48 protein-coding genes and 5 pseudogenes (2 of these 53 cut by a window edge) are annotated in these 56,003 nt (G+C 70.0%); 20 read left to right on the top strand and 33 right to left on the bottom strand.

Features of this window, described 5'->3' with window-relative positions:
• Positions 1 to 615: the 3' portion of a PP2C family serine/threonine-protein phosphatase gene (locus AB5J55_RS33545; RefSeq protein ID WP_369274196.1), read on the top strand. 690 nt of this gene lie to the left of the window's left edge; only the last 615 of its 1,305 coding nucleotides appear in the window; its start codon lies beyond the left edge, outside the window; its stop codon occupies positions 613 to 615.
• A gap of 12 nt (positions 616 to 627) precedes the next feature.
• On the opposite strand, the gene AB5J55_RS33550 is transcribed toward AB5J55_RS33545, so the two are convergent.
• Positions 628 to 1,941, bottom strand: coding sequence for a helix-turn-helix domain-containing protein (locus AB5J55_RS33550; protein WP_369274197.1), 1,314 nt, complete (start codon positions 1,939 to 1,941; stop codon positions 628 to 630).
• Positions 1,942 to 2,177: 236 nt separating this feature from the next.
• Here AB5J55_RS33550 and AB5J55_RS33555 point away from each other — a divergent pair, with 236 nt between their 5' ends.
• Positions 2,178 to 2,795 carry a hypothetical protein gene (locus tag AB5J55_RS33555; protein WP_369274198.1) on the top strand — a complete coding sequence of 206 codons (618 nt, stop codon included), beginning with the start codon at positions 2,178 to 2,180 and terminating at the stop codon, positions 2,793 to 2,795.
• 590 nt (positions 2,796 to 3,385) lie between these two features.
• Complete coding sequence (locus AB5J55_RS33560) at positions 3,386 to 3,868, top strand: ATP-binding protein (RefSeq protein ID WP_369274199.1); 483 nt, start codon at positions 3,386 to 3,388, stop codon at positions 3,866 to 3,868.
• A gap of 119 nt (positions 3,869 to 3,987) precedes the next feature.
• On the opposite strand, the gene AB5J55_RS33565 is transcribed toward AB5J55_RS33560, so the two are convergent.
• Together AB5J55_RS33565 and AB5J55_RS33570 are read right to left on the bottom strand one after the other, a co-directional pair.
• Positions 3,988 to 5,025: a DUF2637 domain-containing protein gene (locus AB5J55_RS33565; protein WP_369274200.1), complete on the bottom strand. Its 1,038-nt coding sequence runs from the start codon at positions 5,023 to 5,025 to the stop codon at positions 3,988 to 3,990.
• 304 nt (positions 5,026 to 5,329) lie between these two features.
• Positions 5,330 to 6,181: a (2Fe-2S)-binding protein gene (locus AB5J55_RS33570; protein ID WP_369274201.1), complete on the bottom strand. Its 852-nt coding sequence runs from the start codon at positions 6,179 to 6,181 to the stop codon at positions 5,330 to 5,332.
• Positions 6,182 to 6,336: 155 nt separating this feature from the next.
• Between AB5J55_RS33570 and AB5J55_RS33575 the strand changes: the two genes are divergently transcribed.
• Positions 6,337 to 7,200, top strand: a complete 864-nt coding sequence (locus tag AB5J55_RS33575) for a GntR family transcriptional regulator (RefSeq protein WP_369274202.1) — start codon at positions 6,337 to 6,339, stop codon at positions 7,198 to 7,200.
• Between the two features lie 65 nt (positions 7,201 to 7,265).
• Here the strand turns inward: AB5J55_RS33575 and AB5J55_RS33580 are convergent, their stop codons facing one another.
• Together AB5J55_RS33580 and AB5J55_RS33585 are read right to left on the bottom strand one after the other, a co-directional pair.
• Positions 7,266 to 8,039, bottom strand: a complete 774-nt coding sequence (locus AB5J55_RS33580) for a hypothetical protein (RefSeq protein WP_369274203.1) — start codon at positions 8,037 to 8,039, stop codon at positions 7,266 to 7,268.
• A gap of 168 nt (positions 8,040 to 8,207) precedes the next feature.
• Entirely contained in the window at positions 8,208 to 9,884 is a 1,677-nt protein-coding gene (locus tag AB5J55_RS33585; RefSeq protein WP_369274204.1) for a PucR family transcriptional regulator, read from the bottom strand.
• Between the two features lie 398 nt (positions 9,885 to 10,282).
• Between AB5J55_RS33585 and AB5J55_RS33590 the strand changes: the two genes are divergently transcribed.
• The 5 genes from AB5J55_RS33590 (at position 10,283) to AB5J55_RS33610 (ending at position 17,108) form a co-directional block, all read left to right on the top strand.
• Entirely contained in the window at positions 10,283 to 11,176 is an 894-nt protein-coding gene (locus AB5J55_RS33590; protein ID WP_369274205.1) for a xanthine dehydrogenase family protein subunit M, read from the top strand.
• Positions 11,176 to 11,760 (top strand): (2Fe-2S)-binding protein, encoded by a 585-nt coding sequence (locus tag AB5J55_RS33595; RefSeq protein ID WP_369274206.1) that lies wholly within the window; start codon positions 11,176 to 11,178, stop codon positions 11,758 to 11,760. Before AB5J55_RS33590 ends, AB5J55_RS33595 begins: the two co-directional genes overlap by 1 nt.
• Before the next feature lie 4 nt (positions 11,761 to 11,764).
• Positions 11,765 to 14,149, top strand: a complete 2,385-nt coding sequence (locus AB5J55_RS33600; RefSeq protein ID WP_369274207.1) for a xanthine dehydrogenase family protein molybdopterin-binding subunit — start codon at positions 11,765 to 11,767, stop codon at positions 14,147 to 14,149.
• Positions 14,150 to 14,439: 290 nt separating this feature from the next.
• Positions 14,440 to 15,897: an NCS2 family permease gene (locus tag AB5J55_RS33605; RefSeq protein ID WP_369274208.1), complete on the top strand. Its 1,458-nt coding sequence runs from the start codon at positions 14,440 to 14,442 to the stop codon at positions 15,895 to 15,897.
• 59 nt (positions 15,898 to 15,956) lie between these two features.
• Positions 15,957 to 17,108: an XdhC family protein gene (locus tag AB5J55_RS33610; RefSeq protein ID WP_369274209.1), complete on the top strand. Its 1,152-nt coding sequence runs from the start codon at positions 15,957 to 15,959 to the stop codon at positions 17,106 to 17,108.
• 39 nt (positions 17,109 to 17,147) lie between these two features.
• Here AB5J55_RS33610 and AB5J55_RS33615 read toward each other — a convergent pair whose 3' ends face one another.
• Both AB5J55_RS33615 and AB5J55_RS33620 read right to left on the bottom strand, forming a co-directional pair.
• Positions 17,148 to 17,315 carry a hypothetical protein gene (locus AB5J55_RS33615; RefSeq protein WP_369274210.1) on the bottom strand — a complete coding sequence of 56 codons (168 nt, stop codon included), beginning with the start codon at positions 17,313 to 17,315 and terminating at the stop codon, positions 17,148 to 17,150.
• Positions 17,316 to 17,342: 27 nt separating this feature from the next.
• Positions 17,343 to 17,699, bottom strand: a complete 357-nt coding sequence (locus AB5J55_RS33620; protein WP_369274211.1) for a PRC-barrel domain-containing protein — start codon at positions 17,697 to 17,699, stop codon at positions 17,343 to 17,345.
• A 178-nt stretch (positions 17,700 to 17,877) separates the two neighbouring features.
• On the opposite strand from AB5J55_RS33620, the gene AB5J55_RS33625 reads away from it, so the two are divergent.
• A complete protein-coding gene (locus tag AB5J55_RS33625; RefSeq protein ID WP_328878353.1) occupies positions 17,878 to 18,054 on the top strand; it encodes a hypothetical protein in 177 nt (58 codons plus the stop codon).
• Between the two features lie 518 nt (positions 18,055 to 18,572).
• Positions 18,573 to 19,466 (top strand): S1 family peptidase, encoded by an 894-nt coding sequence (locus AB5J55_RS33630; protein WP_369274212.1) that lies wholly within the window; start codon positions 18,573 to 18,575, stop codon positions 19,464 to 19,466.
• 46 nt (positions 19,467 to 19,512) lie between these two features.
• Here AB5J55_RS33630 and AB5J55_RS33635 read toward each other — a convergent pair whose 3' ends face one another.
• The 3 genes from AB5J55_RS33635 to AB5J55_RS33645 form a co-directional block, all read right to left on the bottom strand.
• Complete coding sequence (locus tag AB5J55_RS33635; protein WP_369274213.1) at positions 19,513 to 20,793, bottom strand: lanthionine synthetase LanC family protein; 1,281 nt, start codon at positions 20,791 to 20,793, stop codon at positions 19,513 to 19,515.
• A 34-nt stretch (positions 20,794 to 20,827) separates the two neighbouring features.
• The gene (locus tag AB5J55_RS33640; protein WP_369274214.1) at positions 20,828 to 21,310 is read right to left on the bottom strand and encodes a hypothetical protein; all 483 of its coding nucleotides are present in this window, start codon (positions 21,308 to 21,310) and stop codon (positions 20,828 to 20,830) included.
• A 72-nt stretch (positions 21,311 to 21,382) separates the two neighbouring features.
• Entirely contained in the window at positions 21,383 to 21,823 is a 441-nt protein-coding gene (locus tag AB5J55_RS33645; RefSeq protein ID WP_369274215.1) for an SRPBCC family protein, read from the bottom strand.
• A gap of 184 nt (positions 21,824 to 22,007) precedes the next feature.
• Between AB5J55_RS33645 and AB5J55_RS33650 the strand changes: the two genes are divergently transcribed.
• Positions 22,008 to 23,027: a DUF2278 family protein gene (locus tag AB5J55_RS33650; protein WP_369274216.1), complete on the top strand. Its 1,020-nt coding sequence runs from the start codon at positions 22,008 to 22,010 to the stop codon at positions 23,025 to 23,027.
• A 44-nt stretch (positions 23,028 to 23,071) separates the two neighbouring features.
• Here the strand turns inward: AB5J55_RS33650 and AB5J55_RS33655 are convergent, their stop codons facing one another.
• The 3 genes from AB5J55_RS33655 to AB5J55_RS33665 form a co-directional block, all read right to left on the bottom strand.
• Entirely contained in the window at positions 23,072 to 23,863 is a 792-nt protein-coding gene (locus tag AB5J55_RS33655) for a polysaccharide deacetylase family protein (RefSeq protein ID WP_369274217.1), read from the bottom strand.
• A 78-nt stretch (positions 23,864 to 23,941) separates the two neighbouring features.
• A complete protein-coding gene (locus AB5J55_RS33660; RefSeq protein ID WP_369276367.1) occupies positions 23,942 to 25,363 on the bottom strand; it encodes a family 43 glycosylhydrolase in 1,422 nt (473 codons plus the stop codon).
• Positions 25,364 to 25,415: 52 nt separating this feature from the next.
• Positions 25,416 to 26,915: a family 43 glycosylhydrolase gene (locus AB5J55_RS33665; protein ID WP_369274218.1), complete on the bottom strand. Its 1,500-nt coding sequence runs from the start codon at positions 26,913 to 26,915 to the stop codon at positions 25,416 to 25,418.
• A gap of 238 nt (positions 26,916 to 27,153) precedes the next feature.
• Between AB5J55_RS33665 and AB5J55_RS33670 the strand changes: the two genes are divergently transcribed.
• The gene (locus tag AB5J55_RS33670; protein WP_369274219.1) at positions 27,154 to 29,157 is read left to right on the top strand and encodes a flavin monoamine oxidase family protein; all 2,004 of its coding nucleotides are present in this window, start codon (positions 27,154 to 27,156) and stop codon (positions 29,155 to 29,157) included.
• Positions 29,158 to 29,188: 31 nt separating this feature from the next.
• Here the strand turns inward: AB5J55_RS33670 and AB5J55_RS33675 are convergent.
• The 6 genes and pseudogenes from AB5J55_RS33675 to AB5J55_RS33700 form a co-directional block, all read right to left on the bottom strand.
• Positions 29,189 to 29,467: pseudogene (locus AB5J55_RS33675) on the bottom strand (ABC transporter ATP-binding protein); the annotation flags it as partial.
• Between the two features lie 148 nt (positions 29,468 to 29,615).
• The gene (locus tag AB5J55_RS33680; RefSeq protein ID WP_369274220.1) at positions 29,616 to 29,831 is read right to left on the bottom strand and encodes a hypothetical protein; all 216 of its coding nucleotides are present in this window, start codon (positions 29,829 to 29,831) and stop codon (positions 29,616 to 29,618) included.
• 149 nt (positions 29,832 to 29,980) lie between these two features.
• Positions 29,981 to 32,680 (bottom strand): SpoIIE family protein phosphatase, encoded by a 2,700-nt coding sequence (locus AB5J55_RS33685; protein ID WP_369274221.1) that lies wholly within the window; start codon positions 32,678 to 32,680, stop codon positions 29,981 to 29,983.
• Positions 32,681 to 32,802: 122 nt separating this feature from the next.
• Entirely contained in the window at positions 32,803 to 33,939 is a 1,137-nt protein-coding gene (locus AB5J55_RS33690) for a PP2C family protein-serine/threonine phosphatase (protein ID WP_369274222.1), read from the bottom strand.
• A gap of 103 nt (positions 33,940 to 34,042) precedes the next feature.
• Positions 34,043 to 34,822, bottom strand: coding sequence for an IclR family transcriptional regulator (locus AB5J55_RS33695; protein ID WP_369274223.1), 780 nt, complete (start codon positions 34,820 to 34,822; stop codon positions 34,043 to 34,045).
• 64 nt (positions 34,823 to 34,886) lie between these two features.
• Positions 34,887 to 36,953, bottom strand: coding sequence for a SpoIIE family protein phosphatase (locus AB5J55_RS33700; RefSeq protein WP_369274224.1), 2,067 nt, complete (start codon positions 36,951 to 36,953; stop codon positions 34,887 to 34,889).
• A gap of 253 nt (positions 36,954 to 37,206) precedes the next feature.
• Between AB5J55_RS33700 and AB5J55_RS33705 the strand changes: the two genes are divergently transcribed.
• Positions 37,207 to 39,678 carry a SpoIIE family protein phosphatase gene (locus AB5J55_RS33705; RefSeq protein ID WP_369274225.1) on the top strand — a complete coding sequence of 824 codons (2,472 nt, stop codon included), beginning with the start codon at positions 37,207 to 37,209 and terminating at the stop codon, positions 39,676 to 39,678.
• A gap of 99 nt (positions 39,679 to 39,777) precedes the next feature.
• Here AB5J55_RS33705 and AB5J55_RS33710 read toward each other — a convergent pair whose 3' ends face one another.
• Both AB5J55_RS33710 and AB5J55_RS33715 read right to left on the bottom strand, forming a co-directional pair.
• Positions 39,778 to 41,118 (bottom strand): hypothetical protein, encoded by a 1,341-nt coding sequence (locus tag AB5J55_RS33710; protein ID WP_369274226.1) that lies wholly within the window; start codon positions 41,116 to 41,118, stop codon positions 39,778 to 39,780.
• Positions 41,119 to 41,333: 215 nt separating this feature from the next.
• Positions 41,334 to 41,807 (bottom strand): flavodoxin family protein, encoded by a 474-nt coding sequence (locus tag AB5J55_RS33715; protein ID WP_369274227.1) that lies wholly within the window; start codon positions 41,805 to 41,807, stop codon positions 41,334 to 41,336.
• Between the two features lie 310 nt (positions 41,808 to 42,117).
• Here AB5J55_RS33715 and AB5J55_RS33720 point away from each other — a divergent pair, with 310 nt between their 5' ends.
• Positions 42,118 to 42,666 (top strand): DUF1062 domain-containing protein, encoded by a 549-nt coding sequence (locus AB5J55_RS33720; RefSeq protein ID WP_369274228.1) that lies wholly within the window; start codon positions 42,118 to 42,120, stop codon positions 42,664 to 42,666.
• Positions 42,667 to 42,758: 92 nt separating this feature from the next.
• Here the strand turns inward: AB5J55_RS33720 and AB5J55_RS33725 are convergent, their stop codons facing one another.
• Positions 42,759 to 43,094 (bottom strand): Lrp/AsnC family transcriptional regulator, encoded by a 336-nt coding sequence (locus tag AB5J55_RS33725; RefSeq protein WP_369274229.1) that lies wholly within the window; start codon positions 43,092 to 43,094, stop codon positions 42,759 to 42,761.
• A 63-nt stretch (positions 43,095 to 43,157) separates the two neighbouring features.
• Here AB5J55_RS33725 and AB5J55_RS33730 point away from each other — a divergent pair, with 63 nt between their 5' ends.
• The gene (locus AB5J55_RS33730; RefSeq protein ID WP_369274230.1) at positions 43,158 to 43,418 is read left to right on the top strand and encodes a hypothetical protein; all 261 of its coding nucleotides are present in this window, start codon (positions 43,158 to 43,160) and stop codon (positions 43,416 to 43,418) included.
• Between the two features lie 242 nt (positions 43,419 to 43,660).
• On the opposite strand, the gene AB5J55_RS33735 is transcribed toward AB5J55_RS33730, so the two are convergent.
• From AB5J55_RS33735 to AB5J55_RS33760, 6 genes and pseudogenes are all read right to left on the bottom strand, one after another.
• On the bottom strand, positions 43,661 to 44,044 hold the full coding sequence (locus AB5J55_RS33735; RefSeq protein WP_369274231.1) for a hypothetical protein: 384 nt from the start codon (positions 44,042 to 44,044) through the stop codon (positions 43,661 to 43,663).
• Positions 44,045 to 44,190: 146 nt separating this feature from the next.
• Positions 44,191 to 44,422 (bottom strand): annotated as a pseudogene (locus AB5J55_RS33740) (two-component system response regulator); the annotation flags it as partial.
• 182 nt (positions 44,423 to 44,604) lie between these two features.
• Entirely contained in the window at positions 44,605 to 45,981 is a 1,377-nt protein-coding gene (locus AB5J55_RS33745; RefSeq protein WP_369274232.1) for a hypothetical protein, read from the bottom strand.
• 331 nt (positions 45,982 to 46,312) lie between these two features.
• The gene (locus tag AB5J55_RS33750) at positions 46,313 to 46,462 is read right to left on the bottom strand and encodes a hypothetical protein (RefSeq protein ID WP_369274233.1); all 150 of its coding nucleotides are present in this window, start codon (positions 46,460 to 46,462) and stop codon (positions 46,313 to 46,315) included.
• Between the two features lie 42 nt (positions 46,463 to 46,504).
• Entirely contained in the window at positions 46,505 to 46,753 is a 249-nt protein-coding gene (locus AB5J55_RS33755; RefSeq protein ID WP_369274234.1) for a hypothetical protein, read from the bottom strand.
• 408 nt (positions 46,754 to 47,161) lie between these two features.
• On the bottom strand, positions 47,162 to 47,653 hold the full coding sequence (locus AB5J55_RS33760; RefSeq protein ID WP_369274235.1) for an SRPBCC family protein: 492 nt from the start codon (positions 47,651 to 47,653) through the stop codon (positions 47,162 to 47,164).
• A 387-nt stretch (positions 47,654 to 48,040) separates the two neighbouring features.
• Here AB5J55_RS33760 and AB5J55_RS33765 point away from each other — a divergent pair.
• Positions 48,041 to 48,848: pseudogene (locus AB5J55_RS33765) on the top strand (IS5 family transposase).
• A gap of 155 nt (positions 48,849 to 49,003) precedes the next feature.
• A complete protein-coding gene (locus AB5J55_RS33770; RefSeq protein WP_369274236.1) occupies positions 49,004 to 49,399 on the top strand; it encodes a hypothetical protein in 396 nt (131 codons plus the stop codon).
• A gap of 2 nt (positions 49,400 to 49,401) precedes the next feature.
• Here the strand turns inward: AB5J55_RS33770 and AB5J55_RS33775 are convergent.
• The 3 genes and pseudogenes from AB5J55_RS33775 to AB5J55_RS33785 all read right to left on the bottom strand — a co-directional run bounded on the left by AB5J55_RS33775 (position 49,402) and on the right by AB5J55_RS33785 (position 51,680).
• Positions 49,402 to 50,220, bottom strand: a pseudogene (locus AB5J55_RS33775) (IS5 family transposase).
• Between the two features lie 78 nt (positions 50,221 to 50,298).
• Positions 50,299 to 51,082: pseudogene (locus AB5J55_RS33780) on the bottom strand (IS5 family transposase).
• Between the two features lie 13 nt (positions 51,083 to 51,095).
• Entirely contained in the window at positions 51,096 to 51,680 is a 585-nt protein-coding gene (locus tag AB5J55_RS33785) for a DinB family protein (RefSeq protein ID WP_369274237.1), read from the bottom strand.
• 466 nt (positions 51,681 to 52,146) lie between these two features.
• On the opposite strand from AB5J55_RS33785, the gene AB5J55_RS33790 reads away from it, so the two are divergent.
• Positions 52,147 to 52,557, top strand: coding sequence for a VOC family protein (locus tag AB5J55_RS33790; protein WP_369274238.1), 411 nt, complete (start codon positions 52,147 to 52,149; stop codon positions 52,555 to 52,557).
• 486 nt (positions 52,558 to 53,043) lie between these two features.
• On the opposite strand, the gene AB5J55_RS33795 is transcribed toward AB5J55_RS33790, so the two are convergent.
• Complete coding sequence (locus tag AB5J55_RS33795; protein WP_369274239.1) at positions 53,044 to 54,204, bottom strand: magnesium and cobalt transport protein CorA; 1,161 nt, start codon at positions 54,202 to 54,204, stop codon at positions 53,044 to 53,046.
• Between the two features lie 146 nt (positions 54,205 to 54,350).
• Between AB5J55_RS33795 and AB5J55_RS33800 the strand changes: the two genes are divergently transcribed.
• Complete coding sequence (locus AB5J55_RS33800) at positions 54,351 to 55,472, top strand: winged helix DNA-binding domain-containing protein (RefSeq protein ID WP_369274240.1); 1,122 nt, start codon at positions 54,351 to 54,353, stop codon at positions 55,470 to 55,472.
• A gap of 17 nt (positions 55,473 to 55,489) precedes the next feature.
• Here the strand turns inward: AB5J55_RS33800 and AB5J55_RS33805 are convergent, their stop codons facing one another.
• A protein-coding gene (locus AB5J55_RS33805; protein ID WP_369274241.1) for a LysE family translocator crosses the window boundary here: on the bottom strand, positions 55,490 to 56,003 show its 3' portion. The gene runs 137 nt beyond the window's last position; 514 of the gene's 651 nt are visible here — the last part of the coding sequence; its start codon lies off the right edge, out of view; the stop codon is at positions 55,490 to 55,492.

Consider the following 56,003-nt stretch of genomic DNA (forward strand, 5'->3'; position numbering starts at 1 on the left):
GCGGACGACATAAGGGCCGCCAGGCGCGGCGACCTGAAGTCCGGCCTGCACCGCCTCACCGACCGCAGTCTCGGCAAACTCCGCGCCAGCGCCGCCGAACAGGGCATCGAACCCGAGGAGTACGCGGCGACCCTGCGCTGCCTCCTCCTCCCCGCCGACCGCGAGTGCCGGACCCGGGTCTTCTTCGGAGTAGGCGCGGGCGGACTCTTCCGCCTGCGGGGCGGCGAATGGCAGGACATCGAACCCCGCGTCACCGACATCACCGGCGAACCCGTCGTCGGCTTCGGCTCGCTCCCCGCCGAGACCCCCGAGGGCGACCGCCTCACCATGGACCTCGGCATCACCACGCCCCCGAGCCCCTACGACCCCGCCCCCGAACCGCCCCGCGAGCCCTTCCGCTTCCGCGCGTCCGTGGCCCGCCCCGGCGACACCCTCCTCATGTGCACCGGCGGCCTCGCCGACCCCCTGCGCGGCGAGCCCGAACTCGCCGCCCACCTCACCGGACGGTGGTCCGCTCCCGAACCGCCCGGCCTCGCCGAGTTCCTCGCCGACACCCAGGTCCGGGTGAAGGGCTACGCCGACGACCGTACGGCGGCCGCCGTCTGGGAGGCCTGACGGCGGCTTCGGCTACGGCCGGTACGTCACCCACGAGCGGGCCGAGGTGTCGTACACGTACATGGGCAGCCCCTTGATGCCCGTTGTGCGGAAGGGGCGGCCGTGGTCGTCGATGCGGACCGTGCCCGTGCGGCCCTGGGAGGACCAGTCCAGCTCCAGGTACCAGCTGCAGTCGCAGTTCTCCGTCCGCGCGTCGACCAGCAGCACCTCCGGGTCCTCGGCGGACACGCGGTACGGCAGGCGCATGGCCGGGATCGTGACGCCCGAGTCGTTGCCGTCGGCCGGGCGGGCGATGGGGCGGTCCTTGTCCAGGTCGACCTCGAAGTAGCGAGGCGTCAGCGCTCCGCCGCAGCCCTGGTCCATGGTGTAGACGGTGCCTCCGGAAGGCGCCGAGCGACCGACGACGCGCACCCTCAGGGCCTTCAGGACGACGGCCGTGGAGGTCTTGCCCTGCACGGAGATCTCGATCATCGTCTGCTCCCCGTGCACCGCGCTCTGCGAACCCGCCCACGCCTCGGCATCCTGCGGAGCGGGAGGCGGCGGTACCTGGCTGGGTGGCCTGTCGACGACGTAGTCGTGGCCGCAGCCGGCCTGCCACACATGGGAGTTGGCGCTCCAGGTGAGCGGCACCCCGGCCGGGGGCCGCTGCCGGCCGGCTTCCTTCGAAGGGCCGCCGGCGGACGGAGCGGACTTCGGCGAGGACTTCCTCGAGGCGTCGGCCGACGGTGACGGTGTGGTGGGGGAGGGACTGGGCGAGGCCGTCGGCTTCGGGCGGGGAGGGCCCGTCGACGTCGTACGGCTCGGATCGGAGCCCTGGACGGAGTCGCTCGCGCGGGGGCGGTCGTCGTCCGGCAGGGCGGAGAGGCTGCCGAGCGTGGCGAGCAGCGCCGTCGCCACGGCCGCCGAGACCAGCAGGCGCCGGCGGCGGTACCAGGGGTGGCGGGGAGGGGTGTCGGTCGGTTTCGGGTCCGCGGTCACAAGTCCCGTCGGCAACTCGGCAGCGTCTGCGGAGGAGTCGTCCGCTGCGGAAGGGGCGCTGTCCGCCGTGGCGGAAGCCGCCGAACGGGACCGCTGCCGTGCCGCCACCGCCAGGATCCACAGTCGGTGCAGCTCCAGCCGCTCCTGAGACGTCGCCTCGCACAGCGAGGCGAAGCGTTCCACGGGGGCGAAGTCGACAGGGACGGCGTCTCCGGCGCAGTAGCGGTGCAGTGTGGAGGTGTTCATGTTCAGGCGGCGGGCGAGCTGACCGTAGCTGCGGTCGGTGCGGTCCTTCAGGCGTCTGAGCAACGCCGCGAACTCCTGGACGTCGTCGTGTGCTGCCGACACCGTTCCCCCGTGTCCTCACCGTCCCGGGACGGCATCCCAGGCACTCCATATACCTGCACGTCAGAAGGGCTGGGATGGTTCCACCGTCGCGGATCGGGTGTCGGCGCTTGCGGTCGCCCGCTGTGACGGCTGATGCTCTTGGTGTCGCACCGACCAGGGCCGGACGGACCATCCGCCGTCGGTGCCGGCTCACTTCCGATCGTTCACACTGTCATGCCATTCACGGGGGGACACCCATGTCCAAGCGCACTCGCACCGGCACGCTCGCCGCACTCGTCGTCGCGGGCCTCGCCACGGGCGCCGCACTCACCGCCGCACCCGCCGGCGCCGCGACGAAGGCGCCCGCGCCGAAGTTCCTGTCGGCGACCGAACTCCCGCCGCACCCCTCCTCCGGCTGGACCGCCGCCCCGGTCGCCGACGGGGTGCCGGAGGAGATGCAGTACTGCTTCGGCGAGGCGCTGCTCGCCTACGACTCCCGCTACCGCACCTTCCGCACCGAACTCGACACCGGTGCCGAGCAGCTCAACGTCGTCGTCGGTGACAACGCCAAGGCCAAGGCCCTCGCCACCCGCCTCGACAAAGAGATCAGGCGCTGCGTCACGCGCATGGACGCCGACCCGGAGATCGAGGCCGACCACAAGAGCTACGGCAGCCTGCCGGTCGAGGAGGGCGCCCGCGTCCACGGCTTCGCGACGCGTGCCTCGTGGGGTGCCATGGACATCCACCTTGTCTCCGTCGGCCGGGACGGCGGCACCGTCACCGTCGTGCAGTGGGGGCAGATGGGCGACTTCACGGACGCGCCGGTGAAGGCCTTCAAGAAGACGACCACCACCGCGGTCAACAAGCTCTACTGACCGGCGCGCCACAGGACCACCTCACCAGCGGGGCCGCCCTCCCGGACGGGGGTCGGGCGGGCGGCCCCGCCACGACACGGCACCACCGGGGCAGCTGCAGTAGCGAATTCCGGCCAGATTCACAGACTTCGGGCATCGGCCCGAACGGCGCCTCGTCGTCGAGGGGCGCCCGCCGGGGGTCCGGGTCGCGTACGGCCGGATCCGCAGAGCGGGATGGTCGAACTGTCCGATCCGCAGCGGTCCGCAGGCCCTCGGGGACATCCGCACGATGCCGTGCAGGACTGCCCTGGTCGGCCGCCTCCGCGGGGGCGGATCGAACCGCCCTGCCTCCCTTCGCCGGAATCACACCCGCGGCCCGCAGGCCGAGGCCGTGGCCGGTGGCCGACTCGATCCGGTCGTCGTCCGCGGCGGCCTCCGGGCGGCCGGTGGGTGACGTTCCGGGTTTCATCCAACGGCACGGCCTGCCGTAGCCGTGGCCGAACACCTGGTCGTTGACGATTCGACATGACTGCCGCCGGTCCGACTGGGAAAGGTTCCCGTGAACGTGTTCGAGCAGGAGGGGAACCGACATCGGCACGCGGGCGGGGGTCATGAAAAGGCAGGCACGAGGAGGCGGTCCCATCACCATCGGGGCCTCCTCGGCACGGACAGTGGAGGACAAGGCCGCGAGCGCCGGGGAACACGCGCAGTCGCCTCAGCTCAGGCGCAGACTCGGACGGGCGGACCTGCGGGCCGTACCGGAGGCACGCAGGGCCCTGCGCGAGCTGTTACGGCACTGGGGGAGGCCCGGACGATCGGACATAGCCGAACTGCTCACCAGCGAGCTCGTCACCAACGCAATCGTCCACACCGACCATGAGGCCGTCCTGACGGCGATCGTCGGACCGCACGGACTCAGGGTGGAGGTGAGGGACTTCGTGGCCCGCCGGCCCAGACCGCGCGTACCGAACGCCGACAGCTGTACGAACGGCAGAGGCCTGGTGCTGGTCCAGTCCCTCGCGGACGACTGGGGCGTGCGGACGCACGGGGTGGGGAAGGCGGTGTGGTTCGAACTCGACGCGGATGCCGCGTGATGCGCGCCGCCGGGTCGCATGCCGTACGACGACGGGAAGGGGCGCGACCCGGGTCCCGGGTCGCGCCCCTTCCCGTCGATGCCGTCAGAGGCCGTCGATGCAGTTGACGAGCTGAGTGCTCAGCCGAACTGCTGCTCGAGGTCCTTGAGCTTGCGCTCCAGGGAGTCGAGCCGGGGCAGGGCCATGGTGTCGTCCTCCGAAGTGAGGTCGACGGTCACCGGGTCAGAACCGGTGCGGACGGGCTGAAGGGACGGACGTGAGCGCACGGGCAGTTGCTCCGGCGCCGATATGGCAGGCTCCGCGGAGACTTGGGCCGAAGCACGTTCCAGAGCCTGTGTCTCGACCTGTCGGCCGCCCCGGCCGACGAAGCCGCGGTGGCCCCGGCTGATGGCCTTCAACTGGGCCCGCTCCATGCGCTGCTGCTCGCGGCGGCGCAGACGGGCCGTCTCCTTCTGCCGCATGTCCTCGCGGACCTCGTCGACCGCCTCGTCCAGGCTGCGCACGTTCTCCAGGAGCATCAGCGACCAGGCCTTGTAGGTCTCGCGGGGGGCCCGCAGCCAGCGGACGATGCGGATCTGCGGGAGGGGCCTCGGCACGAGACCCTGCTCGCGCAGGGCGGCGCGGCGGGTCTGCTTCAGCGCCCGGTCGAACAGCACGGCCGCGGACAGGGACATGCCGGCGAAGAAGTGAGGGGCGCCGTCGTGGCCGATGCCCCTGGGTGCGTGCACCCAGTTGAACCAGGCCGCGGCGAAGGCGAACGTCCACACGAGTATCCGGGAGCCGAGGGCCGCGTCGCCGTGGCTGGCCTCGCGGACGGCGAGTACGGAGCAGAACATCGCCGCGCCGTCGAGGCCGAACGGCACGAGGTACTGCCAGCCGTTGGTGAGGCCGAGGTTCTGCTCACCGAAGCCGACCAGGCCATGGAAGGAGAGTGCCGCGGCCACCGCCGCACAGCAGAACAGCAGGACATAGGAGACGGTGCCGTAGACGGCCTCCTTGCGCCGACGGCGCTCCTCGCTGCGCTCCCACGAGTCGTCCGCGCTCGCGTCCTTCCCCGCGGTCTTTCCGCGCCGGAGCACCGCTATCGCCGCCAGCAGGCCCAGGAGCAGGACGGCGCCCGGAAGCAACCAGTTCAGCGATATGTCGGTCAATCTCATCTGGGGTCCCTTGCATTGGGATAGGGCGTAACGCCCGCCATAGTGGCCCAATCCCACTGGCCCTCAGGGGGTTTCGGGGCAAGAGGCCGCCAAGGAAGTGCAAGGGGATGCCCGGGGCGGCGTTCTGCTCGAACTGCCGCTTGAGGGGCGGGAGTTGAGTTCGAACAACACTACCCGTGCGGGTGGTTCCACGGAAAGTTCCTGCGCGAAGTGAGGAATTTGTGAAACGCCTGTAACCGTAACGGGTGTCCTGCTCGCGGGCGATCTTACGGCACGAAGGCTGACGCGCGTGCCTGAGGGGGCCTCAACTGGCCGCGGCCAGAAGCTTGGTGACCCGATCCGCGTCGCACGTGCGAGGGCAGGTGGCGCAGGTGTCCTCGGGGCGCAGTGTGTAGAACATGCAGCAGCTCGCCCGGTCCCGGGTGGGCAGCGACTCGCCGTTCGGGCCGGTCAGTTCACGGAAGGCGGCCGAGCCGACGTACGGCTTCGTCGCGCCCGGCAGCAGCAGCTCCAGTTCGCGGCGCGCCCGGTCCTGCTCGCCGTCGCCGAGCAGATGGGCGACGTACCAAAGGCTTTCGACGACCTCGTCGGTCGCCATGCCCCACAGCGCGCGTCCGCGGCGCCGCATGCGGGGGCCGAAGCCGGTGAGCACCGGTTCGAGATGCTCCGCTATCGCCGCCCGCACCTCTGCGCGCAGCGCCTCCTCGTCCGGTACCACCCTCGCGCCGGGCAGGGTGGCGGCCGGGTCGCCGGGGAGGCAGGCGAAGGCGGCGGGGCGGGCCGCGAGGGCGCCCATCGGGAGGTCCGGGGCCGTGCGGTCGTACGAGACATGCGTCACGGGGAAACGGGGGACGCGGCGGAGCAGGAACCAGGGGGCGGTGATCAGCAGGCAGACGGGCCAGGCGTAGCGGTGCAGGCCGAAGCTGGCGACGACGTCCGCGCGAGCGGACTGTCCGTAGTCGCGCTGTACCTGTGCGTCGTCCCAGGCCAGGAACGTGTCCAGGCCGGTGCCGCCCTCCGCGAGCACGGCTGCGGTGACCCAGCCGTCGTGTCGGGGGAGCTGCGCGTCGGTGGCCGGCTGGGTGATGGCGAGCCCCGGGAGGACCTCGGCGAGACGGGTGTAGGCGTCCGCGAGGGCTGAGGGGGGCACAGGCATTCCGGACCGCCGATCCGCGAGGTGGTGAAGGTAAGCCTAACCTTACCCAAGATCGCTGCGGTTTGAACTGTCGCGTTCTGCGCCTAAGGTGCTTGACGGGTGAGTAACAAGCCGAAGTAATGACCCCAAGTACCGATACGTCCGGAGGAGGACCCGTGAAGCAGGGCGCGCAGAGCTCCGCGGTGACGGGGATTCCGTCGGTGTCGCCGGGCTTGGAGGCCCGGGCGGGTGCGGACGGTACGGGTGCGGCGCGGGTGCCGTCACAGGGGCGACCCCCGGGTGTGGATGCGGGCGTCCCTTCGGGTGTGGACGCGGGGCGGGGTGTCCCGGCGCCGGCGGCTCGGGGTGAGCACACCCACAGCGAGACGCCGATTCCGCGGCCGCGGGCGGTTGTCCAGCGGGCCTCGGTGCGGGGGCAGATCCTCGACGCCCTGCGCACCGCGCTCGTCACCGGTGAGCTGACGCCCGGGGCGGTCTACTCGGCCCCGGCGCTCGGCGAACGCTTCGGCGTCTCCGCGACGCCGGTCCGCGAGGCCATGCAGCAACTCGCGCTGGAGGGGGCCGTCGAGGTCGTCCCGAACCGGGGGTTCCGGGTGGTCGAGCGTGGGGCCCGGGAGTTGGCGGAGCTGGTCGAGGTGCGGGCGTTGATCGAGGTCCCGGTGATGCTCCGGCTCGCTCGGACCGTCGCCGCCGAACGGTGGGCGGAACTACGGCCGTTGGCGGAGGCGACGGTCCGTGCGGCGTCGACCGGCTGCCGGGCGACCTACGCCGAGACGGACCGCACCTTCCACCGCGCTGTGCTGTCCCTGTGCGGCAACGAACAACTCGTCCAGATAGCCGACGACCTCCACCGCCGGGCCCAGTGGCCCCTGGTGCGCCCCGCCCGCCCGTCCGGCCGCGGCCACGCCGACCTCGTCGCCGACGCGGCGGAACACACGGCTCTGCTGGACGCGTTGATCGCCGGGGATGTGGATGTGGTGCGGGCGTTGGTCGGGGAGCACTTCGCCGGGGCGAGCTGAGAGAAGGCGTATTTCGGCGCCGGGCCGGCTATTTCAGCGGGTCGGCGTTTGAGGACGGGCGTGGGTCACGCCGTGGCGGCGTCCGTTGCCGGTGGTGTCGGGGACAGGTGGGCGGCCAGCCACGTGGGCACGCCGCCCAGGAGGCGGAAGAGGCGTCGCGCCTCCTCGCGCAGCCGCGTCGCCTCCGGTTCGGTCTCCGTGTCGGCCAGGGACGCCAGCGCGGGGGCGGTACCCACCAGGTAGCCCAGCTCCTCGCGGATGCGGAGGGACTCGGCGAACCCGTGCCGCGCCTCCGCCAACTCGCCCTCGCGCAGGGCGAGTCCGGCCAGGTGGCGCCAGGTGAAGGACAGGAGGAGCGGGTCGGCGTGGGCCGTCGCGCCCGCATGTGCCCGGCGGTACGCGGCCCGGGCCGCCTGCGGCGAACGTGCGAGGTTCTCCGCCAGGAGGCCGCGGCGGAAGTCCAGCAACGCCCTCCCCGCCACCCCCGGAGGGATCAGCGCCGCCGCCCGCCCCAACGCGGCCCGCGCCTCGTCGGCCCGGTCGCGCACTGAGTGCAGCGTCGCCGCGTAGGCAAGTTGCCCGCGTTCACAAGCGGCAGCGCCCCGCTCGTTGTCACTGTGAGCGAGCGCCTCGGCCGTACGGAGTGCGTCCTCGGCCTCTTCCCAGCCCTGCTCGGTGTAGAGACAGCGCTCCACCAGCAGCGCCGCCCGCTGGAGCGCGGCCTGCGCCGTGACCGGCTGTAGCAGCGCCGCCGCGTCCGCCCAGCAGGCGCGTGAGCGCAGCCGCCATACCGCGGTCTGGAGTGGATCGTCACCGGCGGTCGTTCCGTTACCAGACATGGCGGTATACGCCACCTCGCCCTCCCCGAGCACACCATTGAGCTGTTGAGTGGTGGCGGCATCTCAGCACGAATCCGCTCGCCCGGCCAAGAGGGTGGGTGAAGGATTTCACAAAGTCGTGGGACAGTGGCGGCACTTGGTGCCATCCGGCGGAGGGCCGGGGTGAGGTCAACTCATCCGCAATGCCAAGAAGAAGTCCAGCTTGTCCTCCAGGCGGGAGAGGTCCCGGCTCGTCAACTGCTCGATCCTCCCCACTCGGTAGCGCAGTGTGTTGACGTGCAGGTGGAGACGGGTCGCGCAGCGGGTCCAGGAGCCGTCGCAGTCGAGGAAGGCCTCGAGGGTGGGAATCAGCTCCGCGCGGTGGCGGCGGTCGTAGTCGCGCAGGGGGTCGAGGAGGCGGGCCGTGAAGGCTCGGCGTACGTCGTCCGGGACGAAGGGCAGCAGAAGGACGTGCGAGGCCAACTCCTGGTGGCCCGCCGCGCAGACCCTCCCGGGGCGCGCCGCCGCCACCCTGCGGGCGTGGCGGGCCTCCTCCAGGGCGCCGCGCAGGCCCTCCGCCGAGTGCACCGCCGCGCTGACGCCGAGGGTGACCCGGCCGTCGTCGTCCAGGCCGGCGGAGAGCGGGTCGCGGACCGAGTCCAGGAGCGCGTCCGCCTGGATGCCCGCCTCCGAGCCGTCGTGCTCCGCCGAGACCGCCGGGAGGGGGACCAGGGCGATGGCCTCGTCGCCCGTGTGGGCCACGGCGATGCGGTCGGACGGCTCCGGGCCGGTCGCGAGCGGATCGACCAGGATCTCCTCCAGGAGGGACTGGGCGGTCGGGCCGGCCTCGATGTCGCTGCCCTCCCATTCGACCCGGGCCACCACGACCTGCCAGTGCGGGGCCGCCCCCAGGCCGGGCAGCAGCACCGGTGCCGCGACCCGCAGGCGCGCGGCGATCTCGGCGGGCGCCGCACCCGTCTGGACCAGCTCGAGGACCTCCTGCGCGAGGCGGCGGCGGACCGTGCGTGCCGCGTCCCTGCGGTCCCGTTCCACCGCGATCAGCTGGGTGACGCCCTGGAGCAGGTCGAGCCGCTCCTCGGGCCAGTCGCTCGCGTCCGCCTCCACGGCCAGCAGCCAGTCCGACAGGACCGTCTCGCGCACGTCCCGCGCCGCCTGCGCCGCGGAGCGGCCGCTGCTGCGGATCGGGAAGAGGGAGTACAGGGTGGTGCCGAGAGTCATCCGGTGCGGGCCGCGGCGGCCCGTGCGGGCGGCCGACAGATGCTCCGCCGCCAGCCTCGCGCACACGTCGGCGGGGAGCTCCGGACCCCCGACCTTCGAGCCCGCGATGAGCCGTCCCGCCGGCGACAGCACCCAGGCCTGCAGGTCCAGGTCCGAACCGAGGAGGTCGAGGACCACGTCCGGGCCGCCGCCCGCGGGGCCCGAGGTCATCATCCGGCGGTGCCGGTCGACCACGGCCGCGAGATCCCCGGCCCGCTCGCCGCTGACCTGCCGTACGACATGCTCGGTGATCGTCGCGAACGCCACCGACTCGTGCACCGCGAAGAGCGGCAGACGGTGACGGGCGCAGGCCAGCACCAAGTCGTCGGGGATGTCGCCGAGCTCGGCCTCGCCGGCGCCCAGCGCCGCCACGCCGGCCTGGGCCAGGATGCGGACGAAAGGCTCGGAGTCCGCGGCGTTGCGGCGCCACGCCAGTCCCGTGAGCACCAGCTCGCCGCCGGAGAGATAACGGCTGGGGTCCCTGAGGTCGGTGGTCATCACGCCGCGCACGGTGCGGTCCAGCTCGTCCTCGCCGCCGAGCAGCTTGAGGCCCAGCGCGTCGGTGTCCAGCAGTGCGCGCAGCCGCATTCTCGTCGCCGCCGTTCTTTGTCTCGAAATCTACGATGGATCTTGATGGTCTGTGGGTGGGGGCCCGGTCGGCGGGCCGATGAGCGGCGCCTGGGGCGGTGCTCGTCGTCTTTCGGACGGTGGCCCAGGTCACAAGCCTGTGCCCGGTGTTTCCAGAGGGCTGCTTCGGATGTTTCCAGAGGAAAACGCGGAGGTTACTGGTGACCCCCGTTCATACGAATCTACAAGATGCCTGCCCTGGCCAGCCAACTCCTTCATGGTTTCCGTGACTGACCGCGGTGGAGCACGGCGCTGTGTACTGACGTCAATCCGCGTTAACAGCACATGAACGAGCCGGGCCCGCCGCACCTGATCTGGCTCAAACCGTACGACCCACGAGACGAAGAAGAGAGCCGGTCATGGACTTCCTTCGCCCCGCCAGCTGGGAGGAGGCGCTCGCCGCGAAGGCCGAGCACCCCACCGCTGTGCCGATTGCGGGTGGCACCGATGTGATGGTCGAGATCAACTTCGACCACCGCCGGCCCGAGTACCTCCTCGACCTGAACCGCATCGGCGACCTCACGGAGTGGGAGGTCGGCGAGGACAGCGTGCGGCTCGGCGCCTCCGTCCCGTACACCAAGATCATGGAGGAACTGCGCGCCGAGCTGCCCGGCCTCGCCCTCGCCTCGCACACGGTCGCCTCCCCGCAGATCCGCAACCGCGGCGGCGTCGGCGGCAACCTCGGTACCGCCTCCCCGGCCGGCGACGCCCACCCCGCCCTCCTCGCGGCAGGCGCCGAGGTCGAGGTCGAGTCGGCCGAGCGTGGCACCCGACTCATCCCGATCGACGAGTTCTACACGGGCGTCAAGCGCAACGCGCTGGCCGCCGATGAGCTGATCCGGGCCGTGCACATCAAGAAGGCCGACGGGCCCCAGCAGTACTCCAAGGTCGGCACGCGCAACGCCATGGTCATCGCCGTGTGCGCCTTCGGGCTCGCGCTGCACCCCGAGACGCGGACCGTGCGTACCGGGATCGGCTCGGCCGCCCCGACACCCGTACGGGCCAAGGCCGCCGAGGAATTCCTGAACGCGGCGCTCGAAGAGGGCGGCTTCTGGGAGAACGGCAAGATCATCACCCCGTCGGTCGCCAAGCAGTTCGCCGAGCTGTGCTCCGGCGCCTGCAACCCGATCGACGACGTCCGGGGCACCGCGAGCTACCGCCGCCACGCGGTCGGAGTCATGGCCCGTCGCACGCTGACCTGGACCTGGGAGTCGTACCGCGGCACCGCCGCCCGCACGGAGGGAGTCGCCTGATGCGCGTCAACTTCACTGTCAATGGACGTCCGCAGGAAGCCGACGACGTGTGGGAGGGCGAGTCCCTGCTGTACGTGCTGCGCGAGCGGCTCGGTCTGCCGGGTTCCAAGAACGCCTGTGAGCAGGGCGAGTGCGGATCCTGCACCGTCCGGCTGGACGGTGTGCCGGTGTGTTCGTGTCTGGTCGCCGCCGGTCAGGTCGAGGGCCGTGAGGTCGTGACCGTCGAGGGGCTCGCCGACTTCGCCAAGCAGCGTGCCGAGCACGGTGGTTGCGCGACCGGTACCTGCGGTACGTCGCTCCAGGACGCCCAGCAGTGGGCAGCCAAGGGGCAGGACTCGCAGACCGGTGAGGGCACCGAGCTCTCCCCGATCCAGCAGGCGTTCATCGACGCCGGCGCCGTCCAGTGCGGCTTCTGCACGCCGGGTCTGCTGGTCGCCGCCGACGAGATGCTGGAGAACAACCCGAACCCCAGCGACGCGGACATCCGCGAGGCGCTGTCGGGCAACCTGTGCCGGTGCACGGGCTACGAGAAGATCATGGACGCGGTCCGCCTCGCGGCCGCCCGGCAGGGAGAGGCGGTCTGAGCACATGCCTACCAACGGCGCTCCCACCAAGATCACCCAGGGTTCTCAGACCAAGGGCGGCATCGGTGAGTCGACGCTTCGCCCGGACGGCACCCTCAAGGTCACCGGCGAGTTCGCGTACTCGTCCGACATGTGGCACGAGGACATGCTCTGGGGGCAGATCCTCCGCTCGACCGTCGCGCACGCCGAGATCGTGTCCATCGACACCAGCGAGGCGCTGGCCATGGCGGGCGTCTACGCCGTCATGACCTACGACGACCTGCCGACCGAGGTGAAGAACTACGGCCTGGAGATCCAGGACACCCCGGTCCTCGCACACGGCAAGGTACGCCACCATGGCGAGCCGGTCGCCATCGTCGCCGCCGACCACCCGGAGACGGCCCGCCGCGCCGCCGCCAAGATCAAGGTCGACTACCGCGAGCTGCCCGTCATCACCGACGAGGCCTCCGCGACCGCCCCGGACGCGATCCTCATCCACGAGGGCCGCGACGACCACCACATCGGTCACGTCCCGCACCCGAACATCGTGCACCGCCAGCCGATCTTGCGCGGTGACGCGGCACAGGCCGCCGAGCAGGCGGACGTCGTCGTCAAGGGCGAGTACACCTTCGGCATGCAGGACCAGGCCTTCCTCGGCCCGGAGTCCGGCCTCGCCGTGCCGGACGAGGACGGCGGTGTCCACCTCTACATCGCCACCCAGTGGCTGCACAGCGACCTGAAGCAGATCGCCCCGGTCCTCGGCCTGCCCGAGCGCAAGGTGCGGATGACGCTGTCCGGCGTCGGCGGCGCCTTCGGTGGCCGCGAGGACCTGTCGATGCAGATCCACGCGTGCCTGCTGGCGATGCGGACCGGGAAGCCCGTCAAGATCGTCTACAACCGCTTCGAGTCCTTCTTCGGGCACGTCCACCGTCACCCCGCCAAGCTCTACTACGAGCACGGCGCCACGAAGGACGGCAAGCTCACCCACGTCAAGTGCCGGATCGTGCTGGACGGCGGCGCGTACGCCTCCGCCTCGCCGGCGGTCGTCGGCAACGCCTCGTCGCTGGCGATCGGCCCGTACGTGGTCGAGGACGTCGACATCGAGGCCATCGCGCTCTACACCAACAACCCGCCCTGCGGCGCCATGCGCGGCTTCGGAGCGGTCCAGGCGTGCTTCGCGTACGAGGCGCAGATGGACAAGGTGGCCAAGCAGCTCGGCATGGACCCGATCAAGTTCCGGCAGCTCAACGCCATGGAGCAGGGGACCATCATGCCGACCGGGCAGCCGGTCGACTCCCCGGCGCCGGTCGCCGAACTCCTGCGCCGCGTCAAGGCGATGCCCATGCCGCCGGAGCGCCAGTGGGAGTCCAGCGAGGGCGCGGACGTACGGCAGCTGCCGGGCGGTCTGTCCAACACCACGCACGGTGAAGGCGTCGTACGCGGTGTCGGCTACGCGGTCGGCATCAAGAACGTCGGCTTCTCCGAGGGCTTCGACGACTACTCCACCGCCAAGGTGCGCATGGAGGTGATCGGCGGCGAGCCCGTCGCCACCGTGCACACCGCGATGGCGGAGGTCGGCCAGGGCGGTGTCACCGTCCACGCGCAGATCGCCCGCACCGAGCTGGGCGTCACCCAGGTGACGATCCACCCGGCGGACACGCAGGTGGGCTCGGCGGGTTCGACCTCGGCTTCCCGGCAGACGTACGTCACCGGCGGCGCCGTCAAGAACTCCTGCGAGCTCGTTCGCGAGAAGGTCCTGGAGATCGGCCGCCGCAAGTTCGGCTCCTACCACCCCGCCTGGGCCACCGCCGAGCTGCTCCTCGAGGGCGGCAAGGTCGTCACCGACGGCGGTGAGGTCCTCGGCGACCTGGTGGACGTCCTGGAGGGCGAGGCCGTCGAGGTCGAGGCCGAGTGGCGGCACCGTCCGACCGAGGCCTTCGACCTGCGCACCGGGCAGGGCAACGGCCACGTCCAGTACTCCTTCGCGGCGCACCGCGCCGTCGTCGAGGTGGACACCGAGCTCGGCCTGGTGAAGGTGATCGAGCTGGCCTGCGCCCAGGACGTCGGCAAGGCGCTCAACCCGCTGTCCGTCATCGGCCAGATCCAGGGCGGTACGACCCAGGGTCTCGGCGTGGCGGTGATGGAGGAGATCATCGTCGACCCCAAGACGGCGAAGGTCAGGAACCCCTCCTTCACGGACTACCTCATCCCCACGATCCTCGACACGCCGACCATCCCGGTCGACGTGCTCGAACTCGCCGACGACCACGCCCCGTACGGGCTGCGGGGCATCGGCGAGGCCCCCACCCTGTCGTCGACCCCGGCCGTCCTCGCGGCGATCCGGAACGCGACGGGGCTGGAGCTGAACCGCACGCCGGTACGACCGGAACACCTCACCGGTACGGCGTAGGAAATCAGCGAGGAATCCAGCAAGGCTCTCCGGGCGGCGCCGGGAACGTCACACTTCGCCGCGCCGTCCGGAGTGACCAAGTACCGCACCGCTCGCGGAACTTGACACACCAGCAGTACCAGCACCACAGCACGTACCTGCACCACAGCTGCATCCTGTTCGTTCGTCTCGGGCCGTCCCCCGGGTCGTGCGGCCGAAGCACCTTCCCAAATCCCGCGCCACACGCGTGGTTGGTCGACCGTCAGGGCGGTCGACGCGGGTGCCCCTTTGAACCTTGGGAGTAGGCCCACATGACCCAGCAGTCACTGGAGCCGGCGACCACAGCCGACGACGCGGGAGAAGGCACCCGCGTCCCGGCCGGACGGTCCTGGCTCGACCGGTACTTCCACATATCCCACCGGGGATCCACGGTCGCGCGCGAGGTGCGCGGCGGCGTCACGACCTTCATGGCGATGGCGTACATCCTCCTGCTCAACCCGCTGATCCTGTCCGGCAAGGACGCGGCAGGGGACACGCTCGCCCAAAAGGCGCTGATCACCGCGACCGCGTTCGCGGCGGCCTTCACCACGCTGCTGATGGGCTTCTTCGGCAAGGTGCCGCTCGCCCTCGCCGCCGGCCTCTCCGTCTCCGGCGTCCTCGCCTCGCAGGTCGCCCCGCAGATGACCTGGCCGCAGGCCATGGGCATGTGTGTGATGTACGGCGTGGTCATCATGCTGCTGGTCGTCACCGGCCTGCGTGAGATGATCATGAACGCCATTCCGCTCGCGCTGAAGCACGCGATCACCATGGGCATCGGCCTGTTCGTCGCCCTGATCGGCTTCTACAAGGCCGGCTTCGTGCACCAGGGCGAGGCGACCCCGGTCACCCTCGGCCCCGCCGGCGAACTGGCCGGCTGGCCCGTGCTGCTCTTCGCGGTCACGCTGCTCGCCATCTTCATGCTCCAGGCGCGCGGCATCCCCGGCGCCATCCTGATCGGCATCGTCGGCGGCACCGTGCTCGCCGTCATTCTCAACGCCTTCGACGTCATCGACCCCAAGCAGTGGGCCAGCGGCGCTCCCGAACTGCACGGCACCGCGGTGTCCATGCCGGACTTCTCGATCTTCGGCAACGTCGAGTTCGGCGGCTGGGGCGAGGTCGGCGCGATGACCGTCGGCATGATCGTGTTCACGCTCGTGCTCGCCGGGTTCTTCGACGCGATGGCGACGATCATCGGCGTCGGCACCGAGGCCAAGCTCGCCGACGACAAGGGCCGGATGCCGGGCCTGTCCAAGGCGCTGTTCATCGACGGCGCCGGCGGTGCGATCGGCGGCGTGTCCGGCGCCTCGGGCCAGACGGTGTTCGTCGAGTCGGCGACCGGCGTGGGCGAGGGTGCCCGCACGGGTCTCTCCTCGGTCGTCACCGGCCTGTTCTTCGCGGCCTGCCTGTTCTTCACCCCGCTCACCGCGATCGTGCCGGGCGAGGTCGCGGCGGCGGCCCTGGTGGTCATCGGCGCCATGATGATGATGAACGCACGGCACGTGGACTGGTCCGACCGGGCCACCGCGATCCCGGTGTTCCTCACCGTCGTGATCATGCCGTTCACCTACTCGATCACGGCCGGTGTCGCGGCCGGCGTCGTCTCGTACGTCGCCATCAAGATCGCTCAGGGCAAGGCGCGCGAGATCGGGGCGTTCATGTGGGCCCTGACAGGCATCTTCATCGTCTTTTTCGCCCTCAATCCCATTGAGAGCTGGATGGGCGTGCACTAGCCGGTGCGCCGGTCAGTGTGAACCGCCCTCCGCACAACCGCTGTCAAGGAGACCGAGAGATGTTGGACATCGCCGAGGAGTTGCACCGGTGGGTCGAGCAGGGACGCGACTTCGCCGTGGCCACCGTGGTGGCGGTCGGCGGCAGCGCGCCCCGCCAGCCCGGCGCCGCGCTCGCGGTGGACGCCGACGGCACGGCGATCGGCTCGGTCTCCGGCGGTTGTGTGGAGGGCGCGGTCTACGAGCTGTGCCAACAGGCGCTCGAGGACGGCGAGACCGTCCTGGAGCGCTTCGGCTACAGCGACGAGGACGCCTTCGCGGTCGGCCTGACCTGCGGAGGCATCATCGACATCCTGGTCACGCCGGTACGCGCCGGGGACCCGGCCCGCCCCGTGCTCGCGTCCGCGCTGCGGGCGGCCGCGAGCGGGGAGGCGGCGGCGGTGGCACGGATCGTGTCGGGGCCGGACGAGCTCAGGGGCCGCGCGCTTCTCGTCGGCCCCGACGGCTCGTACGAGGGCGGCTTCGGCGCCCACCGCGAACTGGACCGTACGGTCGCGGCGGAGGCGGGCGCGTTCCTCGACGCGGGCCGCACCGGCACCCTGGAGATCGGCGAACAGGGCTCGCGCTGCGGCGCCCCGCTCACGGTGCTGGTCGAGTCCTCCGTCCCGGCGCCCCGGATGATCGTCTTCGGTGCCATCGACTTCGCGTCGGCGCTCGTGCGCATCGGCAAGTTCCTGAACTACCAAGTGACCGTGTGCGACGCCCGCCCGGTCTTCGCGACGAAGGCCCGCTTCCCGGAGGCCGACGAGATCGTCGTCGAGTGGCCGCACAAGTACCTGGAGCGGACGCCCGTCGACGCCCGAACGGTCCTGTGCGTCCTCACCCACGACGCCAAGTTCGACGTACCCCTGCTCCAGCTCGCGCTGCGCCTGCCGGTGGCCTACGTCGGCGCGATGGGCTCCCGCCGGACCCACCTGGACCGCAACGAGCGGCTCCGGGAGGTCGGCGTGACCGAACTGGAGCTGGCGCGGCTGAGGTCCCCCATCGGACTGGACCTCGGCGCCCGGACGCCGGAGGAGACGGCCCTGTCGATCGCGTCGGAGATCGTCGCCAACCGGCGGGGCGGCAGCGGCGTTTCCCTCACCGGCGCCCACACCCCGATCCACCACGACGCGACGTCGTCGCCGGCGGGGCGGATCGGTTCGGTGGCCTGAGGGCCACCACGTCACTCGGCCATCCGCGGACCGCGTGGCCTATCGAGCCGGGCGCCTGCCGCTTCGCCGCATCTTCATCCCGACATAGAGGACGTCGATGACGGCCACGAGCACTCCGATGACCAGCAGGTAGAGCAAACCCTCGGCGAGCACTCCGATGAAGCCGAGCACCACCGCCACAAGGAGCAGGAACAGGAACAGCGCCACGGCCGCCTCCCGGATCGTCGTTGTTCGTCAGCGGCGCGCCAGCCGGCGCTCGCCCTCCGCACCGGGCCTGTACGCCAGGTCGTAGTGCGCAAAGACCGCTCCTTCGTCGCCGGCCGGCAGGACCCCGTCGATGTCGATGCTCGGCGCACCCTTGACCTGGTGCTTTGCGTAGGCGACCTTCAGGTATCCAGGGCCGACCGTCGCTCCGGCGAGGGGAACGAAGACCAGGCGGTGCCGAGTCGGCATGCCGACCGTGACGGTGGCGAAGGACGGCGCGTCGGTGGCGGTGTCCACATAGATCGACTCCAGTTTGCCGATCTTGCGTGCGCTGTCGTCGACCACATCGTGGCCGCGCCACTCCCGGATGTCACCGGCCTCGAACATCGCGATCCTCCGCTCGTCGTCCCTTGCTGCCGCGTACCCCTTTTCGTCTTCTCTGCACGATGCGCGCGATGCGTCCGGCAGGGCAGCGGCCAAGTCCGCAGTGCGTGAGGCGGTCGGCCGGGGGCATACGCGAGAAACGGCACCATCGGTCGATTCCCCATCCCCAAGGAGGCACACCGTGCTGGGCATCATCGCGGCGGTCCTGTTCTTCATCGCCTTTCTCATCAACGCGGCGGACATATCCACCAACGACGTCTTCACGTCCACCAACGTCATGCTGATCGGGCTCACCTGTCTCGCCCTGCATGTCGCGGGGATCGGCAGCGGCTGGGCGGCGCGGGGCCGCCGCCGCTGAGCTGAACCTCGTCTGTCAGCAGAACCTCACTGACCCATACTCCTGCAACACCGGATGGACGAGGCCACGGGGTCCGCCTCGGCAGACGCCAACTCAGCGGAGGTGCGGTCACCTCAGGACCTCGTCGTGGCGCATCGTCTGGTGCTGCGCGAAAGCACGGAGGGGTTCGGTGGGGTGCGGCCTTCGGGCTCTCGGCAGAAGTCATCCTGACTGCCGGGGGGCGATGTCCGACGAGGGTGACAGGTAGCCAGTTCGAAGGCGGACCGGAACTCGACGGCATGCTCATCGCGACCGTCGACGCCACGGCCCGCGGCTGAACACGCCCTACCCCCGCCACACCCGTCCGGGCACAATGAGCGCTGCTTCGTCTCCGCCCGGCGTCGCAGGCGAAATCGCGACGGCGCTCGGGCTCGCCTTCGAATCCCGCACGACACCAGCACCACGGCATGCAAGCCGGCACGCCCGGTCACCGGTCGGGCGTGCCCGAAACCGACCGACCGTCCTCGGGGAGATTCGGGATGACAGCACGCCGTACAACCAGCAGACGCTCACAACTGATCGCCTACGTGCTGAGCTTGCTCGGCGTGGCCGCCCTCACGGTGTCCGGCACCAGCGCGACGGCAGCACCCGCTTCCCGGCCGCCCGCACCGTCCTCGGTGTCCGGCCCGGCCTCGGCCGTCACGTCACTGGGGATCGACGGGACGGCGTGGGCCGTCGACGAGCGGAGCGGAACGTTGCGAGTTCTCGCCGACTCCACGGTCACGGACGCAGAGCTCGCCCGACTCCGCCACGCCGCCGACCGGTTCGCCGGTGCTGTCACCCTCGAACGGCTCGCCGGCCGGCTGCGCACGTTCCTGTCCGGCGGTGACGGCATCCACGCCGCCGGCCGGCGCTGCACGGCGGGCGTCAATGTGCAGAGCGGCTCCACGTACTACTTCATCACCGCCGGACACTGCACCGCGGACCTGCCCACCTGGTACACCAACGCTGCTCTGGACACGGCCGTCGGCCCCACCACCGGCAGCAGCTTCCCCGGCAACGACTTCGGGGTCGTCCGGTACGCCAACCCGGCCGTGCCGCACCCCGGCACCATCGGAACAGTCGACGTGACCGGGACCGCGTCCGCCCACGTCGGCCAGCGGGTCTGCACCCGGGGCGCGACGACCGGAGTCCGATGCGGCGTGGTCACCGCCCTCAACGCGTCGGTGAACTACGGCGGCGGTGACATCGTCCACGGGCTGATCCGGACCAACATCTGCGCCGAACCCGGCGACAGCGGCGGTCCGCTCTACGCCGGTGACAAGGTCATCGGCATCCTCTCCGGCGGCTCCGGAAACTGCGCCACGGGAGGGACCACCTACTACCAGCCGATCCAGGAAGTGCTGAGCGCTTACGGCCTGTCCGTCTACTGACGCAACACGGCACGCGCCCGCACCGACGCGGATCGTGCGGCCGGACCTAGGCCAAGTCGGCCTGATGCGAACGACGCACCCCCGGCTGGTCCGGCCACGCGAACGCGTAATCCGGCTCGCCTCCTCGCACGAGCCGTACGAAGCGCAGCAGTTCGCGCACGATGCCCGCGTTGCCCATCGCCCATCCCGCATGCGGTTCGAGCTCGCTCGGGGTGGCCCGGTGCTCGACGTTGGACCAGCGTGCGCCGTCGGCGTCGCGGGTGGCCTGGGCGGCGAGGTCGGCGACCAGGAGCCGGGCGAACCCCGGGGAGTCGTCCTGCTCGGCGACGCGGTCGACGGCGAGGGCGAGGACGCCGGCCGTGCCGCAGCAGCGGCCGTTGTTGTCCCAGAAGCCGGGGCGCAGCCGGTTCGGCAGGCCGGAATGTGTGACGGTGTGCCAGCAGCGGTTGGCGAGGGCCGGCCAGGCAGGGTCGGGGGACAGGTCCCGGAGCAGGCGGAAGACCTGGGCGTCGCCGGTGGGGCCGTGGCACCAGCCGTAGTTGTAGCGCTCGACCACGTCGGGGCGGTGATGCGGGTCGGAGTGGGGGACGAGAAAGCCTTCGGGGCCGCCCTCGTCGCGCGAGACGACGTCCGCGGCACCGGCCAGCGCGAGCTCGACCAGGTCCTTGCGGCCGGTCGCGTTGCCGACCGCGGCCAGGCCGTACACGATGCCGAGGGTGCCGTGCGAGATGTGGTGCATACGGCCGGGTGCGCCGGGCCGGTGCTGCCAGTTGACCCCGGCGGGAGTCTGCTCGGCCGTCCGGGCGTACGGCTCCACCGCCCGGACGGCGAGATCCTCCTGCCCTGCCAGGAGCGCGCCCAGGCCGATCCCGGCGTTGCCGCCCATCAGCTCGAACAGCTCGCCCCAGCGGGCCCCGTCGAAGCGGGAGCGCACCAGCTCCAGGGCTCGGTCCGCGGCGGTGCCGGAGGCCGAGTCGCCCAGGTCGTCGTGGACGGCACGCAGCGCGAGGGCCATGCCGGTGCGGCCGAAGTACAGGGAGTCGTCCTCCCAGCTCTCGACGGAGTCCGCCAGCCCGCGGGCCGCGCGCACGGCGGTGTCCGCGTAGGAGTCGTCGCCGAAGTGCCGCCACGCTTCCAGGAGAACCGGGACGACTCCGGCCGTGCCGCTGTAGAGCATGGGGTTGAGCTCGTCGTCGGACGGCCTGGTCGGCCACATGAGGCCGCCGTCCCCGCCGTCGCGCCCGGCAGACAGCAGCCACCGCAGGCCGTCCACTGCAAGGGCCTCGACCTCTTCGAGGGTCGGCGCCTTCGCCCCGTTCAAAGCCATGTCCCTTGCCCCGCTCACTTCCGTGGTTGCCTGATCAGTCGCCCGAGAATCCGAAGATCCCCACATGGGTCTTCTCATCGCCGGTGTACAGGGCCACGAACACACCGGTCCACCGCATCCGGCACTCGTCGAGGAGCGTCTCCACCGGGTCGTGGTGTGGGAAGGGGCGGTGCGCTGCGTGTGACTCGTCGAGGACTTCCTGGAAGCGTTCGGGGGTCGGCCGGTCGCTGCCGAAGTGGTGCACGATCCTGTCGGCCGGCAGGGGGCGCAGTGTGAAGTAGTCCTCGACGACGTGCTCCGACGGCATGGCCGTCGTGTGCACGACCCGCCGGATGTCGAGGATCGAATGGGTTCCCTCAGCGCCCATGAACTCCCCGTCCGCCCACAGTTCCTCGATCGACCCGTACTCGTCGTCGTTGCCGTAGAGCTCCGCGAATTCCTGCTCGTGCAGTACCGCCAAGGACTCCTCGACACTGCCCTTGTACTCGGTGACGTACTCCCAGCCGCTGGCACCCATGACATCGCCATCCCCATGCGAGATCCGTGAAATCGCCGCAACCCTACGAGAGGGCACTGACATCGACCGGCGTCAGGCTGTGCGCAGGAGCCGATTCACCGCACGCCCGAACACATACCGCGCCGTGCGCCCCAGCACACCGTCGGCCACCCCCGGCAGGAACCGCACCCGCACCTCCTCCCGCCACACCACCCGCGCCCGCCCTCCCGGCCCGGGCCGCACCTCGATCTCGGCCCACCCCGTGATCACCCTGCCCCGCTTCTCCAGTCGGCAGAGGCCCGGCGAGTCGTCCCCCGGGGGCTGCCACACGGTGACCTCCATCGGGTCGTCGAAGGACAACGGGCCGACTCCGGAGCGGGCGATGACGAGTGTGCCCTCACGGGTCGGTTCGGGCGGGGTGACCCGGATGCGGGTCAGTGGGACGGCCGCGGCATGGCGGGGCCACTCCGTCAGGCGGCGCCACGCCTCGTCGAGGGGGAGTGGAACCGTGCGTTCGAGGAGAAAGTTCGCCACGGAACGATCTTAGGGAATCGGAGCTGGTCATCGGCGCAGTCGTATACGCGTCGTGCAGTCGGTCCAGCCGGACGTCGGCGGGCGGACGTACGCGAGGTGAACTCGGCTTCGGCCGCGCCGCCCGCGCCCTACGCTGCCACCCAAGGGCGGGCAATCCGTCCGCCTCCCGGGGGAGTTGGTCGTCATGCCACTGAAGACCTACGGCGTACTGATCGGACGAGCGGTCGACACCCGGCGCGAGGGCGCCGACGACACGCCGCACTACCAGATCCACCTCACCGACGATCACGGCACGCAGTACCGCGCCGCCGTCAACGTCCTGTCCCAGCAGCAGCCCTCCGAGCTGCTCTACCTCGTCACCGAGGACTTCCGGCACCCCATCACGGCCCGTCTGGAGGGGCGGGAGAGCGGCTGGAACACCCTGCCGCCCGGGCCCGGCGGTCCGAACCTCGACTTCGTGCGCGGCAACCTCTTCGACCCGTCCCTGATGCGGAGGCTGCCCCCGGACCTCGAAGGCCCCGACAACGACCTCGCCGACCTCCTCGACCACTCCGTCCGCCGCGCGATCGCCGACCAGGAGGCCCGGGTGCATCTGTTCGGCGAGCGCTGGGGGCCCGAGGCCGAGGTCAGGGACAAGGTCTTCGGGTTCCTGCCCGGCAACGGCGTCCACGACATCCATATGAACCAGGGCAACAGCCGCCGCTTCCGCGGCGACGACGGGGTCTGGCAGGACGGCGGGCTGCTCATCCACTTCCCGGCGCAGTCGCGTTGGGTCGGGATCTTCCTCGCCTTCCAGAGCCAGTCCTGGAAGACGGACGACGTGACCGGCCACGCCCTCGAGGACGTCGACGGTTCGCGCCCCGTGCCCGGCACCCGGCCGGTCCGTATCGTCGCCGCCCTCGTCAACCCGCGCGGCCCCGCCCCGGAGGCCGAGACGGTGACCCTCCTCAACGCCTCGCCCGCCCCGGTCGACCTCACCGGCTGGCACCTCCAGGACCGGCTGGGCAGGCTGTCCGCCGTGCCGCCGGGACCGCTCGCGGCCGGCGCCTGCCTCACCGTCCGCCTGAGCGGTGGCGCCCAACTCGGCAACCACGGCGGCGAGATCAGCCTCCTCGACGCCAAGAGGCTGAAGGCGGACGGGGTTTCGTACACCGCCGAGCAGGCAGGGCAGGAGGGGTGGTCGGTCGTCTTCTCCGCACGCTGATCCACCGCTCCCCGCACCGCCTTCACCTCACCTGATGAGACGGCTCACCGGTACACCTTCCCCGGCTCGGCCTGCCCCGGCGCGAGCAACTGCGGGACGGTCACGAACACGAACCCGCGCTTCTTCAGCCCGTCGATGATCCCGGGGACCGCCGGCACTGTGCCGTCGTAGATGTCGTGCAGCAGGATGATCCCGTCCCGGTCGGTCTGATCCAGGACACGCTGCTCTATGAGCTTGGAGTCATTGGTCTTGTAGTCCTTGGCCGTCACGCTCCACAGGACCTCGGACATCCCCAACTCGCGGCAGATGTCGTGCACCGTGTCGTTCGTACGGCCCTGCGGCGGGCGCATCAGGGTGGGGCGCCGCCCGGTGAGGCGCTCTATCTCCTTGTTGGGGCGCTCTATCTCCTCGCGTATCTCGTCGGCATCCAGTTCCGTGAGCCTCTTGTGGTCCCAGGTGTGGTTGGCCACCTCATGGCCCTCGTCGGCCATCCGCTTGACCAGCTCCGGGTACTTCTCGATGTGCCGCTTGCCGAGCAGGAAGAAGGTCGCCGGGACCTTCTCCTCCTTCAGGATGTCGAGCAGTCGCGCGGAGTGTTCGCTCGGCCCGGCGTCGAAGGTCAGCGCGACGCACTTGGCCTCGCGGCAGTCGACGCTGCCGATGCGGGCCCGGGCGGTGGAGGAGGCCTGGGCCCGGGCGTCGCTGGGTGACGTGGTGTCCAGGCGCACGAACTGCGTGAACGCCACCAAGGAAGCGGCCGCCACCAGAACGGCGGCGGCACACAACCAAGCCCACGGTTTTTTCATCTTCTTGATCGGAATGATCGGAAAAGGCATGCCGTGACTATACATGGCGAGTATACACGCAATGTATAGTGGTCGTTCATAGCCTCTGAACTGCGCGTTCCAGCGGTTTTACTGGGCGTAGAACGTGGCGTCCGCCCGATCCGTCGCCGTGCTCGGCGCCTGGACCACCAGCAGGTGGTCGTAGTGCCGCACGTATCGTCCGGCGTAGTTGTACGACTCGTACGAGACTCCCGCCGCGTCGGACAGTCCGGCCCGCTTGTGGAAGCTGGCGTCGGACGCGAACTGCGTCGTGCCGTCGTTCCTCTCCAGCCACACCTCGAAGTTCTTGTGCCGCAGGTAGTACCCGGGGAAGTTGGCCGACTCCAGCGACACCGTGCCGCTGCCGGTCAGGCCGGTGACCACGCGGAACTGTGAGTCCGCGAGCGGGGAGACGCCGGCCTCGATGCGGGCGCGGTACTCCCAGTGCCGCACGAACCGGTCCGCGAAGTTGTACGACGAGAAGCGCTGCGGCGTCACACCGTCGGCCACCGGGATGCCGAAGTCCGGGGTGCCGTCGGCCTTCCAGTACAGCTTCTGGACGCGGGTGCGGCGGTTGGGGTCGTTGAGCGGGTCGCCGGTGATGTCCTTGTAGCTGCGGTCGTGGTAGACGAGGATGTCGCTCCTGCCGTCCTCGGAGACGGTGAAGGAGTTGTGGCCCGGCCCGTACTGGCTGGTGGCGGCGTTGCTGGTGAATACCGGCGTGGAACTCTTGCTCCAGCTCGCCGCGTTGAGCAGGTCGGCGCTCGCGGAGGCGGACAGCAGCCCCAGGCAGTAGTTGCTGTCGGTGGCGCTCGCCGAGTACGACATGAAGACCTTGCCGCCGTGCTGGATCACCGCCGGGCCCTCGTTGACCTTGTAGCCGACGGTCTCCCACGAGTAGGTGGGCCGCGACAGCATCACCGGAGTGCCGCTGATGGTCCACGGGTTGGCCAGCCTCGCCAGGTAGATGTCCGTGTTGTTGTTCACGGACGGGTCGCGCTGCGCCCAGGCCAGATAGCGCACGCCGCCCGCGACGAAGGTCGTGGCGTCCAGGGAGAAGCTCTCCCACTGGGTCCTGATCTGCCCCTTCTCCGTCCAGGTGGCGGTCAGCGGGTTGGCGCCGGTGCCCTCCAGGACGTACATCCGGATCGCCCACACGTCGTTGGTGGCGCCGGCGGCGAAGTAGACGTACCACTTGCCGTCGATGAAGTGGATCTCCGGCGCCCAGATGTGCGCGCCCATCACACCACTGGCGTGCTTGGTCCAGATGGTGACTTCCGGGGCCGTCGACAGGCCCTGGATGGTCGTCGCCCGGCGCAGCACGATGCGGTCGTACTCGGGGACGGTCGCGGTGAAGTAGTAGTAGCCGTCGGTGTGCCTGAAGATGTGCGGGTCGGCCCGCTTCTCCGCGATCGGGTTGGTGTAGGTCACGGCGGGTGAGTCGGGTACGGCCGCCCGGGCGGCCGGAGCGGGTCCGGCGAGGCAGGCCGCCAGGGCGACGAGGACGGCCATGAGCAGCCGTATGGCTATGCGTTTCAAGGGAGTTCTCCAGAAGTGCGGGTGATCAGGTGCTGGGGACGAGGCGCCACTGCTGGCAGTTGTTGTTGAGCCAGGTCCACTGCCGTACGTCCGCACCGTTCGCGGCGGAGCAGTCGGCCACGTCGGCGACCTTGCCGGTGGACTCGTTGACGATCCGGACGTAGTCGCCGCTCGCCGTGAACACGAGCCGGTGGCGCTGGCACTTGTTGTTCAGCCAGGACCACTGCCGGATGTCGGCGCCGTCGGAGGCGGAGCAGTCGGCGACGTCCATCACCTTGCCGGTGGCGACGCTGACCAGCCTGTTGGTGTCGTCGCCGAGGTCCTCGACCTTCCACTTCTGGTTGGCCCCGCCGGTGCACGTCCACTGGAAGATGTCGGTGCCGTCGGCGGTGTTGCCGCCGTTCACGTCCAGGCACTTGCCGCTGTTGCGGTTGACGAGGGTGTACGACGTCGGCGTCGCGGCCGTCTCGCCGGACGGGCCGGGCAGCGTGGTGCCGGGGGCGACGGGGGTGCCGAAGTTCGGGGTGCCGTCGGCGTTCCAGGTGAACTCCTGGGCGCGGGTGGTGCGTCCGTTGCCGCAGCCGCCGCCGGACGAGGAGTTGGCGTGGTAGACGATCCAGTTCTCGGTGCCGTCGGGCGAGGTGAAGAAGCCGTTGTGGCCGGGGCCGTAGGCGCCGTTGGCGTCATTGCGCTGGAAGACCGGCGACTGCTTCTTGGTCCAGGAGGCCGGGTTCAGCGGATCCGAGCCGGTCAGCTCCAGTTGGCCCAGCTTGTAGTCGGCGGTGTTGCAGTAGCTGGCCGAGTACGTGAGGAAGGTGCGGCCGTTGTGGTAGAGCGGTTCCGGGGCCTCGTTGACGGGTGCGCCGGACCGCTCCCAGTCCAGGGTCGGGCTGGAGATGATCGTGAAGGTGTTACTGGCCAGGGTGTACGGGTTGCTCAGCGGCGCGATGACCAGGCTCTGCGTACTGCCGTTGATGAAGCCGCTGCCGACCAGGTACAGCTTGTTGCCGGCCTGCAGCACACTCGCGTCGATCAGCCAGCCGCCCGGCGTGAGGTTGGAGCCGGTGAGCGAGCCCTTGTAGGTGTACGGGCCCATCGGGTCCGCGCCGGCGCTCTCCAGGACATGCGTGCGCTGCGAGTCGCAGCACGCCACGCCGCCCTGACCGGCCGAGTAGTACACGTACCAGCGGCCGTTGAAGAGATGCATCTCCGGCGCCCAGATGTTGGTGTTGCGGGTCGAGGTGGTGTCCGACCACACCTGCACGTTCGGCGCGGTGGCCAGGCCCGCCAGGGTCGGCGACTTGCGGATGCCGAGGATGCCGGTGAACGTCGTGGTGATCAGGTAGTAGTTGCCGTCGTGGTACTGCAGCCAGGGGTCGGCGCCCTTGAACGACTTCAGCGGGTTCGTGTACGGGCGGCCTTCCGCCGCGGATGCCGGTTGCGTGGTGGCCACCAGGGCCAGCAGCGCGGCGAGCACGCCCAGGATGAGTGATCTGCGGCGTTTCCTGACAGGCGTGCGTGACATTCGAGGCATACGAGACCGTCCCTGTCCGTAATTTCGAACGAAGTTCGTCATTCCGATCGTGATTGGGTCAGAAGATAGAAGTGGGCCATGTCCCCGTCAACGGTTTCGTCATCCACGCCGCACAAACCCGCGTGCGGACGCATGCCCGGCGCGGCCGGCCGACGATGCGCTTGCCCGTTCAGGTGATGAACCGGCCGATGCGCTCCCGGTCGGCCAATTGCCCCCGTATCCAGTGCACATGAACAATCACCGCGCGCCTGTCGGCTCAACTTCCTTCTCCCGACGGCAGTTCACGGCCGCAACGACCACGACGGCCGCCCTGGCCGCGTTAACCCCGACCGCGGCCGCCGCCGCGCCCGCCCTTCCCCAACAGGCCCCCGGGCGACCTCGATCCACCGCCGACTGGGACACCTGCCTGGCCGTCGCACGCGCCCTGCTGGTCGTCGACGAACACGACAAGCCACTCGTCCCGGGGTACCGGAAGATCCTCGACTCCGGGCTGCCGCGCGCGAAGACGAAGACGGCCAAGAGAATCCTGGTCATCGGTGCCGGACCGGCCGGTCTCGTCGCCGCCTGGCTGCTCAAGCGGGCCGGACACCAGGTCACGCTCGTCGAGGCCAACGGCAACCGCGTCGGCGGCCGGATCAAGACCTTCCGCACCGGCGGCCACGAGCAGGCGGCCCAGGCGTTCGCCGACCCGGCCCAGTACGCGGAGGCCGGCGCCATGCGCATCCCCGGCAGCCATCCGCTGGTGATGACCCTGATCGACCAACTCGGCGTCAAGCGCCGCCGGTTCCACCTCGTCGACGTCGACGGCGAGGGCAAGCCCGTCAACAACGCCTGGCTGCACGTCAACGGCGTCCGCGTGCGCCGCTCCGCGTACGCGAAGTCACCCCGCAGGATCAACCGCTCCTTCGGCGTCCCGCGCGAGTACTGGGACACGCCGTCCGGCACCATCCTGCGCCGCGCCCTGGATCCCGTACGCGACGAGTTCAGCACTGTCGGCCCGGACGGCAAGCGCGTCGACAAGCCGATGCCGGAGCGGGTCAAGGGCTGGGCGCGGGTCGTGCAGAAGTACGGAGACTGGTCGATGTACCGGTTCCTGACCGAGGAGGCGGGCTTCGACGAGCGGACCATCGACCTGATCGGCACGCTGGAGAACCTCACCTCACGGCTGCCGCTGTCCTTCATCCACAGCTTCATCAGCCAGTCCCTGATCAGCCCCGACACCGAGTTCTGGGAGCTGATCGGCGGCACCGCGACGCTTCCGGACGCGCTGCTGAAGGAGGTCGCCGACGTCCTGCGCCCGGACCGGCGCGCGACCCACATCGAGTACTGGGCACCGGACCGGCCCGGCGCCGACGACACCTCCCACGTCCACGCCAAGGGACCGCACGTCTGGATCGACACCGTCTCCGAGGGACGCGACGGCAAGGTGGTGCGCGAGGAGTTCACCGGCGACCTCGCGATCGTCACCGTGCCGTTCTCGGGGCTCCGGCAGGTTCAGGTCAGCCCGCTGATGTCGTACAAGAAGCGGCGCGCGGTCGCCGAGCTGCACTACGACAGCGCGACCAAGGTGCTCCTCGAATTCGGCCTGCGCTGGTGGGAGTTCACCGAGGCCGACTGGAAGCGGGAGCTCGACGCCGTACGGCCCGGGCTCCACGACGACTACCGCAAGGGCAAGGCCCCGGCCGACGGCAGCCTCCTGGGCGTCCACCCGTCCGTCCCGGAAGGCCACATCAGCGACGCCCAGCGAGCCCACTACGCCGCGAACCGCTGGGCCACCCGCGACCAGCCCGAGGCCGCGCACATCATCGGCGGTGGTTCGGTCTCCGACAACTCCAACCGCTTCATGATCAACCCGTCCCACCCGATCGGGGGCAGCAAGGGCGGCGTCGTCCTCGCCTCCTACAGCTGGGCCGACGACGCCTCCCGCTGGGACTCCCTCGACGAGGACGCCCGCTACCCGCACGCGCTGCGGGGCCTGCAACAGGTCTACGGCCAGCGCGTCGAGGTCTTCTACACCGGCGCCGGGCGCACCCAGAGCTGGCTGCGCGACCCGTACGCGTACGGCGAGGCGTCCGTGCTGCTGCCCGGCCAGCACACGGAGCTGCTGGGAGCCATCCGCACCGCCGAGGGGCCGCTCCACTTCGCCGGGGACCACACCTCGGTGAAGCCGTCGTGGATCGAGGGCGCCCTCGAATCCGGGGTGCGGGCCGCGTTGGAGGCACACGGGGACTGAGGCCCCGCCGGACCGCGCGGACCCCTCGGGGTCACGCGGCATCCGCCTGGGCCCTGGCCCGTACCGCGCCGGCCGGATCCCAGCCCCGGCGCGGTACGGAGGCCAGCAGGAGGCGGGTGTACGGGTCCTCGGGCGCACCGAGGACCCGGTCCGTCGGGCCCTGCTCGACCACCCTGCCGCGCCGCATCACCACCGTCTCGTCGGTGATGTGCCGGACCACGGCCAGGTCATGGCTGGCGAACACCAGGGCCACCCCCGTGTCCCGCCGGATCTCGCCGAGCAGTTGGAGGTTCTGCACCTGGATCGACAGTCCACCGCGACCGTGCCGGCGTCCGGCCGCACCAGGCCGACCGCGTCCTCGCCGGTCTTGCGCATGGCGGAGACGTTCGCGAACTCGTCCGACTGCTCCATCTCCAGTGCCGCGTGCCGCTTCAGGCTGAACAGCACGTCGTCCGCCGTCATCTTCGAGCCGTGTGGGAGCGGCCGGCGCTGCCGCCCTGGGTGTCGAGGTCCAGGGAGTCCGGCTCGTCCTCCAGCAGCCAGTTCACGGCGGCGACGGGCTCGGCGGCCTGCGGGGTGGTGGGCGTGAGTCTGAGGTCGGCGGCGTCGGCGGACTTGCCGCCGCTCGCGGAGGTGCCGGTGGTGGCACCGCTGCATGCGGCGAGCAGGGCCATCGCCCCTGGGCGAGACCCGAGCGGTCGAGCAATCCCACCGGCTGACGGCACTGCGGGAGCAGTTGCTGGCGCAGAAGGAGCCGCGCCCGCGCAAGACCTGAGACGGCTGCGCGGTATCCGGCGTTACGGCCGTACAGCCGTAACGGTCCTCACGACTCGGCCGGAGCGGCCCCCGGATCCGTCAGGGGCTGTTCCGTCCAGATCACCTTGCCCGCCGCCGAGTACCGGGTGCCCCAGCGCTCGGCGAACTGCGCCACCAGGAACAGTCCCCGGCCGCCCTCGTCCGTCGCGGCCGCGCTGCGCAGGTGGGGGGCGGTGTTGCTGCCGTCGGAGACCTCGCAGATCAGGGCGCGGTCGCGGATCAGGCGGACGCGGATGGGGCCGGTGGCATGGCGCAGGGAGTTGGTGACCAGCTCGCTGAGGATCAGCTCGGTCGTGAACGCCTCCTCCGACAGACCCCAGTCGTCCAGCGTCCGGGTGGCCGCCGCCCGGACCCGGGCCACGGCGGAGCGGTCGTCCGGGACGTCCCAGGTCGCCGTGTGATCGGGGCTGAGAAGCCGCGTCCGGGCGACGACGAGGGCGATGTCGTCGCGCGGCCGCTCCGGCAGCAGCATCTCCAGTACGGCCTTGCACGTCTCCTCCGGCGTCCGGCCGTCCGTCGGCGGCGTCGCCGCGAGCGCCCCGCGCAGTCGCTCCAGGCCCTCGTCGATGTCCTGCCCCTGGCGCTCGACCAGCCCGTCCGTGTACAGGACAAGCCCGCTGCCCTCGGGCAGCCGCAGCTCGGTCGCCTCGAAGGGCAGGCTGCCGCCCAGACCCAGCGGCGGCCCGCCGGCGACGGCCGGGAACTCGACGTCGCCGCCGGGGTGCACGAGCGCGGGTTCGAGGTGGCCGGCGCGGGCGAGGGTGCACAGCCCGGTGGACGGGTCGTACACGGCGTACAGGCAGGTCGCACCGGTGACCGGTGCGCCTTCGTTGTCGCCGTCTTCCTCGTCCTGGTCGATCCGGGCGACCAACTCGTCCAGATGGCCGAGGAGTTCGTCTGGTGGCAGGTCCAGGGTGGAGAAGTTGTGGACCGCCGTACGCAGCCGCCCCATTGTCGCCGCCGCGTGCAGTCCGTGTCCCACGACGTCCCCCACGACCAGCGCCACCCTCGCCCCCGGCAGCGGGATCACGTCGAACCAGTCCCCGCCGACCCCGCCCTGCGCCGCGTGCGCAGGCAGATAGCGGTAGGCGACGTCCAGGGCGCTCTGGTCGGGCAGCGCCCGGGGCAGCAGGCTGCGCTGGAGCGTGACCGACAAGGTGTGCTCGCGGGTGTAGCGGCGGGCGTTGTCGATGCTGACGGCTGCGCGCGCCACCAGCTCCTCCGCGAGGGACACGTCCTCCCGCTCGAAGGGCTCGGGCCGGTCGGCGCGCCAGAAGGTGGCCATCCCCATGATCACGCCGCGGGCGCGCAGCGGGACCGTGAGCATCGTGTGGATGCCGAACCCGACGATGCGGCGGGCGTTCTCGGGATCCTGCACCTGCCAGCCGGAGAAGGCGGGCATGTCCGCCTCCAGCACGGAATCGCCCGTACCGAATCCGAAGGCCTGCGGCGTGCCCTCGCGGAAGTGGATCAGCTTGCCGATCGGGTAGAGCGGGCTGCCGTCCCGTGCGCCCCGGAAAGCGACCCGGCGCATGTCCGCGCGGCCCTCCTTCGGCTCCTCGCCCCGCAGCACCGGATCCGCCAGGTCGACGCTGGCGAAGTCCGCGAACCGCGGCACCGCGAAGTCGGCCAGCTCCTGCGAGGTACGGGTGACATCGAGGGTGGTGCCGATCTCCAGACCCGCGTCGTACAGCAGCTTCAGCCGCTCCTGAGCCACGTCCGCCCGGCCGGTCAGCGTCCGCAGTTCGGTGGTGTCCCGCAGGGTGGCCACGCTGCCCGGCGGACCGCCGTCCTGGTCGGTCGACCGCTGGCTGACGGCCAGCAGCCGGCCCCGGGCCAGGTGCACCTCGTCGGTGGCGTCCCGCCCGGAGGTGAACAGCCCCGCGAGGTCGCGCGCGATGCCCAGGTCGGGGCAGGGCCGCCCTTCCGCGTCCGCGGGCAGGCCGAGCAACCTGCGTGCCTCGTCGTTCGCCAGCGCCAGCCGACGGTGGCCGTCCATGATCAGGACGCCCTCCCGTACGGAGTGCAGGACGGCGTCGTGGTGCTCGTACATCCGCGTCATCTCGGCGGGCCCCAGCCCGTGCGTCTGGCGCAGCAGCCGCCGGCTGACCAGCGCGGTGCCGCCGGTGGCCAGGGCGAGCGCGGCCGCCGCCGAGCCGAGCAGCACCGGCAGTTGGTTGTCGACGACCCCGCCCACGCTGGCCAGAGTCACCCCGGCGGACACCAGCCCGACGACCTTGTCGTCGCCGTCGGTCACGGGGACCACGGCCCGCACGGACGGCCCCAGGGTGCCGGTGTACGTCTCCCGCACGACCCCGCCCGCCGCGGCCGGCGCGATGGTGCCGATGAAATGCTTGCCGATCCGCTCGGGGTTGGGGTGGGTGTAGCGGATTCCGGCCGTGCTCATCACGACGATGAAGTCCACGTCGGTCGCCTCGCGCGCCGCCTCGGCACGTGGTTGGAGTGCGGCGCTCGGATCCGGATCCGCCAGGGCGTCCACGACACCCGGCGAGTTCGCGAAGGACTCGGCCACGGCGAGGGACCGGTTGCCGGCCTCCCGTCTGGTGTCGGTGCGGACCTGCAGCACCAGTGCCACCACGGCGGCGACGACGAGGAGTACGACGATCGCCGCCTGCAGCACGAAGACCTGCCGGGCGACGGTACGCAGACTCACAAGCGACCGCAGGCGGCCGATGACTGCGGCCATGCCTCATTTCTAACACCGTTGGACGGGGTGGGCACGGTTCGCTGCGCGGGGGGTGCCGGGTCGTGCCTTCGTTCAGGTGCGGCGCTGCTGTGGTTGGTCGCAGTCCTCGCGCCCCTGCGGGGCTACGGCGAGCAGGAACCGATGCGTCCGGCGTCGGGCACCTCACGGTCGGCGGGGGTGACGGCCGGGGCCGGCATGCGCAGCAGCAGCAGTGCCGCGTCGTCGTGGAGCCGGCCGCCCACATGGGCCAGCAGCTCGTCGTGGAGGGCGGTGACGGTGTGTGCCGGTTCGTCGCACGTGTGCCGTGCCAGCCCTTCGGCGAGCGGGTAGAACTCCCGCTCGTGGTCGCGGGCCTCGGTGACGCCGTCGGTGTACAGCAGCAGTTGGTCCCCGTCGGAGAAGGGCAGCACATGCAGTGCCGGCGTCTCACCGGAGAGGGTGCGCAGCCCGAGGGGCGGGGCCGGACGTTCCGGGTCGACCGCCACGACGACGGAGTCGCGCACCAGCAGCGGCGGCGCGTGACCGCAGTTGACCACCTCCAGCTGCCCGTCCCGGGGGTACCCGGCGACCACGGCGGTGACGAAGTCGTCGCTGCCCAGGTTGCGCGCCAGGCTCCGCTCGATCCGTGCGACGACGGCGAGGAGATCGGGCTCGTCGTAGGCGGCCTCCCTGAACACCCCGAGCACCAGAGCCGCGGTCCCCACCGCGGGCAGCCCCTTGCCGCGCACGTCGCCGACGATCATCCGGACCCCGTACGGCGTGGACACGAGCGCGTAGAGGTCGCCGCCGATCCGGGCCTCCGCCGCCGCGGCGCTGTAGCGGACGGCGACCTGGAACGGCCCGACCGTCGCCGGTACGGGCTGCAGCAGCGCGTGCTGGGCGGCCTCGGCGACGGAACGTACGGCGGCGAGCACCCGCTCGCGTCGCCCGCGCAGCGCGCTGGCGAGGCTCCCGGCCAGGGTGACGGCCAGCAGGGCGGCCAGCACGACGGCCAGCTCGCGGGCTCCGGCATCATCGCGGATGCCGAGGATCGCACCCAGGGCGGCGGCGAGAAGTCCGACCCACAGGACGCCGCGCGGCCCGTTGGTGGTGGCCGCGAGTGCCGGGCCCACGGCTAGAAGCGGCAGCCAGGTCATCCCAGAGCCGCAGACGAGATCGACGAGGACGATCGCGGAGACGATCAGTATGGGCAGTACGGGCGTAGCGGCGACCAGTCGCCTCGGCCAGTGGTAGCGACCGTGGTGCGGGGCCTGGCTCATGTCTTGTGGGATGTCCTCACCTGTGAGTGGGGGCGCTTCCGGAGGTTATGTCCGGTTTATTCAGGAAAGCGGTTCGACCCCGGATGGGACAAGGACACGGATTTCAGATAGTGAGCGAGAGGCCACGGGTCACGCGGCTCGCGGTCGGGAGCAGACGCGCTCGGACCTCCTCCAGACGGGCCCGCGTCTCCTCCAGCCGGGTCCGCCGGTCGGCCCTCAGCGACACACCGAGCGAGCCGAGGGTGCCCCCGCTGTAGACGGGCACCGCGACGCAGACCGTGCCCAGGGCGTACTCCTCCATGTCCGTGACCGCCGGGGCCAGGGGCGCGGAGTCGAGCCGCCGGATGAGCTCCGGGGGGTCGGTGATGGTCCTGGGCGTGAGGTCCGCGAGCCGATGCCGGGACAGGTAGTCCTTGCGCGACTCCTCGTCCAGCTCACGCAGCACGGACTTGCCCAGAGCCGTGGCGTGCCCCGCGTCCTCGAACCCCACCCACAGATCGACGCGGGGAGCGCGGGGGCCGTCCACGATCTCGGCGACCCGGATCTCGCCCTCCTCGTAGAAGGTGAGGTACGCGGCGGTCGACAGTTCGTCCCGCAGCGCGGCGAGCGTCGGGCGTATCCGGCTGAGCAGCGCCTGCGTCCGGCCCGAAGTCTGCAGGGTGCCGATCCGGTCGCCCAGGATGAACCCGCCGTCGTCGAGCTTGCGCACGTATCCGTCGTGGACCAGCGTCCGCAGCAGGTGATACGCCGTGGCCAGGGGCAAGCCCGTCTCCCGCGCCAGTTGCTTCGCCGGCGCGCCGTTCTCGTGCGCGCTCATCGCCTCCAGCAGGCGGAAGGCGCGCTGTACGGAGCCGATGAGCGTGGGGCCGTCCTGAGCACCCATAGGAACAGCGTGCGCCGGGCGCACGCCGCGGGCAAGGCGGGCCCGCTCCCCGCACCGGCTCTGCCTACAGCACCCGCGCCACGAGAAGAGCCACGTCGTCGTGGTCGTCGGGGTGGCGCAGGCCGTACAGCAGGAGGTCGCAGGTCTCCTCCAGCGGCCTGCGGGGTTCGTCGAGGAACCCGAGGAGGACGTCCAGGCGGTCGTCGATGGGGTGGAGCCGGGTCTCGACGAGGCCGTCGGTGTAGAGGACCAGCAGGTCGCCGGGGCCCAGCTCGACCGTGGTGGTCTCGAACGGGATGCCGCCGACCCCGAGCGGGGCGCCGGCCGGCAGTTCCAGCAGCTCCGGGGCGCTGCCGGGGCGAGCCAGCGCGGGTGGCATGTGTCCGGCGTTGGCGATGTGGCACTGTCCGGTGCGGGGGTCGTACACCGCGTACAGGCAGGTGACGATGTAGTGCTCCAGATCGCAGGTGATCTTGTCCAGGTGCTGGAGCACGGAGCCGGGCTCGAGGTCGAGGTCGGCGTAGGCACATGTGGCGGTGCGCAGCCGGCCCATGGTGGCGGCGGCGTCGATGCCGTTGCCCATGACGTCGCCGACGACCAGCGCGGTCTTGTCGTCCTCCAACGGGATGACGTCGTACCAGTCACCGCCGACCTCGCTGGTGGCCTGGGCGGGCTGGTAGCGGGAGGCGAGCTCCAGACCCGTGTGGTGCGGCGGGTGGTCGGGCAGCAGGCTGCGCTGCAGGGTCAGGGCCGTGTTGCGCACACTCTGGAACCATCGGGCGTTGTCGATGGCCACGGCGGCCCGGCCGGCCAGCTCACTGGCCAGGACGACGTCGTCCTGGTCGAACGGCAACGGATTGCGGGTGCGCTTGAGGTCGAGGGCGCCGAGCACCTCGCCGTGCGCGATCAACGGCACGGCCAGATAGGAGTGGACGCCCGCCCGCGCCAGCAGCGCGGTGGCCTCGGCGTCCTTGGCGATACGCGGCAGATCCTGCTCTCCGACATGGCGTACGAGGATCGGCCGACCGGTGTGCACGCACAGGGTGACCAGCCGGTCGCCGTCGTACGCGGCGAGGTCACCGGGCGAATCGGCGGCGCGCAGCGCCACGCTCGGATAGGCCGCCTTCAGCGCCAGCGCGCGGAACAGCTCCGGGCCGTTGTCCGGCTTGCGGTTGCGCCGGCAGGCCAGCGCGGAGTCCAGGACGTCCACGGCGACCACGTCGGCCAGCTCGGGAGTGGCGACCTCCGCCAGCTCGTGGGCGGTCCGGTCCACCTCCAGCGTGGTGCCGACCCGGGTGGAGGCGTCCGCGATCAGGGCCAGGCGCCGCCGGGCCCGGTCGGCCTCGGCTGCCGTGCGGTGCCGCTCGGTGACGTCGACGAACGAGATGGCCGCGCCCAGGATTCGCCCGCCCGGGTCCTCCAGCCGATAGAAGGACAGCGACCAGGCGTGCTCGTTCTCGGGGTCCGCCGGCGGGCGGCCCACATGGTACTGGTCCAGCAGCGGGGTGCCGGTGGTGAGCACCTGGCGCAGACAGGACTCGATCGTGTCGATGTCGGGCAGCGGCAGCGTCTCCCGCAGCCGACGGCCGACGTGGTCCTCCGCCGGGGTGGCGTCGATACGCTCCAGTCCCGGGTTGACCAGCAGATAGCGCAGGTCCGGGTCCAGGAGCGCGATCCCGATCGGGGACTGGTTGATCAGCCGCTCGCACAGCGCCAGGTCCGTCTCGACCCGCTGGAGCAGGGAGTGGTCGGCCGCGATGCCCAGGGCGTAGACGTCACCGAGATCGTCCAGCAGCCGCATGTTGCGGAACTCCGTCAGCCGGGTGCTGCCGTCCTTGTGCCGCACGGGGAAGGTGCCGGCCCAGCTCCGTCCGGTCTCCAGCACCTCCGTGAACAGCTGCACCACGGCCGGCAGCTGGTCGGGGTGGATGAACAGGCGCGTCGCATGCGTGCCGAGAGCCTCGTCGGCGGTGTAGCCGAAGAGCTCCTCGGCCTGCGGGGTCCAGAACACCACGCGCCCGTCGGCGTCGACGACCACCGCGGCCACGCTCAGCACATCGAGCAGGCCAGTGGGCCGGGGCGGCTCCGGCGCGTACCCGCCGCCCGCGGACTCGAAGGATCCAGCTGTCATCCCAGCTCCTCCTTCACCGGCCGGCACGGCCTGCCGACCTCGGCCACGGTCGGGTACCACGATTGCGGCGACCGGCACCTCCATGCTCCCTCCGGCACATCCGCCCTGCCCGGTGAGAGGTCGCCGACGATTGGCCCGTGCCCGCCCGCGCTGCGCCGAACGGGACCGGGGCCGTCGGCCCGTGCACATCGGGCGGACAAGCAGGAACATGGTCGTGTAGAGGACGGGACCCATGGACGCTGCGTGAGGACCCATGGATGCTGCGCGAGAAGAACCGCAGGCGCCCACGTCCGGAGGACCGAGCGCCCTCTTCGACGCGTCCACCGACGCGGCGGCGGTGGTGTCCGGACGGGGTGTCGTGATCGGGTGGACCCGGGCCGCGGAGGAACTCCTCGGCCACTCCGCCGCGGAGGTCATCGGTTCCCCCGCCGAGCGGCTGCTGGCGGTACCGAGTGACCCGGTCCGTGCGGCCGGCGTCGCCGAGCGCTGCCGGGCCGGCATGGGATGGAACGGTCTCATTCCGCTACGGCACCGTGACGGCCGCCGCCTCGACGTGGACCTGCGGGTCTCCGCGTCCTTCCGCATCGAAGCGGACGAGTGCTTTCTGATCTCGGCACGGGAGCCGTGCCAGCAGTGGGCGGTGGGCCAGTCCATGCTCGACGGATTCCTGACCCGCTCGCCGGTCGGCATGGCCGTGATGGACACCGAGCTGCGCTACGTCTGGCTCAACGACACCCTGGAGCGCTTCGGCGGTGTCCCTCGCGACCAGCGCCTCGGCCGTCGGCTGAGCGAACTGCTGCCGGGGCTGCAGGCGGAGACCATCGAGGGCCGGATGCGCAAGGTCCTGGAAACCGGCCTGCCCGTCACCGACTACGAGTACGTGGGATGGAGTTGGGCCGACCCGCACCGCCAGCACGCCTACTCCACCTCCTTCTTCCCCCTCGTGGACCCCGACAACTCGATCACCGGCGTCTGCTACATGGTCCTGGACGTCACCGAGCGGTGGAACGCCCGCCAGCTGTTGTCGCTGGTCAGCGAGGCCGGAACACGTATCGGTACGACGCTGGACGTGCTGTGGACGGCTCAGGAACTGGCCGACTTCGCCGTTCCGCGCTTCGCGGACTTCGTCGTCGTGGACCTGCTGGAGCCGGTGCTCAGCACCGAAGGACACGGAACGTGGCTGACCGACGCGGGCCCGGCCCCCGCCAAGCCGGTGATGCGCCGGGCCGGTATGAGCTCGGTGCGCGAGGGCTGCCCGGAGGCCGTGGCGCGGGTGGGGGAGCGGGTGGACTTCGTCCCGCCGCCGCACGACGCGCATCTGCTCATCGACGGAGGACCGATCCTCATCCCGGTCCTCGACCCCTCCGACGAACTGTGGACCTCCGAGCAACCCGCGCGAGCGGCGAGCATCCGCGAGTTCGGCCTGCACTCCCTCATCTCCGTGCCGATGCGGGCACGGAACACCACCCTGGGCCTCACCACCTTCATACGGTCGCGCAATCCCGTCTCGTTCCAGCCCGACGACGTCCTCGTCGCCCAGGAACTGGTCGCCCGCGCGGCCCTGTGCGTCGACAACGCCCGCCGCTACACCCGGGAACACACGGCCGCGGTCACCCTGCAACGCAGCCTGCTGCCGCAGGCCCTGACGGGCGGTACGGCACTGGAGGTGGCCTCCTCGTATCTGCCGGCGGACCCGAGCGGCGGGGTCGGCGGCGACTGGTTCGACGTGATCCCGCTGTCCGGGGCCCGGGTGGGCCTCGTCGTCGGCGACGTCGTCGGCCACGGCATCACCGCGGCGGCCACCATGGGCCGGCTGCGCACCGCCGTACAGACCCTCGCCGACATGGAGATGCCGCCCGACGAACTGCTCGCCCACCTCGACGACCTCGTCCTGCGCCTCAGCGAGGAGCGGCCCGAGGGCGAAACGGCCGGGGCGGCCCACCAAAGCACGACCGGTTTCCTCGGCGCGACCTGCCTGTACGCCGTGTACGACCCGGTCACCCGATGCTGCACGATGGCCAGGGCCGGACATCCGCCGCCGGTCGTCATCGCGCCCGACGGGCAGGTGTCCTACCCGGAACCCCCTGCCGGGCCCCCGCTGGGGCTGGGCGGAATGGCCTTCGAGGCCGGCGAGATCGAACTCGCCGAGAACAGCCTGCTCGGCCTCTACACCGACGGCCTCGTCGCGGATGCCGACCGCGACGTGGAACGCGGCATGTCCCGGCTCGGCGACCTGCTGTCCCGGCGGGACCTCGACCTCGACACGCTGTGCTCGTCCGCGGTGCGGGAACTCGTACCCGCGCCGCAGCCCGACGACATCGCCCTCCTCCTGGCGCGCACCCACGCCCTGGGTGCCGGGCAAGTCGTCTCGTGGGACGTGCCCGTCGACCCGGCCGCCGTCGCCGACCTCCGGGCCCGGGCGACCCGCCAGGTCACGGACTGGGGCTTCGCCGAACAGGCCATGACGACCGAGCTGATCGTGAGCGAGCTGGTCACCAACGCCATCCGCTACGCCGAACCCCCCATCCGCCTACGCCTCCTCCGCGACACCCGCCTGACCTGCGAGGTCGCCGACGGCAGCAGCACCGCCCCACGACTGCGACACGCCCGCAGCACGGACGAGGGCGGCCGCGGCCTGTTCCTGGTGGCCCAACTCGCCCACCGCTGGGGCGCCCGCTACACGGCCGGCGGAAAGATCATCTGGGCCGAACAGGAAATCCCCTGACCACCGACAGCGGCGTGCCGGGCCCGAGTACACGGGCCCGGCACTTCAACCGACGTGCGAATCCCCTAGGGGACCAGGATCAGTTCCTCGTCTCCGCCATCACCAGCCGTGCTGCTTCTTGTCGTGGCCGGAGTGCTTGGGCTTGTCGGGGTGCTTGGGGTAGTCGGGCTTGACGGGCTTTACGGGGTGGGCCGGCTTGCTCGGGTAGTCGGGCTTGACGGGCTTTACCGGGTGAGCGGGCTTGCTCGGGTAGTCGGGCTTGACCGGCTTTGCGGGGTAAGCGGGCTTGACCGGCTTTGCGGGGTAGGCAGGCTTGGCCGGGTAGTCGGGCTTGACCGGCTTGGCGGGGTAAGCGGGCTTGACCGGGTGGGCAGGCTTGACCGGCTTTGCCGGGTAGGCAGGCTTGGCCGGGTAGTCCGGCTTGGCCGGCTTGGCGGGGTACGCGGGCTTGACGGGGATGGCCGGCTTGGTCGGGTATTCAGGCTTCACCGGTTTTGCGGGGTACGCGGGCTTGCTCGGGTAGTCGGGCTTGACCGGCTTTGCGGGGTAGGCGGGCTTGGCCGGGTAGTCGGGCTTGGCCGGCTTGGCGGGGTACGCGGGCTTGACGGGGATGGCCGGCTTGGTCGGGTATTCAGGCTTCACCGGTTTTGCGGGGTACGCGGGCTTGCTCGGGTAGTCGGGCTTGACGGGCTTTGCCGGGTAGGCGGGCTTGGCCGGGTAGTCGGGCTTGGCCGGCTTGGCGGGGTACGCGGGCTTGACGGGGATGGCCGGCTTGGCCGGGTATTCAGGCTTCACCGGTTTTGCGGGGTACGCGGGCTTGGCCGGGTAGTCGGGCTTGACCGGCTTGTCCGGGTAAGCGGGCTTGACGGGGTGCACCGGGTAGTCGGGCTTCACCGGCTTGGCGGGGTATGCGGGCTTGACCGGCTTCGCGGGGTATTCCGGCTTGACCGGGTGGACCGGCTTGGCCGGGTATTCCGGCTTGACCGGCTTCGCCGGGTACTCGGGCTTGACCGGGTGGACGGGCTTGGCCGGGTATTCGGGCTTGACGGGGTGCACCGGGTAGTCGGGCTTGACCGGCTTTGCCGGGTACTCGGGCTTGACCGGGTGGACGGGCTTGGCCGGGTATTCGGGCTTGACGGGGTGCACCGGGTAGTCGGGCTTGACCGGCTTTGCCGGGTACTCGGGCTTGACCGGGTGGACGGGCTTGGCCGGGTATTCGGGCTTGACCGGGTGCACCGGGTATTCGGGCTTGACCGGGTGCACCGGATACGCCGGCTTGGCGCCGTGTGCCGGGTGCGCGGGCTTGGCCGGGTACGGCGGGTGGGGGGTGGTGTCGTCCTGGGCGTGGGCGGTGCCCGCGCTCGCCAGTGCGGCTGCGGCGAGCGCGGCAGCCATGGCCGCAGGCGCCAGAACAGATCGCCATTTCGGCGATGTCGTCATCTTCCACTCTCCTCGACTTGGTTCAGGGCCTCGTGACGGTTGGTCAGCACCAAGAGCCGGACAGTGAAATGAATAGGAAATACGGTGATATGAATAACGCTGCGAGGCTCATAAGCCACCGGATGGTGTAGCACCCGGGGGCCAGTTGGCCCGGAGTACGGCGAGGCTCAGAGGGGCCTTGCACGCCGGAAAGGTTGCGACCACGACCCCGGGTGTCAGGACACCGGCCCTCGCCCGTCCCGCAATCTCTCGGCGAACGCCCGCGCCTCGGCCAGGTCCCCGGCATTCGGCCGCTGCTTGTTGATGCCGCCGACGAGCTTGAACGGCGTCCAGGTGTCGAACGCCCGGCACGAGAAGCTCCCGTCCACCTCGAAGCCCTTGCCCTTCAGGACCTGGACGAGGGAGCGGGTGAAAGACGCCGGCGGAATCTCGGGGAGCCCGCTGGTGGCGAACACGAATGCCCGGCCCCGCCCGTCGGGAAGCGACTTGACGAACTCGGTCAGGCGGGGGTGGAGCCTGCCGTAGAAGACGCCCGAGCCGAATCCCACGAGGTCGGCCCCGGCCAGCTCCGCCAGGTCGGCCTGCTCGGGCGCGACGACCTTCGCGCCGAGTACCTCGCCCATGCTGTCGGCGACACGACGCGTATTGCCGTGCGACACGGAGGCGCACACGATGACGGCCTTCATCATCACGATCCCTTCTCTCGCTGATGGAGTGAGGACCGCGCAGAGGTGCTCATACGTGACAGCACCCGGATGTGACGCAGCGTCATGATCAGCACCACGGTGGCCGCGTGCGTGTTGCTCCTGCTGAGGCGCCCGAAAACCAGTGGCGCGGCGTTGCCATGCGCCAATACCGTGCTGCCGATCCAAGTCGCCCAGGCAAGGACGTGCCGTTGTACACCGTGTGAGACCTCCCGAGAGCTGATCTGTCGCGCGTCGCGCATGTGCGCCGCGCTCTTTTTTGCTGCGGACTTCTCACTGAAACCGGTGTACTTCTGTGCTCAATAGCTGGGTGGTCATGCCCACCTGCCTGCCGCTCGTTCTCCGCCGTTGCCACGCATGCGCGTCCGAGCGCTTCCGCGCCAACGGCAAGTTTCGCGTCAACGCAAACCACAAGCTCCTCGACGCCTGGCTCCTCGTGCTCTGCACCGCTTGCAGGGGGACTGCGAAGCTCACGGTCCTGGAGCGGATGAACGTACGCTCCGTACGACCTGAACTGCTGGATCGGCTGCACGACAACGACCTCGGTCTGGCGGCCGAGTTGCTCCAGGATCCGGTCGTGCAGCGCCGTAATCGCATCGCCCTCGACTGGAGCGACGCCTGGCGCCTCGACACCGGCGGATCGGATCACCTGGACCGCGAGGTGATCGACGTGTCGGTCCGCTTCGCGGCGCGGATCCCCGTCCGGCCGGTGCGGCTGATCGCTGAAGGCTGCGGTCTTTCACGGGCCGAGGTCGAGAGCCTGATCGCGGAGGGGAAGCTCGTTTCGGCAGTCCGGCTGAGCGGCAAGCTCTCCGGCGACTTCACCTTCACGCTCAAGCGCTGAGCCCTGCCTTGCAGGGGCTGTCCGGCAAGACCCGCCGGACAGCCCCTGCAGGGCCACTCCCGTGTTCCGCTGCAACCGTGCCTGACAGCCCGTCATGCGGTGATGCCGGCGGAGAGCGTCTTCATGGTGACGTAGCTGGTCACCGTGGCCACGCCGGGCAGACTGGCCAACTGGTGGGCGTGGAAGTCCTGGTAGGCGGGCAGGTCGGCGACCTCGATCTGGAGCAGATAGTCGAAGTTGCCGGTGATGTGGTGGCTGTGGACCACCTCGGGCAGCCGGGTGACCGCACTCTCGGACGCGACCACGTCCGCGCGGGTGTGCCGCATCAGCCGTACCCCGGCGAACACCCACAGGCTGCGGCCGACCGCGGCGGGATCGATCAGGGCCCGGTAGCCGCGGATGACCCCCGCTTCTTCCAGTTGCCGCACACGCCGCAGGCACCGACAGCCCCTATACGGATCCGGTGCCGCTGCTGCCCGTGGCTCAGCTCTGTGTCCGGGACCGTCCCCGGCCTGCCTGTCCCGGACGGCACAGACCTGCTGCAGATCCTGTGGTGCCCGTTCATGGACCACGACGACGACATCCCGGCCATCCACGTGCGCTGGCGCCGTGCCGACCAGGTCACCGCACTTCTTTCGCCACCACCGGAGCCGCCGGTCATCGAACTGGACGACTATTGGCCCGCACCCTGCGTCCTGCATCCGGAACAGGTGACCGAGTACCCGGCGCCCCCCAGCTGCCTGCCGCAGTGAGCGCACGCCCCGTTCTGAGCTGCTCTGCCGTCCGTTCCCACGCATGCGACGGTCCGCAGGACAGTGGTTGTCCCCGCGGACCCTGTCCTCGGCATGCCCCGTGTGCGGCGCTGGCATCCCCGCGGGGGCCTGGGGCTGGCCGATGACAGTCTTCAGACAGTGCCCCGGCCGGGGGGCTACTGCTCTGTCCGCCTACCCACCTTCTACGAACCGCAGCCCGTTCGGGCTGTCGCTCAGCAGACCTAGACCATGGTCAGCAGGTGATCCGTCGGTCCATAGTCGATCTTCCAGTCGGCATAGACCCCGCAGAACCCATCCTTGATGCACCGCAGGCCCACGGTCACCCAGCGGACCGAGCCGTCGCCGCCAAACGAGAACGCGACCGCAGCCTCGAACTCCTCGCTCCCGCACGGGCAGCCGGCCGCACCGGGCTCGTCGTCCTCCCAGGACTCCTCATTCCAGTACGCCTCGCTGTCCGCGATGAACGCACGGCTGTCGCAACCGGAACACTCTCGTTCCGCGCCGGACGCGTTGACTAGCACGAAGAACACACGACCGCCGCACCCCTCGCAGACGCAAGGAGCGATCTTCACCGGGCGGCCGTCGACCGCCTCCCGCAGGAACACCGCGAGCTCCGCGGGGACCCCCCTCGCCAACTGATCATCAGCATGCACGGACACATCGTTCCAGACGCCCCGAACCCGCACCCGACCGCCTTGGCAAAGGCGTAGGAGGGGCCCCCAGGCTGGTGCCGGCGGCTGCGCCCGGTTCTCCGCCCAGCCCGCCCGGCATCCACCAGATGCTCCAGATACCGCCGAGCCGGGATCCGCGAGATCCCCGCCGCCTCGGCCCCCCGCCGCTGTAAGCCCTTCCTCCGCCTCCCGCAGAGCGACCGTCACCCGCTCCAGCGTCGGCGCACTCAGCCCCTTCGGCAGCGCGGCCGGCCCAGCGCGCCGAGTGCCGCCAGCGCGGTTCGCCTCGCCCCGCGCGCTCGCCTCCCCGGCCCCGCCCCGGAACAAGCAGGGCGCACAACACCACGTGATGCAGCGGCTTCCCTACGTGCGGACGCACACCGCAAGGCGTTTGCGTGGCCCCACCCACTTGCCGCTCATCGTCCATGTGCTGCCAGCACTCTCCGGAATCGTGGGGATCACGTTGTTACCAACGCTCATCAGAGGCCGCTGATCTAGAAGGGAGGGTCGTTGGGGCCACGGTCGGCCTGCATGGCCGCGTCATGCCGTCGGCTGGCCGCGTGCTGTTCGGAGAGGGAGGGCATTCCGGCGATGGCTTCAGCAGCGCGGCCATGCCGGATGAGCAGCTCGGCCACGTCCGACGGCCGCAGTTCGATGTCCGCCCGCAGCAGGGCGAGAGCCTCCTCAAGGCGCCCCATCTCATCCAGGATCCACGCCTTGCTGACCGTCAGGCCGTACAGGTCCGGCGGCAGCGTCCCAGCGTAGGCGAGGGCCTCCTCGTGCCGGCCAGCCTCGCCCAGCAGCCAGATCCGGTTCGAGCTGAACCAGGACGAGTGCTCCTCGACGAACTCAGCACTGCGCTCGTCGAGGAGAGCCAGGGCATCATCCAGCCGTCCGGCTTCATGCAGCAGGTGGATGATGCCTTCGAAGAGACAGGCGTCGTGGTAGTCGAACGTCGGGCGACCCACCTCGACGGCCTCCTCGATCCGGCCCTGGCGGCCCAGCAGTTCGATCAGAGGCCAACGGAACCGGTCCGGATACTCGGAGGCTGTGATGGAACGCCGCAGTACGGCCTCGGCCTCACCCGCCTGCCCGTCGTCTTCGAGCGCCCGCGCGTAGTAGGCGAGCGTCTCACCCGCACGCTCGCCGGTGCCCAGCACGCGCAGTTCCTCCACGCGCCCGTGGCGCCGCAGGAGCTCGGCGTAGGCGATCAGTGTGTTCTGGACCACGAAGCGCCCGTCTGCGATGTCTGCCCCAAGCATCTGTACGGCCTCATCGACCCGCCCCGCACGCTCCAGGACCTGGGCTTGGAGGTCCTGCGCGTTGCTGGGCCTGAAACCCCATCGCTCCTCCCCGCGGACGCTGCGAGCCCGCTGAGCTCGCGGCGCGATCAGCTCCAGGACCTGCTCATCACGGCCCTGGTTCTGTGTCAGCTCAACGAGGGTGGACAGGATCCACTCCCTGTCCAGATGCGGCGCGAGTACGGTGATCGCCTCGTCCAGCCTCCCCGCCTTGGCCAGCAGTTCCGCGAAGTCGTGGCACACCCACTCCGAGGCAAGGCCTTCCTCGTCCGGGCGGACCGCGTCCAGTGCCTCCTGCACCCTCCCTGCCTCGACCAGGACCTCAGCCCTCTCCCAGCGCGCCCGATTCCACCCGGCCTCGATGAACGGCTTCAGCACATCCAGGGCCCGCTCGACCTCGCCCACCCGGGACAGCTCGCGGGCCGCCGCCTGGGCGCAGAACCATTCCCCCCGCTCCGATGCGGCCTGAACCAGCAGCTCCACCTCACCCCGCTCCACCAGCATGGTGGCCAGGCGAGGAGATATTCCGCCGAGTGTCCGTGACTGCCACTCAAGATCTTCGATGTTCACGGGCCTGAGCGTACGAACGACCACTGACAATGAGCCACTGGGCTTGCCCTACCTTCCAAACATAAGGTTGAGCTGGTCATTCGTCAGATCGGCTGACCCAGGGTGTTCGGTACGGCTGTGATCGCCCGGCGCCAGCCGGGCCGAACCCACTCGTGCTACGTCGGAGAACACAAGTTGGAGGACGGGCTCCCCGTCAGACCCCTGCCAGATTCTGCGAACCCGCGCACTTCTCGGGGACGGACGCGAAAGGTGCTCCGACTGCAGTCGGAGCACCGGGTTGGGGAGACGTGTAGGCCTGGGTGCGGGTCAGTGCACGGTGGGACGTCGTATGTCACCGGTGCCCTGTGCCTCCGTCGCCGGTCTCGCAGTAGCGTCGCAGGACGGCGCCCTGATCGGTGACGAGCCAGGCGGAGCCGTCGCCTTGTTCACCGTAGTAGTAGGCGTGGGCCTGCCCGAAGTGGTTGCTCAGTTCTGTGCACAAGCGGAGGATCTCGTCGCTGCGGTCGCTGTCGCTGGGGTCGCATCAGCGGCCGATGACCAGGGTCCAGCCGTCGAGTTCCGGGCTGACGTAGACCCGGCTGAGTCCTTCTGGGGTTCTGCCGCCGTGGGCGTCGGTGTCGATGAATTCCGCCGCGGCGGCGAAGCTGATCGGGCTGGGCCGGGTCAGGCCCATGACCTCCATGACGCCGGCCTGGTCACCGGTGGATATGGCGATCCAGTGCAGCCAGCAGGCAGTCAACGGGATGGGCGGGTCGAATTCAGTCCTGGGCACGGCGCCAGAATGCCACGACACCGAGTGGAGTTGTCCGTGGGCGTAGGGCTGCTTTCACCCGAGGGCGGTGGCCGTGAGACGGATGGTGCACGGCTGCTGCATCCGGAAGGCGTGGGTGCGGCGGCTGATGCCTCCGTCGTCTCAATCGGGTGTGGTGGGGCGCAAGATGGCCAGCGAGCCGGGGGAGACGCCGGGCCAGGAGGGTGATCATGGTCCAGATGAGATGGGCTTCGCCAGGGGGTTGAGGAACATCGGAACGAAAACCGGCGTCAAGCCTTGATCGGTCCTGGTGGGCGGCCGCGGGTGACGGCGGCGTCGGACGGTTCTGAAGTGTTGGCGCAGATAACGCCACGAACGAAGGGAAGATCAACACGCCGCGCCGTCAGACGCCTGATCAGTTACGGCAGATCAGCCGTTCTCTTCGCGGACGTCCTTTCCCTGCTCGGCGAACGCCTTGAAGTCCTGCATGTGCTGTTGCGATTGCTTGCGGAAGGCGCCGGGCATCAGAAGTCCCACCAGCTTCATCAGAAAGCCGCTGAACCGGTATTCGTTCTCGCTTTCCCAGAGCGTCGTTTCCGGGCCGGCTTCGGTCAGCCGGTCGCGCACGGCGCTCCACATGCCCTCGCCGACGATCTCGCGGTCGAAGTGAACGACGCTCGTTTTCGGGATCTCGCGCAGGTCTGCCGGTTCCCGGCGTGTGATGGTCTCGGTGCACTCCATCTTCCGCTGGCCCATCTGCATCACGACCCGCGACTTGGTGCCGAGCTGCCCGTGCTCCCCGCTCAGCGGCTCGTGCAACACCAGGCCCCGCAGCCACTTCGGCAGGTGTACCGGGTCGGCGAGCAACTGGGCCACCTTCTCCCGCGGCAGGGCGATCTCGATGGAGACGGTGTATTTCATGGGGCGCATCGCTCTTTTCTTCTAGGTGTGGGACAACGTGCTTTGTACTGCTCGTCATGTTCCTCGGCTGAGGGCACTACATTTTGTGTCCGTAGAGTAAAGGGCAGACGTGTGATCTGCGGTTGGGTGCCAGAGGATGCGTTCACTTTGCGATCTCGGTACGCATTGACGAGCTTACGCAGTGTGGGGGCAGCCCTCCGCCTGCGAATTGTAATTCTCGTTGTGGGTGCGAGCGCCGAGGGCGCCGGTCAGCCCACCGCAGTAGGAATGTCAGTCCGGGTCGGGTGGGCCTGCCCCCAGGCTGCGGCGTCTTAGAACGCCTAACACAATGAGTTGGATCGGCCCTGATGGCCGTGTCCGGGGCGGCAGTTGAGCGTTCGGCTCGGTGTGGGGACGTCGCCGTGGATCGTGTCGGATGAGCTGTGGGACTGCCTGGAGCCGTTGCTGCCACAGCGAGAACGGCGCTTTCGCTACCCGGGCCGTAAGCCGTTACCGGACCGGGAGGTGCTGTGCGGGATCCTGTACGTACTGCACACCGGCATCCAGTGGGAGTACCTGCCCAAGGACCTCGGGTTCGGCTCGGGGATGACGTGCTGGCGCCGACTGCGGGACTGGAACGAGACCGGCGTCTGGCAGCGATTGCACGAGGTCCTGCTCGCCGAGCTCAACGCGGCTTCGCGACTGGACTGGTCCCGCTGCGTGGTCGACTCCTCCCACGTCAGGGCCCTAAAAGGGCGCAGCACACGGGCCCGTCGCCGGTCGACCGGTGCCGGGCCGGCTCGAAACACCACGTGATTACCGACGGGCACGGCACTCCGCTTGCGGTCCTGCTGACCGGCGGCAACCGCAACGACGTCACCCAGTGCCCCTGCTCGACGCGATCCCATCGGTCCGCGGCCGAGTCGGCCGCCCTCGCCGCAGACCAGACTCGCTGTTCGCCGATCGTGGTTACGACCACGACATCTACCGCGATCAGGTTCGCGTCCGCGGCATCGTGCCGGCCATCGCACGCCGAGGCACCCGGCACGGCACCGGACTGGGCACATACCGCTGGGTGGTCGAGCGCACCTTCGCCTGGATCCATGGCTTCCGCCGCCTGCGCATCCGCTGGGAACGACGGGCCGACATCCACGAAGCGTTCCTCAAACTGGCCTGCTGTCTCATCACCCACCGACAACTCGGCTCATTGTGTTAGCCGTTGTAAGAACCCCTAACGAAATGCCGGCGTGAAGGGGGTTCTACCGGTAATGACGGCTGCACTCCTTGGTCAGTGTCACGTGGAAGGATCGAGGTGTGACCTGTGACGTGTGCGGACACGAGATGCGACGGATGCCGGTAGGGGAACCGCAGATGAAATGGCAGCTGGCGGTGAAGGAGCGATGGTTCTGCTCCTGGTGCTACGCGTGGACCGAACTGGGATACCAGCCGCAAGAGGTCTCACGACCGCAGTACCAGCCCATGCACCTACGCTGGGAGCGGGCAGAATCACCGGATCTGCCGGAGAACGTGGCCCATTGCTACGACGAAGCCCATGCATACGACGACTTCGGCGCGACCCTGTGCGGCATGCGGCATGACACTCTGTCCGCCTCCCCGTACGGGATGTGGACGCCCGAGGCACAGAATGCCTGCCAAGCCTGCAAAGAGGCCGCGGCCGCGATCGACCAGCGCTGGCCGCTGGAGATGCGCGGCGGGAAACGGATTCATCCCATGCCTCCTCCCGATTCAAACTGGCCCCCCTTCTAGGGTTACCGACGCGCCGACGTGAGCCGTCTCCAGCAGATCAGTGCGCATCCGAGCCTCAGGAATGCTTCGTGGATGTCGTCACGGATCTCCCAGCGGATGCGCAGGCGGCGGAACCAATGCAGATGGGCGAACGTGCGCTCCACGACCCAGCGCTGGGTGCCCAGGCCGGATCCGTGCTCGGTGCTGCGGCGGGCGATCAGCGGCTTCACGCCGAGCTCCCAGACCAGGCGGCGGTACTTGTCGTGGTCGTAGCCGCGGTCGCCGAGGACGGCGTCCCGGGCGGCGCCGGGGCCGGCCACGTTTGCCGCGCACGGGCGGCACAGCCTGGAGCAGTGGGATCAGCTGAGTGACATCGTTGCGGTTACCGCCCGTCAGCGTGGCGGCGAGTGGGACCCCGGTGGCGTCGGTGATCAGGTGATGCTTGCTGCCCGTCCTGCCCCGGTCGACGGGACTTCGTCCCGTCTTGGAGCCCCCTCTAATGCGCGGATGTGACAGCCGTCGACCGCCGCATGGGAGAAGTCGAGGGCGCTAGCATTGCGCAGCTTGGCAAGGAGAACCTCGTGCAGTCGGGGCCACACATCGGCTTCGGTCCACTCCGCCAGGTGGCGCCAGCACGTCATCCCTGAGCCGAAGCCGAGCTCCTGCGGCAGGTGCTCCCGGGCGCTCCCCGTGTGCAGCACGAACAGGATGCCCTGAAACACCAGCCGGTCCGGATGCCGCTTCCGTCCGGGATGCCGTAACCGGCGCTCCACCTTCGGCAACACCGGCTCGATCACCGCCCACAGATCGTCATCGACATGCCACGGCTTCGGTCGAGCCACCCCACGCCCCGCGTCAGCAGTCCCGGAACGATCCAACCACCTCGAAGATCATTTCGTTAGCAGTTCTTAGAGGGTGTTTCACGTGGCAGGTTTCGCGAGCTGCTTGTAGCAGGTCAGGGCGGCGGCCAGGCCGAGGAAGTGCGAGCCCTCTCGTTCGTATCGGACGGTGAGGCGGCGGTAGCCGAAAAGCCGGGCGATCGACCGTTCGATCCACCAGCGGTGCCGACCGAGGCGTTCGCCGGACTCGATGCCGGGCCGCGCGATGCGCGCGACGAGCCCGCGCTCGCGCAGCCAGGCCAGGAGTTCGGCGGAGAAGTGCGCCTTGTCCGCGCGGAGTTTGACGGGTCGACGCCGCCGTGGACCCCGGCGGGACCGGACGGTTGGTATGCCGCGGATGAGCGGCTTGAGGGCGAGGCTGTCGTGCATGTTCGCGCCGGACACGGCGACGGCGAGCGGGATGCCCTGGGCATCGGACAGCACGTGCAGCTTGCTGCCCTGTTGCCGCGATCGACCGGGTTCGGCCCGGTCAGCGATTCCACTTTTTTGGCGCGAACGGAGGACGCGTCGACGATCGCCGAGGTCCAGTCCACCTCGCCCCGGGCCCCGAGTTCGTCCAGCACCACCCGGTGCAGCCGACGCCACAGTCCGGCCTCGGTCCACACAGTGAAGCGGCGATGCGCGGTGCGGGCGACGTGCCGAAGCTCGGCGGTAGATGCCGCCAGGCACAGCCGCTGGTCAGCGCGTACACCACCGCCGTGAACACGGCCCGCTCGTCACACGGAGCGGTCCCACCACCTTGCGGACGAGCAGCGAACGACGGCAGCAACGGGGCGGCCGGCTCCCAGAGTTCATCAGGAACCAGACGCTTCGAACTTCTAAGCCTTGATTGGTGCGGCCGACCTGGCGGCCTGCTCGATCTTCGCGCAGTGGGCTGCACGGGCTTCCTCGTCGATCTGCTGCTCGTACTCGGGGCGCACCCCGGTCCGGCCGTCGAGGCCCTCGCGCAGGATATCGGCGTGCCCGGCATGCCGGTTGGACTCGCCGAGGACGTGGACCATGATGGCGAACAGGTTCGTGTTGGGATAGGGCTCCGACCACCACGGCACGTGGCCGGGGGCGTCGAGGGGAAGCTCGTTGATCGTCGCGTCCGAGTGTTCCCACGTGCGCCGGTAGAACCCGATGATCTGATCGCGGGTCTCGTCCTCGGTCGCCCACTGATCATTGCCGTCGTAGTCCTGCCACCGGCACAGGGGTTCCGGGAAAGGGCGGTCGAAGACCTCGCCGAAGTACCTGGCCTCGACGGTGGCCACGTGTTTGACCAGGCCGAGGAGGTTGGTCCCGGTCGCTGTCAAAGGTCGGCGGGAGTCGTATTCGGACAAGCCGTCGAGTTTCCAGAGCAGCGCCTCGCGGTCCCGCTGCAGTCTCCTGTGCAGGTTGTCCTTCGCGAATTCATCGATCATGCGGCATGAGCCTGCCATGGGCTGTTCGTGGTCTCAAGATCCCGTACGTGGTCCGCAACGACTGGCAGAGCCGAGGCCTGGCCATGGGCGCCGCCCCGCACTGGACAGATGTTTGTAGGCCTGGCCGCATCCTTATCACGTCGATCATGTGGGTCGTGGACGTCGGCCAACTCGCCCTGGGCCTCGATGGATCGTCCGTCGGTGTTCGGGGCCGACCCCTGCCGTTCGCCCCTGTTGATGTCAGCCGTTGATGTCAACGATGAGGGGCGCTCTAGATAAAACCCAACACGGCCCTAAGCGGCTCCGCCGAAGTCCGCTGCTGATCCGCACCTGCGGTACACACCTGGCCGCCCCTGGTGAACGGGGTCTGGAGGCGAAGCCCCACGAACTTTTTGTTACCACACCTCAGCGGAGCTGCTTAGGGCCTGTCTCGAAGTCGTGTGTGAGCTTGTGACAAGATCGCGGGATGCTGCGACTCACCGATTTCATCATCGACTGCCCGGACACGATGAAGCTGGCGGCTTTCTACTCCGAGGTGACGGGCCGTCCGATCAAGGAAGGCGGCTCTGAGAACTGGGCTGGCATCCAGTTCGGCGAGATCGAGCTGGCATTCATCCGGGTGGACGACTACCGCGCTCCGCAGTGGCCCGACAGCGAGCACCCCAAGCAATTCCACCTCGACTTCGAAGTGGACGAGATCGAGTCCGAGCAGCGCCGCGTCCTCGACCTCGGCGCGACGCTGAGGCAGGACTTCATCGGCCCCAACGGCTACGGCTGGCAGGTCTACACCGACCCGATCGGCCACCCCTTCTGCCTGTGCCGCAACAAGGGCGTCATCTGGACCGACCAGGGCCCGATCTGGCCCAAGCGCGACTAATCAGCTGCCCACTTCCTCACCCACCACTTTCCCCAGCTCCCATCCCCTCCGGCGTCGACCCACAGGCATGTGGAGCGGGCGTGGTCCATGTGGGCGCGCGTCGGCGCAGCGTGCGCGGAGCGGGCCGAAGGCAGGAGTGCAGCGCGCAGCGGAGCCGGGAAGCGCGCCCGGCGAAGCAGAGCGCAGCCGGGTGCCTTGATGAAGTAGGGAAAGTTCTATCCCGATCGCGTTCTTGTGGACCTGAAGCTCGGTCGCTGCCATGACTGCATCGATGTCAAGGAGGCAGGGACCATGGTTGAGCTCAAGGTCGTGCGATGGAAGCGGCATGGGCACGATCGTCTGTATGCGAATCCTCCCGACGGCACGGCCGTCGGCTGGGCCGACTGCAAGACGGGAAAGATCACGGTCCGTCCAGCTGAGCATCGTGACGCCGTAATGGCCGCGCTGCGACAGCGCTTACTCGGCCGGAGGTGCGATCGCCTGACCCTAGAGCCAGTCCCGTCGCTTGAAAATCACGTACAAACTCACGCAAACCACCCCCATCAGGCCGATCGCGAAGGGGTATCCGAAGCTCCATCCCAGCTCAGGCATGTGCTCGAAATTCATGCCGTAAATAGTTCCAACGAGTGTGGGGGCAAACAAAATAGCCGCCCAAGACGAGATCTTCTTGATCTCCTCGTTCTGCTCGAACCCCGCTTCCGCCAATGCCCGCATCTCCGCGTTCTGCTGCTGTGTGACCAGCGTCGTGTTCACCGTGAGGATCTCGGTGAGGGCCTGGCGGAAGCCGTCGACGCGCTCGCTGGTGTGGGTGACGTGGTCGGCCACGTCGCGCAGGTAGCGCTGGAGTTCCTCGTCCGTGCCGTACTTGGAGAAGCCGGCCATCAGGCCGTGCAGCATGCCGACGAGTGGGCGGGTGGCACGCTGGAACTCGACCATTTCTCGGGAGAGTTCGTAGATACGGCGGGAGACCTCGGGGTCGCCCCGGAAGACCTCGGTCTCGATCTCGTCGATGTCGTTCTGAACGCCCACCACCACCGGCTCGTAGCCGTCGACCACCGCGTCCAGTATCGCGTACAGCACCGCCTCCGGACCGAGCTTGAGCAGTTCCGGAGTCTCCTCCATGCGTTGGCGGACCGCGGAGAGGTCGGGGGCCGCGCCATGGCGGACCGTGATCACGAAGTCGGGGCCGACGAAGACATGCAGTTCGCCGAAGTCGACCTCCTCGGGTGCGTCCAGGTAGCGGGCCGCACGCAGGACCACGAACAGTGTTTCGCCGTAGCGTTCCAGCTTGGGCCGCTGGTGCGCCTCCATCGCGTCCTCGACCGCGAGCGGATGCAGGTCGAACTCGGCGGCCAGGGAGAGCAGCTCGGCCTCCGTGGGGCGGGCCAGGCCGATCCAGGCCATGCCGGAGGGCTGGTCGTGCAACTCGCGGTAGGTCTCGGCGAGCGTGGCGGGGGCGGACACCCGCACGCCGTCCCGGTACAGCACCGCCTGCACGACGCTCGCCACCTCGGAGGAGTCGGAGGCCGCGGTGCGTGCCGCGGGCGCCGGCGCCGGTGGCTCGGGTTGCGGTGGGGGAGTGACGGCTCGGCGCCAGGCGGACTTCACGGGATTCTTCGAGGCGGGGCGTGCACGTCGCTCGGACATCGCGGCTGCCTCCCGGTCTGGACGACGACTGGGTGATCTCCGGTGCAGGATATACGGGGCGAATGGCATGGGAGGGGTGAGGTGATCCGGGATTCCTTGAGAGTTGCGGACCGAAGGTGTCCGCAAGCCTCGCTAGCGTGCGGAGCATGACGAAGCGCAGCACAAAGAAGACGACGGCCGCGGCCGGTCCCGTGCTCGGCACCCGCGCCCTCAACCGCGCCACCCTCGACCGGCAGTTGCTGCTGCGTCGCTCGCCGCTGTCCGCCCTGGCGGCCGTGGAGCATCTGGTCGGCCTCCAGGCCCAGGAGGTCAAGCCCCCCTACTACGCGCTCGCCGCCCGCCTCGACGGCTTCACGCCCGACGAACTGTCCGGCCTGCTCGCCGACCGCGCCGCCGTGCGAATGGTCACCATGCGCTCGACGATCCACCTGCACACCGCCGACGACAGTCTCACCCTGCGTCCGCTGGTCCAGCCCGCCAGGGACCGCGAGATCAACTATTTCCGCAAGGGTCTCGTCGGCGTCGACCTGGACCGGCTGGCCGACCTCACCCGCGACCTCGTCGAAACCGAGCCCCGCACGATGAAGCAGCTGCGCGAAGCCCTGGGGGTCGAGTGGCCGGACGCCGACCCGCAGTCCCTGGCCGTCGCCGCCCGCTGCAAACTCCCCCTTGTCCAGGTCACCCCGCGCGGACTGTGGGGCCTCAGTGGCCAGGTCGCTCTCACCACCGCAGAGAACTGGCTGGACCGTCCCACCGAGCCTGCCGCCTCCCCCGATGCCACGGTGCTGCGCTACCTGGCCGCCTTCGGCCCCGCCTCCGTGAAGGACATGCAGACCTGGTGCGGCCTGACCCGGATGCGCGACGCCTTCGAACGGCTCCGCCCCCAGCTGCTCACCTTCCGCGACGAGAACGGCGTCGAGCTCTTCGACCTCCCCGACGCCCCGCGCCCCGATCCGGACACCCCGGCCCCGCCCCGCTTCCTGCCCGAGTTCGACAATCTGCTCCTCTCCCACGCCGACCGCACCCGCGTGATCCCGCCCGCGAACCGCGGCCGTACCTGGCAGGTGAACACGGTCTACTGCCCCCTCCTCGTCGACGGCTTCCTCGTGGGCGTGTGGCGCATCCTCGGCGAGGAGCTCGTCATCGAGGAGTTCACCGAGCTCACCAAGGCTCAGCGCGGGGAGGTGACGGAGGAAGGCGAGCGCATGCTGAAGGTGCTGCACCCGGAGGCGTCGTACGACATCCGCTTCGGGACCGTCATCCCCTAGCAGGCGCCGTGCAGGCGTCAGTCCGCCCGTCCCGTCGCCGCGACCGTCACGCCGAGCCCGATCATCGTGCACCCGCCGGCCCCGCCGATCAGGGACAGCCGGCGGTCGGAGCGGGCGAACCAGCTGCGGGCCGCCGACGCGGTCAGGCCCCACAGGGTGTCCGTCACCAGGCCGATGGTGATCGGGACCAGGCCCAACAGCAGCATCTGCAGCGGGACATGCCCCGCCGAATGGTCCACGAACTGGGGGAGCACGGCGGCGAAGAACACCACTCCCTTGGGGTTGGTGACGCCGACGAGGGCGCCGTCGAGGACCGTCCGGAGGTCACCTCGCGTCGGTTCCGTCGGCTGCTGCGTCCGTATCGCCGAGGCCTTCAGCTCCTTGCGGTGCCGGAACGCCTGCACGCCCAGGTAGACCAGATAGGCCGCGCCGACCAGCTTCACCGTCAGATAGATCGTCACGGACCGCTCGACCAGCGAGCCGATGCCCACCGCGACGGCGACCACCAGCAGATACGAGCCGAAGACATTG

Origin of the sequence: Streptomyces sp. R11 (assembly GCF_041051905.1) — a bacterium.
Taxonomy (GTDB): Bacteria; Actinomycetota; Actinomycetes; order Streptomycetales; family Streptomycetaceae; genus Streptomyces.

What these genes read in the sequence shown, in the direction of transcription:
- AB5J55_RS33785 (WP_369274237.1), bottom strand. Translation starts at nt 51,680, where the DNA reads ATGATCGATGAATTCGCGAAGGACAACCTGCACAGGAGACTGCAGCGG.
- AB5J55_RS33640 (WP_369274214.1), bottom strand. Translation starts at nt 21,310, where the DNA reads ATGGGTGCCAGCGGCTGGGAGTACGTCACCGAGTACAAGGGCAGTGTC.
- AB5J55_RS33620 (WP_369274211.1), bottom strand. Translation starts at nt 17,699, where the DNA reads ATGTTCGAGGCCGGTGACATCCGGGAGTGGCGCGGCCACGATGTGGTC.
- AB5J55_RS33700 (WP_369274224.1), bottom strand. Translation starts at nt 36,953, where the DNA reads ATGACAGCTGGATCCTTCGAGTCCGCGGGCGGCGGGTACGCGCCGGAG.
- AB5J55_RS33595 (WP_369274206.1), top strand. Translation starts at nt 11,176, where the DNA reads ATGCGCGTCAACTTCACTGTCAATGGACGTCCGCAGGAAGCCGACGAC.
- AB5J55_RS33665 (WP_369274218.1), bottom strand. Translation starts at nt 26,915, where the DNA reads ATGTCACGCACGCCTGTCAGGAAACGCCGCAGATCACTCATCCTGGGC.
- AB5J55_RS33610 (WP_369274209.1), top strand. Translation starts at nt 15,957, where the DNA reads ATGTTGGACATCGCCGAGGAGTTGCACCGGTGGGTCGAGCAGGGACGC.
- AB5J55_RS33650 (WP_369274216.1), top strand. Translation starts at nt 22,008, where the DNA reads ATGCCACTGAAGACCTACGGCGTACTGATCGGACGAGCGGTCGACACC.
- AB5J55_RS33580 (WP_369274203.1), bottom strand. Translation starts at nt 8,039, where the DNA reads ATGTCTGGTAACGGAACGACCGCCGGTGACGATCCACTCCAGACCGCG.
- AB5J55_RS33565 (WP_369274200.1), bottom strand. Translation starts at nt 5,025, where the DNA reads ATGAGATTGACCGACATATCGCTGAACTGGTTGCTTCCGGGCGCCGTC.
- AB5J55_RS33690 (WP_369274222.1), bottom strand. Translation starts at nt 33,939, where the DNA reads ATGAGCCAGGCCCCGCACCACGGTCGCTACCACTGGCCGAGGCGACTG.
- AB5J55_RS33760 (WP_369274235.1), bottom strand. Translation starts at nt 47,653, where the DNA reads ATGAAATACACCGTCTCCATCGAGATCGCCCTGCCGCGGGAGAAGGTG.
- AB5J55_RS33715 (WP_369274227.1), bottom strand. Translation starts at nt 41,807, where the DNA reads ATGATGAAGGCCGTCATCGTGTGCGCCTCCGTGTCGCACGGCAATACG.
- AB5J55_RS33600 (WP_369274207.1), top strand. Translation starts at nt 11,765, where the DNA reads ATGCCTACCAACGGCGCTCCCACCAAGATCACCCAGGGTTCTCAGACC.
- AB5J55_RS33630 (WP_369274212.1), top strand. Translation starts at nt 18,573, where the DNA reads ATGACAGCACGCCGTACAACCAGCAGACGCTCACAACTGATCGCCTAC.
- AB5J55_RS33605 (WP_369274208.1), top strand. Translation starts at nt 14,440, where the DNA reads ATGACCCAGCAGTCACTGGAGCCGGCGACCACAGCCGACGACGCGGGA.
- AB5J55_RS33710 (WP_369274226.1), bottom strand. Translation starts at nt 41,118, where the DNA reads ATGACGACATCGCCGAAATGGCGATCTGTTCTGGCGCCTGCGGCCATG.
- AB5J55_RS33695 (WP_369274223.1), bottom strand. Translation starts at nt 34,822, where the DNA reads ATGGGTGCTCAGGACGGCCCCACGCTCATCGGCTCCGTACAGCGCGCC.
- AB5J55_RS33685 (WP_369274221.1), bottom strand. Translation starts at nt 32,680, where the DNA reads ATGGCCGCAGTCATCGGCCGCCTGCGGTCGCTTGTGAGTCTGCGTACC.
- AB5J55_RS33585 (WP_369274204.1), bottom strand. Translation starts at nt 9,884, where the DNA reads ATGCGGCTGCGCGCACTGCTGGACACCGACGCGCTGGGCCTCAAGCTG.
- AB5J55_RS33800 (WP_369274240.1), top strand. Translation starts at nt 54,351, where the DNA reads ATGACGAAGCGCAGCACAAAGAAGACGACGGCCGCGGCCGGTCCCGTG.
- AB5J55_RS33560 (WP_369274199.1), top strand. Translation starts at nt 3,386, where the DNA reads ATGAAAAGGCAGGCACGAGGAGGCGGTCCCATCACCATCGGGGCCTCC.
- AB5J55_RS33655 (WP_369274217.1), bottom strand. Translation starts at nt 23,863, where the DNA reads ATGCCTTTTCCGATCATTCCGATCAAGAAGATGAAAAAACCGTGGGCT.
- AB5J55_RS33795 (WP_369274239.1), bottom strand. Translation starts at nt 54,204, where the DNA reads ATGTCCGAGCGACGTGCACGCCCCGCCTCGAAGAATCCCGTGAAGTCC.
- AB5J55_RS33705 (WP_369274225.1), top strand. Translation starts at nt 37,207, where the DNA reads ATGGATGCTGCGCGAGAAGAACCGCAGGCGCCCACGTCCGGAGGACCG.
- AB5J55_RS33570 (WP_369274201.1), bottom strand. Translation starts at nt 6,181, where the DNA reads ATGCCTGTGCCCCCCTCAGCCCTCGCGGACGCCTACACCCGTCTCGCC.
- AB5J55_RS33790 (WP_369274238.1), top strand. Translation starts at nt 52,147, where the DNA reads ATGCTGCGACTCACCGATTTCATCATCGACTGCCCGGACACGATGAAG.
- AB5J55_RS33670 (WP_369274219.1), top strand. Translation starts at nt 27,154, where the DNA reads ATGAACAATCACCGCGCGCCTGTCGGCTCAACTTCCTTCTCCCGACGG.
- AB5J55_RS33555 (WP_369274198.1), top strand. Translation starts at nt 2,178, where the DNA reads ATGTCCAAGCGCACTCGCACCGGCACGCTCGCCGCACTCGTCGTCGCG.
- AB5J55_RS33590 (WP_369274205.1), top strand. Translation starts at nt 10,283, where the DNA reads ATGGACTTCCTTCGCCCCGCCAGCTGGGAGGAGGCGCTCGCCGCGAAG.
- AB5J55_RS33635 (WP_369274213.1), bottom strand. Translation starts at nt 20,793, where the DNA reads ATGGCTTTGAACGGGGCGAAGGCGCCGACCCTCGAAGAGGTCGAGGCC.
- AB5J55_RS33770 (WP_369274236.1), top strand. Translation starts at nt 49,004, where the DNA reads ATGAAATGGCAGCTGGCGGTGAAGGAGCGATGGTTCTGCTCCTGGTGC.
- AB5J55_RS33660 (WP_369276367.1), bottom strand. Translation starts at nt 25,363, where the DNA reads ATGGCCGTCCTCGTCGCCCTGGCGGCCTGCCTCGCCGGACCCGCTCCG.
- AB5J55_RS33680 (WP_369274220.1), bottom strand. Translation starts at nt 29,831, where the DNA reads ATGGCCCTGCTCGCCGCATGCAGCGGTGCCACCACCGGCACCTCCGCG.